Source organism: Binatus soli (SeqCode) (assembly GCF_050015535.1).
GTDB classification, from domain to species: Bacteria; Desulfobacterota; Binatia; order Binatales; family Binataceae; genus Binatus; species Binatus soli.
Genome location: NZ_JBEKBF010000002.1, coordinates 172,061 through 229,355, shown reverse-complemented (window position 1 = coordinate 229,355; position 57,295 = coordinate 172,061). Strand labels below are relative to the sequence as shown.

The 57,295-nt window shown below is 61.5% G+C and carries 54 protein-coding genes (2 of these 54 cut by a window edge); 20 read left to right on the top strand and 34 right to left on the bottom strand.

What is annotated here, in order from left to right; genetic code table 11:
• Together ABR989_RS02590 and ABR989_RS02585 are read right to left on the bottom strand one after the other, a co-directional pair.
• Positions 1–1,097, bottom strand: the 5' end (the start) of a protein-coding gene (locus ABR989_RS02590; protein WP_428125545.1) for a UPF0182 family membrane protein. Its footprint begins 1,657 nt before the window's first position; 1,097 of the gene's 2,754 nt are visible here — the first part of the coding sequence; the start codon lies at positions 1,095–1,097; the stop codon falls past the left edge of the window.
• Between the two features lie 12 nt (positions 1,098–1,109).
• On the bottom strand, positions 1,110–1,424 hold the full coding sequence (locus ABR989_RS02585) for a hypothetical protein (protein ID WP_428125544.1): 315 nt from the start codon (positions 1,422–1,424) through the stop codon (positions 1,110–1,112).
• 119 nt (positions 1,425–1,543) lie between these two features.
• Here ABR989_RS02585 and ABR989_RS02580 point away from each other — a divergent pair, with 119 nt between their 5' ends.
• Together ABR989_RS02580 and ABR989_RS02575 are read left to right on the top strand one after the other, a co-directional pair.
• Positions 1,544–3,226 (top strand): thiamine pyrophosphate-binding protein, encoded by a 1,683-nt coding sequence (locus ABR989_RS02580; RefSeq protein ID WP_428125543.1) that lies wholly within the window; start codon positions 1,544–1,546, stop codon positions 3,224–3,226.
• Positions 3,223–4,881: an acetate--CoA ligase gene (locus ABR989_RS02575; RefSeq protein ID WP_428125542.1), complete on the top strand. Its 1,659-nt coding sequence runs from the start codon at positions 3,223–3,225 to the stop codon at positions 4,879–4,881. The genes ABR989_RS02580 and ABR989_RS02575 overlap by 4 nt, the downstream gene beginning before the upstream one ends.
• 46 nt (positions 4,882–4,927) lie before the next feature.
• Here ABR989_RS02575 and ABR989_RS02570 read toward each other — a convergent pair whose 3' ends face one another.
• The 3 genes from ABR989_RS02570 to ABR989_RS02560 form a co-directional block, all read right to left on the bottom strand.
• Positions 4,928–5,623 carry a hypothetical protein gene (locus ABR989_RS02570; protein ID WP_428125541.1) on the bottom strand — a complete coding sequence of 232 codons (696 nt, stop codon included), beginning with the start codon at positions 5,621–5,623 and terminating at the stop codon, positions 4,928–4,930.
• A gap of 22 nt (positions 5,624–5,645) precedes the next feature.
• The gene (locus tag ABR989_RS02565) at positions 5,646–6,275 is read right to left on the bottom strand and encodes a DedA family protein (RefSeq protein ID WP_428125540.1); all 630 of its coding nucleotides are present in this window, start codon (positions 6,273–6,275) and stop codon (positions 5,646–5,648) included.
• A 154-nt stretch (positions 6,276–6,429) separates the two neighbouring features.
• Complete coding sequence (locus ABR989_RS02560) at positions 6,430–7,119, bottom strand: GtrA family protein (protein ID WP_428125538.1); 690 nt, start codon at positions 7,117–7,119, stop codon at positions 6,430–6,432.
• Positions 7,120–7,177: 58 nt separating this feature from the next.
• On the opposite strand from ABR989_RS02560, the gene ABR989_RS02555 reads away from it, so the two are divergent.
• Together ABR989_RS02555 and ABR989_RS02550 are read left to right on the top strand one after the other, a co-directional pair.
• The gene (locus ABR989_RS02555) at positions 7,178–8,176 is read left to right on the top strand and encodes a glycosyltransferase family 2 protein (protein WP_428125537.1); all 999 of its coding nucleotides are present in this window, start codon (positions 7,178–7,180) and stop codon (positions 8,174–8,176) included.
• Between the two features lie 71 nt (positions 8,177–8,247).
• Positions 8,248–9,078: a class I SAM-dependent methyltransferase gene (locus tag ABR989_RS02550; RefSeq protein ID WP_428125535.1), complete on the top strand. Its 831-nt coding sequence runs from the start codon at positions 8,248–8,250 to the stop codon at positions 9,076–9,078.
• Positions 9,079–9,098: 20 nt separating this feature from the next.
• Here ABR989_RS02550 and ABR989_RS02545 read toward each other — a convergent pair whose 3' ends face one another.
• The 7 genes from ABR989_RS02545 to ABR989_RS02515 form a co-directional block, all read right to left on the bottom strand.
• Positions 9,099–10,457 carry a hypothetical protein gene (locus ABR989_RS02545; protein ID WP_428125534.1) on the bottom strand — a complete coding sequence of 453 codons (1,359 nt, stop codon included), beginning with the start codon at positions 10,455–10,457 and terminating at the stop codon, positions 9,099–9,101.
• Positions 10,444–11,154 (bottom strand): hypothetical protein, encoded by a 711-nt coding sequence (locus tag ABR989_RS02540; protein WP_428125533.1) that lies wholly within the window; start codon positions 11,152–11,154, stop codon positions 10,444–10,446. Before ABR989_RS02540 ends, ABR989_RS02545 begins: the two co-directional genes overlap by 14 nt.
• 81 nt (positions 11,155–11,235) lie before the next feature.
• Entirely contained in the window at positions 11,236–12,057 is an 822-nt protein-coding gene (locus ABR989_RS02535; protein ID WP_428125532.1) for an enoyl-CoA hydratase-related protein, read from the bottom strand.
• A 15-nt stretch (positions 12,058–12,072) separates the two neighbouring features.
• On the bottom strand, positions 12,073–12,897 hold the full coding sequence (locus tag ABR989_RS02530) for an alpha/beta fold hydrolase (protein ID WP_428125531.1): 825 nt from the start codon (positions 12,895–12,897) through the stop codon (positions 12,073–12,075).
• 64 nt (positions 12,898–12,961) lie between these two features.
• Positions 12,962–13,699, bottom strand: coding sequence for an esterase/lipase family protein (locus ABR989_RS02525; protein WP_428125530.1), 738 nt, complete (start codon positions 13,697–13,699; stop codon positions 12,962–12,964).
• A gap of 191 nt (positions 13,700–13,890) precedes the next feature.
• Positions 13,891–15,078, bottom strand: coding sequence for an acyl-CoA dehydrogenase family protein (locus ABR989_RS02520; RefSeq protein ID WP_428125529.1), 1,188 nt, complete (start codon positions 15,076–15,078; stop codon positions 13,891–13,893).
• Between the two features lie 42 nt (positions 15,079–15,120).
• Positions 15,121–16,305: an acyl-CoA dehydrogenase family protein gene (locus ABR989_RS02515; RefSeq protein ID WP_428125528.1), complete on the bottom strand. Its 1,185-nt coding sequence runs from the start codon at positions 16,303–16,305 to the stop codon at positions 15,121–15,123.
• Positions 16,306–16,502: 197 nt separating this feature from the next.
• Between ABR989_RS02515 and gloA the strand changes: the two genes are divergently transcribed.
• Positions 16,503–16,886, top strand: coding sequence for a lactoylglutathione lyase (gene gloA, locus ABR989_RS02510; protein ID WP_428125527.1), 384 nt, complete (start codon positions 16,503–16,505; stop codon positions 16,884–16,886).
• Between the two features lie 10 nt (positions 16,887–16,896).
• Here gloA and ABR989_RS02505 read toward each other — a convergent pair whose 3' ends face one another.
• Positions 16,897–17,736 carry an alpha/beta fold hydrolase gene (locus ABR989_RS02505; protein WP_428125526.1) on the bottom strand — a complete coding sequence of 280 codons (840 nt, stop codon included), beginning with the start codon at positions 17,734–17,736 and terminating at the stop codon, positions 16,897–16,899.
• Positions 17,737–17,953: 217 nt separating this feature from the next.
• Between ABR989_RS02505 and ABR989_RS02500 the strand changes: the two genes are divergently transcribed.
• The 3 genes from ABR989_RS02500 to ABR989_RS02490 all read left to right on the top strand — a co-directional run bounded on the left by ABR989_RS02500 (position 17,954) and on the right by ABR989_RS02490 (position 19,949).
• Positions 17,954–18,421, top strand: a complete 468-nt coding sequence (locus ABR989_RS02500) for a hypothetical protein (RefSeq protein ID WP_428125525.1) — start codon at positions 17,954–17,956, stop codon at positions 18,419–18,421.
• Positions 18,408–19,475, top strand: a complete 1,068-nt coding sequence (locus tag ABR989_RS02495) for an alpha/beta fold hydrolase (protein ID WP_428125524.1) — start codon at positions 18,408–18,410, stop codon at positions 19,473–19,475. Before ABR989_RS02500 ends, ABR989_RS02495 begins: the two co-directional genes overlap by 14 nt.
• Positions 19,476–19,703: 228 nt before the next feature.
• On the top strand, positions 19,704–19,949 hold the full coding sequence (locus tag ABR989_RS02490; protein ID WP_428125523.1) for a hypothetical protein: 246 nt from the start codon (positions 19,704–19,706) through the stop codon (positions 19,947–19,949).
• Between the two features lie 87 nt (positions 19,950–20,036).
• On the opposite strand, the gene ABR989_RS02485 is transcribed toward ABR989_RS02490, so the two are convergent.
• Entirely contained in the window at positions 20,037–20,501 is a 465-nt protein-coding gene (locus tag ABR989_RS02485; protein WP_428125522.1) for a hypothetical protein, read from the bottom strand.
• 249 nt (positions 20,502–20,750) lie between these two features.
• On the opposite strand from ABR989_RS02485, the gene ABR989_RS02480 reads away from it, so the two are divergent.
• Positions 20,751–22,346: an ice-binding family protein gene (locus ABR989_RS02480; RefSeq protein ID WP_428125520.1), complete on the top strand. Its 1,596-nt coding sequence runs from the start codon at positions 20,751–20,753 to the stop codon at positions 22,344–22,346.
• Positions 22,347–22,446: 100 nt separating this feature from the next.
• Complete coding sequence (locus tag ABR989_RS02475; protein WP_428125518.1) at positions 22,447–23,652, top strand: acyl-CoA dehydrogenase family protein; 1,206 nt, start codon at positions 22,447–22,449, stop codon at positions 23,650–23,652.
• 168 nt (positions 23,653–23,820) lie between these two features.
• Here the strand turns inward: ABR989_RS02475 and ABR989_RS02470 are convergent, their stop codons facing one another.
• Together ABR989_RS02470 and ABR989_RS02465 are read right to left on the bottom strand one after the other, a co-directional pair.
• Entirely contained in the window at positions 23,821–27,045 is a 3,225-nt protein-coding gene (locus tag ABR989_RS02470; RefSeq protein ID WP_428125517.1) for a WD40/YVTN/BNR-like repeat-containing protein, read from the bottom strand.
• A gap of 205 nt (positions 27,046–27,250) precedes the next feature.
• Positions 27,251–27,463, bottom strand: a complete 213-nt coding sequence (locus ABR989_RS02465; RefSeq protein ID WP_428125515.1) for an acyl-CoA carboxylase biotin carboxyl carrier protein subunit — start codon at positions 27,461–27,463, stop codon at positions 27,251–27,253.
• Positions 27,464–27,733: 270 nt separating this feature from the next.
• Here ABR989_RS02465 and ABR989_RS02460 point away from each other — a divergent pair, with 270 nt between their 5' ends.
• Positions 27,734–29,077 (top strand): MFS transporter, encoded by a 1,344-nt coding sequence (locus tag ABR989_RS02460; RefSeq protein WP_428125514.1) that lies wholly within the window; start codon positions 27,734–27,736, stop codon positions 29,075–29,077.
• 8 nt (positions 29,078–29,085) lie between these two features.
• On the opposite strand, the gene ABR989_RS02455 is transcribed toward ABR989_RS02460, so the two are convergent.
• Positions 29,086–30,642, bottom strand: a complete 1,557-nt coding sequence (locus ABR989_RS02455; protein ID WP_428125513.1) for an acyl-CoA carboxylase subunit beta — start codon at positions 30,640–30,642, stop codon at positions 29,086–29,088.
• 607 nt (positions 30,643–31,249) lie between these two features.
• On the opposite strand from ABR989_RS02455, the gene ABR989_RS02450 reads away from it, so the two are divergent.
• The 3 genes from ABR989_RS02450 to ABR989_RS02440 all read left to right on the top strand — a co-directional run bounded on the left by ABR989_RS02450 (position 31,250) and on the right by ABR989_RS02440 (position 36,722).
• Positions 31,250–34,426, top strand: a complete 3,177-nt coding sequence (locus ABR989_RS02450; RefSeq protein ID WP_428125511.1) for a protease pro-enzyme activation domain-containing protein — start codon at positions 31,250–31,252, stop codon at positions 34,424–34,426.
• Between the two features lie 144 nt (positions 34,427–34,570).
• A complete protein-coding gene (locus tag ABR989_RS02445) occupies positions 34,571–35,959 on the top strand; it encodes an FAD-binding protein (RefSeq protein WP_428125510.1) in 1,389 nt (462 codons plus the stop codon).
• A gap of 25 nt (positions 35,960–35,984) precedes the next feature.
• Entirely contained in the window at positions 35,985–36,722 is a 738-nt protein-coding gene (locus ABR989_RS02440) for an SDR family oxidoreductase (RefSeq protein WP_428125508.1), read from the top strand.
• A 100-nt stretch (positions 36,723–36,822) separates the two neighbouring features.
• On the opposite strand, the gene ABR989_RS02435 is transcribed toward ABR989_RS02440, so the two are convergent.
• The 10 genes from ABR989_RS02435 to ABR989_RS02390 form a co-directional block, all read right to left on the bottom strand.
• Positions 36,823–37,821 carry a 2-oxoacid:ferredoxin oxidoreductase subunit beta gene (locus ABR989_RS02435; protein WP_428125507.1) on the bottom strand — a complete coding sequence of 333 codons (999 nt, stop codon included), beginning with the start codon at positions 37,819–37,821 and terminating at the stop codon, positions 36,823–36,825.
• A gap of 6 nt (positions 37,822–37,827) precedes the next feature.
• A complete protein-coding gene (locus tag ABR989_RS02430) occupies positions 37,828–39,723 on the bottom strand; it encodes a 2-oxoacid:acceptor oxidoreductase subunit alpha (RefSeq protein ID WP_428125506.1) in 1,896 nt (631 codons plus the stop codon).
• A 140-nt stretch (positions 39,724–39,863) separates the two neighbouring features.
• Positions 39,864–40,157: an acylphosphatase gene (locus tag ABR989_RS02425; protein ID WP_428125505.1), complete on the bottom strand. Its 294-nt coding sequence runs from the start codon at positions 40,155–40,157 to the stop codon at positions 39,864–39,866.
• A gap of 21 nt (positions 40,158–40,178) precedes the next feature.
• Positions 40,179–42,203 carry an NAD-dependent DNA ligase LigA gene (gene ligA / locus ABR989_RS02420; protein WP_428125504.1) on the bottom strand — a complete coding sequence of 675 codons (2,025 nt, stop codon included), beginning with the start codon at positions 42,201–42,203 and terminating at the stop codon, positions 40,179–40,181.
• A gap of 34 nt (positions 42,204–42,237) precedes the next feature.
• On the bottom strand, positions 42,238–42,939 hold the full coding sequence (locus tag ABR989_RS02415; RefSeq protein WP_428125503.1) for an MBL fold metallo-hydrolase: 702 nt from the start codon (positions 42,937–42,939) through the stop codon (positions 42,238–42,240).
• Positions 42,940–42,956: 17 nt separating this feature from the next.
• Positions 42,957–43,619, bottom strand: coding sequence for a cob(I)yrinic acid a,c-diamide adenosyltransferase (locus tag ABR989_RS02410; RefSeq protein WP_428125502.1), 663 nt, complete (start codon positions 43,617–43,619; stop codon positions 42,957–42,959).
• Positions 43,619–44,059, bottom strand: a complete 441-nt coding sequence (locus ABR989_RS02405; RefSeq protein WP_428125500.1) for a rhodanese-like domain-containing protein — start codon at positions 44,057–44,059, stop codon at positions 43,619–43,621. Before ABR989_RS02405 ends, ABR989_RS02410 begins: the two co-directional genes overlap by 1 nt.
• A 39-nt stretch (positions 44,060–44,098) precedes the next feature.
• Positions 44,099–44,611 (bottom strand): nitroreductase family protein, encoded by a 513-nt coding sequence (locus ABR989_RS02400; protein ID WP_428125499.1) that lies wholly within the window; start codon positions 44,609–44,611, stop codon positions 44,099–44,101.
• 138 nt (positions 44,612–44,749) lie between these two features.
• A complete protein-coding gene (gene vapC / locus ABR989_RS02395; RefSeq protein ID WP_428125498.1) occupies positions 44,750–45,154 on the bottom strand; it encodes a type II toxin-antitoxin system VapC family toxin in 405 nt (134 codons plus the stop codon).
• Positions 45,151–45,348: a type II toxin-antitoxin system VapB family antitoxin gene (locus ABR989_RS02390; protein WP_428125497.1), complete on the bottom strand. Its 198-nt coding sequence runs from the start codon at positions 45,346–45,348 to the stop codon at positions 45,151–45,153. Before ABR989_RS02390 ends, vapC begins: the two co-directional genes overlap by 4 nt.
• A 463-nt stretch (positions 45,349–45,811) precedes the next feature.
• On the opposite strand from ABR989_RS02390, the gene ABR989_RS02385 reads away from it, so the two are divergent.
• From ABR989_RS02385 to ABR989_RS02360, 6 genes are all read left to right on the top strand, one after another.
• Positions 45,812–46,627: a type I restriction enzyme HsdR N-terminal domain-containing protein gene (locus ABR989_RS02385; RefSeq protein WP_428125496.1), complete on the top strand. Its 816-nt coding sequence runs from the start codon at positions 45,812–45,814 to the stop codon at positions 46,625–46,627.
• An 83-nt stretch (positions 46,628–46,710) separates the two neighbouring features.
• Positions 46,711–48,501: a PQQ-binding-like beta-propeller repeat protein gene (locus tag ABR989_RS02380; protein ID WP_428125494.1), complete on the top strand. Its 1,791-nt coding sequence runs from the start codon at positions 46,711–46,713 to the stop codon at positions 48,499–48,501.
• A gap of 81 nt (positions 48,502–48,582) precedes the next feature.
• Entirely contained in the window at positions 48,583–49,557 is a 975-nt protein-coding gene (locus tag ABR989_RS02375; protein ID WP_428125493.1) for a protein NO VEIN domain-containing protein, read from the top strand.
• Between the two features lie 43 nt (positions 49,558–49,600).
• Positions 49,601–50,305, top strand: a complete 705-nt coding sequence (locus ABR989_RS02370) for a putative immunity protein (RefSeq protein ID WP_428125492.1) — start codon at positions 49,601–49,603, stop codon at positions 50,303–50,305.
• A gap of 169 nt (positions 50,306–50,474) precedes the next feature.
• Positions 50,475–50,939 carry a hypothetical protein gene (locus ABR989_RS02365; protein WP_428125491.1) on the top strand — a complete coding sequence of 155 codons (465 nt, stop codon included), beginning with the start codon at positions 50,475–50,477 and terminating at the stop codon, positions 50,937–50,939.
• A gap of 90 nt (positions 50,940–51,029) precedes the next feature.
• Positions 51,030–51,329, top strand: coding sequence for a hypothetical protein (locus tag ABR989_RS02360; protein WP_428125490.1), 300 nt, complete (start codon positions 51,030–51,032; stop codon positions 51,327–51,329).
• A gap of 505 nt (positions 51,330–51,834) precedes the next feature.
• Here ABR989_RS02360 and ABR989_RS02355 read toward each other — a convergent pair.
• From ABR989_RS02355 to rsmI, 7 genes are all read right to left on the bottom strand, one after another.
• On the bottom strand, positions 51,835–52,116 hold the full coding sequence (locus ABR989_RS02355; protein WP_428125489.1) for a hypothetical protein: 282 nt from the start codon (positions 52,114–52,116) through the stop codon (positions 51,835–51,837).
• 41 nt (positions 52,117–52,157) lie between these two features.
• Positions 52,158–53,045, bottom strand: coding sequence for a YiiX/YebB-like N1pC/P60 family cysteine hydrolase (locus ABR989_RS02350; RefSeq protein WP_428125488.1), 888 nt, complete (start codon positions 53,043–53,045; stop codon positions 52,158–52,160).
• 35 nt (positions 53,046–53,080) lie between these two features.
• A complete protein-coding gene (locus ABR989_RS02345) occupies positions 53,081–54,127 on the bottom strand; it encodes a DUF1573 domain-containing protein (protein ID WP_428125487.1) in 1,047 nt (348 codons plus the stop codon).
• Positions 54,128–54,204: 77 nt separating this feature from the next.
• A complete protein-coding gene (gene accC, locus ABR989_RS02340) occupies positions 54,205–55,590 on the bottom strand; it encodes an acetyl-CoA carboxylase biotin carboxylase subunit (protein ID WP_428125485.1) in 1,386 nt (461 codons plus the stop codon).
• Positions 55,591–55,609: 19 nt separating this feature from the next.
• Positions 55,610–56,107: an acetyl-CoA carboxylase biotin carboxyl carrier protein gene (gene accB / locus ABR989_RS02335; protein WP_428125483.1), complete on the bottom strand. Its 498-nt coding sequence runs from the start codon at positions 56,105–56,107 to the stop codon at positions 55,610–55,612.
• A gap of 63 nt (positions 56,108–56,170) precedes the next feature.
• Positions 56,171–56,662, bottom strand: coding sequence for a type II 3-dehydroquinate dehydratase (gene aroQ / locus ABR989_RS02330; RefSeq protein WP_428125558.1), 492 nt, complete (start codon positions 56,660–56,662; stop codon positions 56,171–56,173).
• 105 nt (positions 56,663–56,767) lie between these two features.
• Positions 56,768–57,295, bottom strand: the 3' portion of a protein-coding gene (rsmI, locus tag ABR989_RS02325; RefSeq protein ID WP_428125481.1) for a 16S rRNA (cytidine(1402)-2'-O)-methyltransferase. Its footprint extends 372 nt past the window's final position; the window shows 528 of its 900 coding nt (coding positions 373–900); the start codon falls outside the window, past its right edge — the gene reads right to left on this strand; the stop codon is at positions 56,768–56,770.

Sequence of the window (57,295 nt, the reverse complement as noted above, 5' to 3'; positions counted from 1 at the left end):
GGGTCCCACAGGCGGATGTTCTTGACCGTCGCCGAATCCTCTTCGAGCGCCGCGGGCGTGAGCGTGCCCTGCCCTGCAAACGGTTTCACGTCAACGGTGTCGAGCTTGTACGCATGCCGCGTCGCCTCGATGTTGCGTTGCAGGTACGGACGCTCGACCCGAAGCTCGTCGGGCTTGACCCACAAGCGCTCGATCACCGGCTGGATAAAATTCATGATGAGTGCGGGCCCGAACACGATAACGAACGCGGCGACCGGAATCCTCAGTCCGCCCTCGCGCGCGTTGAACATGCACATCACGGCGGCCGCCAACGACAGCGCCACCAGCAGCCACAGCCCGGGCTGCCACAGGATGCGATCGACGTAGCGCAGTCCGAATACGACGCCGTCGGTATGCAGCAGCAAGTCGAAGCGGCCGAGCCAGTAACTCATCGCCCGCTGCACGAAGAACAGCCCCAGCAGCACCGACAGATGGCCCGCCGCGCCCGGCGACACGCGCGGCGGCGATTCCTTGAAGTCGAGCGCGCCGCGCGCCCAATAGACCGCGATCGCAATCGCGGCCGCCAGCACGATGAGCATCAGGAACAGATCGCGGATTTCCTCGAGCAGCGGCATCGTGAAAACGTAGAAGCCGATGTCGTTGCCGAACGCCTGCTCGGCGATTCCGAACGGCACCCCGTAGAGACCCTTGAGGTAAGTATCCCAGCTGGCAGCCTCGCCTTGCGCCGCGAACACCGCCAGCAGGGCCGCACCGCAGGCGACGATCACGCGCCACGGCACGCGTTCGCCGAGCGCGCGAATCAGCTCGGGCAGATTAACCTCGACCATCTCGTCGGGACGGCGCACCACACGCAGCCGCTCGCGATCGCGGCTCGAGCCGATCGCAATCAACCCGCTCACGAAGATCGCGACGAACGCGACCAGCCACACGATCGCGAAGATCGCGATTTCCGCGACGACGGTTGTATTGAAAACTCCGCCGTAGCCGAGTCTTCCGAACCACAGGTAGTCGACCAGCAGCTGGTCAGCCAGGCTCAGCGCAACGAGCGCGATGATAACGACAACGGCGAGGCTGATCAGGATTACGCGGGGTCGCATCAGCGTGCTGCGCTATTCGCCACGCCCGATTAGGCTGACGTGTTCCCGCACAACGTCGGGCGGGCAGAGCCAGATGAAGACTTTGAGCGAGAGGTAGCCGATAAGAATCCAGTCGAGTTCGCCGACTATCGGAATCATGTCGAGCTCGAGCGCCGGAGGCGTCAGCATAAGCAGCAGCCCCATCCACGGCACCATTTTCGCCAGCACCGGCACGCGTTCGTCAGTGATCAGCCGATAGAACAAGCGTACGAACTGCGGCAGGTACATCACCAGCCGGCTCAGTTGCATCGGCCCGAGGAGTTGCATGCGAAGCATCGATCGAAACATCAGCTTAACCCGCCAACATCATACTCTAGCACAGCGCGGCGCTGAAGATGTCCTGCGGTGGGGGCGTTTTTGTTACAATTAGCGGCGATCGAGGAGGTCGAAGCGGAGTGAAGAGACACATGGCGCTGGGCGATTTTCTGGTCGCCTACCTGCGCAAGATTGGCGTGTCGCACGTCTTCGGCATCCCCGGTGACCTCGCGCTCAAGCTGTTTTTCGCGCTGGGCCGCAAGCACGGGTTGAAAATCATTACGCTGTCGCACGAGCCGGGGGTCGGATTCGCAGCCGACGGCTACGCGCGCGCGACCGGGAAAATCGGCGTAATCTGCGTGACCTACGGCGCCGGCGGCCACAACATGGTCAATCCGGTCGCGGGATCGTTCTCGGAACGCGTGCCGATTCTGATTTTCTCGGGCGGCCCGGGCGAGGAGGAACGCAAACTCGGCACGCTGATTCATCACCAGGCCCGCGAGATCGAATCGCAGCGCCGCATCTACGACGAAGTAACTTGCGCGTGTGCCGTGCTGACCGATCCGCGCAGCGCTGCGGATGAGTTGCATCGCGTCGTGCGCGCCATTTGGGCCGAGCAGCGGCCGGGCTACATCGAGATTCATCGCGACATGGTTGACCGCCGGATCGAAGTCCCCGAGGAGCTGATCGAATGGGACGGGCGGCTGCATTTCCAGGAATCCGACACGCGCAAGGTCGAGGAAGCGGCGCATGAGACCGCCGCGATGTTCAACCAGAGCCGCAAGCCCGTGCTGATCGCCGGCATCGAGATTCATCGCTTCAAGGCGTCGCATGAGTTGGTGAACCTGGCCGAGCAGATGGGCGCGCCGGTGTTCACGACGGTACTCGGCAAGGGCGCGTTCCCGATGGACCATCCGCTGTACATGGGCGTGCACATCGGCCCGATCAGTCCGCCGTCGATCGTCGCGCGGATGGACGCGGCCGACTTCGTGCTCAACCTCGGATGTCTGAAAACCGATATGAACTTCGGCAACCGTCCGCCGCACGTGATTCAAGGCAGAACGGTGTGGGCGGTCGATCGCAAGGTCGAGGTGAAGTATCACGCCTACACCGACGCCGGGGTGCGCGATTTCGCGCGCGCGTTGCTGCGCGAGAAGCTGCGGCTTCATCATGAGAAGGTTCATTACGCTGACAATCTTCGCGAGAATGCCGCGCGCGACGGCAGGCCGGTCAAGGTCAACGAGATCCTGGCCGCGGTCAACGAATTTCTGGCCGACAAGCGCGAATACCTGGTGGTCGCAGAGTCGGGTGACATGCTGTTTGGCGGGCTCGACATCCGGGTGCCGCATAACGGCGGCTACCTGGCGCAGGGGTTTTACGCTTCGATGGGATTTGCGGTGCCGGCATCGCTCGGCGCGCAAATCGGCAGCGGTCTTCGGCCGCTGGTGTTGTGCGGGGACGGCGGTTTTCAGATGACCGGGCCGGAAATTTCGCAGGCTCCGGCCAAGGGCGTGAATCCGATCGTGGTGGTGATCAACAACGGCGGATGGGGCATCTTCCGGCCGATTGCCGAGCGGCGCGAACTGCTCGAGATTCCGCCGTGGCCGTATGCGAAGCTCGCGCGCGATTGGGGCGGCGCAGGATTCGAGGCGGGCACGGTCGAGCAGCTCAGAAATGCGCTGCGCGCGGCGCACGAATGCAAATCGTTTGCGATAATCGACGTGCGCGTCGATCGCGACGATCTGTCGCCGGTGACGGTGAAGTATATCAAGGCCGCGGCGAGGCGCTCGCAAACGCCAGCGGAGCACGCGGCCCGCGGAAATTTGCGCCCATGACTGATTCAATAAAAACCGACGCAACAAGGACCGACACGCTCGAGAAGTATCGGCGCGCGTACCGGGACTTCAGGTGGGAGACGCCGGAGTATTTCAACTTCGCCGCGGCCATCGACAAGTTCGCCGAAGATCCGCGCCGGGTTGCGATCCTGTGGGAAGACAGCGAGGGCCGGCGCGCGCGGCTGACGTTCGCGGATATCGCGCAGCAATCGAAACGCATCGCGAACGTTCTCGCCGGACATGGAATCAGGCGCGGCGATCCGGTTCTGCTGGTGCTGCCGCGAATCACGCTGTGGCAGGCGGCGTATATCGGCGCGCTCAGGCTCGGCGCGATCGTCATCCCGTGCACCTCGATGCTGCGCGAGAAGGACCTGGTGTACCGCGCGAATCATTCCGGGGCGCGCGCGATAATCGCCGGCGTCGAGAATGCCGCGATGATCGCGGAACTGCGCAAGCAATGCCCCTCCGTCGAGCACTACCTGATAGCCGGCGCCGCCCGCACCGGCTGGATGAGCCTGCAGGAAGAGATGAGCCGCGCGTTGGAGGCGTTCAAGCCCGCGAATACGAAATCGTCGGAGCCGGCGATTTGCTATTACACTTCCGGCACGACTATGGAACCGAAAGCGGTTCTGCATAGTCATGGCTATACCTACAGTCACCGGTTCACGGGGCTTAACTGGCTCGACGTGAGGCCGGGCGACCTCCATTGGACAACGTCGGACACCGGCTGGGCCAAGGCTGCCTACGGCGTGCTGTTCGGGCCGTGGATGAACGGCGTGACGACGTTCATGTACAACGGCCGCTTCGATGCGGCGAAAGAACTCGAGTTGGTCGGCCGCTACGGAGTTACTACCTTCTGCGCGCCGCCGACTGAGTATCGAATACTAATCAAGGAAAACCTGACTGACTACTCATTCCCGAAACTGAGGCATTGCACGGGTGCGGGCGAGCCGCTCAATCCCGAGGTGATCGAGGTCTGGCGGGAGAGGCTGGGACTCACGATTCACGACGGTTTTGGACAAACGGAAACGGCCGTCCTGGCCGCGAACATGCCCGCGATGCCCGTGAAACCCGGCTCGATGGGGTTGCCGTTTCCGGGTCACGATGTCCGTGTAATCGACAACGAAATGGCCGAGACCAAAGTTGACGAGCTCGGAGAAATAGCAGTGCGGGTGAGTCCGGAGCGGCCGCCGTCGCTGTTTCTCGAGTATTGGAAAAATGCGGAAGAGACCGCCAGCGTGTTTCGCGGCGATTGGTACCTGACCGGCGACCAGGCGACACGCGACGCCGACGGCTATCTATGGTTCGTCGGGCGCGCCGACGACGTGATCATTTCGGCGGGCTACCGAATCGGGCCATTCGAAGTCGAGAGCGCCCTGCTCGAGCATCCCGCGGTAATGGAATCCGCGGTGGTCGCGAGTCCCGACGCGGATCGCGGCTCAATCGTCAAGGCGTTCGTGAAGCTCAAGCCCGGCGCCGAGCCCGGCGATTGGCTCGTGACGGAACTGCAGGAGCATTGCAAGCGCGTGACGGCGCCTTACAAATATCCGCGCGAGATAGAATTCATCGACGAGCTGCCCAAGACGGTCAGCGGGAAAATCCGCCGCGTCGAGTTGCGCCGCCGGGAAGAATCGCGCAAGGGCAGGTCCGCTTAAGTTCGGCATTCACTTCGGTATCTGCGGGCTCGGCGATTTGACTCTCTTATGGCGTATGCGACGCGCCGGGAGATTGCGGCGTCGAAGTGGGAGCCGCCTCGACGGATCGCATCGGCAGTGCGTCGCGAAATCCGGGCTGTAGCATCAGCTGGCCGACCGCGCGCGAGAGCGCAACCGACAAGGACTCGGCGGGTTCGGTCTCGAGCGGTAGAAAGACCTCGGCGCCGACGGGATTTGGCGGTTCATTTTCGATGCCGCTGATCTCGCCCGAGTAAAGCACGGCGCCATCGCGATTCTTGAGCTCGAACTTTACGCGCACCACGGCTCTCATCGAGAAGTACTGGCCGTGGACGGTCTGGTTCGTTCCGAACCGCTTGTTCACTTCGAGCTGTTCGAGGTCGGAGGTGAGGATGAAATCCGAGCCCTCGGGCGGCTTGCCGTCGCCCGGATTTGAGTCGAGCGCCACCGGCGCCAAACCGGCGTCGGCGAGACCCTTGATCAATCCGTTGTTGAACGCGCGGGCCGCATCGGCAACCACGAGGGGAGTCTGGGGGGCGCCGTCGGCGGCGTAGATCGTGCCGACGCTGGAATCGCCGGAGCCGAAATCTCCGGTCGTGGGAGGCACCGCAATTTTGACGGGACGAAAAATGTTCTGCGACCCCGGCACGAAGCCCGGAAGATAGTGGAGATCGATACGCGTGCGCGGCTTGCATCCGGTCAGCGCGAGCGCGAGCGCCGTCATCGCGACGCAGCCGCAAACGCGGCTACGATTGAGGCCGCGACACCGCAGAATGCCTGTCCCTCCACCACAAGACGAGAACCACGATCGCCACAGCAACCCCGGCCAGCCCAATCCATCGCGACGCCTGATGAGCCATCGTCACGGCGCGATACAACTCGTCGCCCACCAGGTAGCCGACCGTAACGACGAGCGAGCACCATACGATCGCACCAAGCACGTTCCATCCGAGGAACTGGAAGAACGGCATCCCGCACGCACCCGCCATCGGGCCCGCCATGAATCGCGCGCCAGTGATGAATCGCGCCATGAACACCGCCTTGCTGCCGTGGGTCTGAAAGAAAAGTTGCAAGCGGTCGTAACGCGTGCGCATGGAGGGAAAGGCGGACGCGAGCCGAACGAGTACGCGCTGTCCGCCGGTGCGGCCGATGACGTAGCCGCAACAGTCGCCCGTGACTGCGCTCACGGCTACGGCGATATAGACGATTCGCAGATCGAGCAGCGCGCGGCCGGCCAGGAATCCGGCGGCGAGCATCACGGTTTCCTCCGGCACGGGAATCCCCAGGTTACCGATGAACACGGCAATGAAGATGCCGAGATAGCCCCACGTCGCGAGCATGTCCGCGATATGCGCGGGGTCGGTTATCCCATGCATTGGAAATCCATCTGTCGCGAAGTTGACGCCACTCCTCACCCCTGGCTCGGCGATCTCTAGCTTGCCGGATTGAGTGTGCCAGCGTAAGAGATTTTTGGCTAGTCAGGTGTTAAAAAATACGCGCCGGAAGCGAAACGGCGTATATTCACGATTCTTATGTAACGACCGACAGTTTTCTGAACACGAAAAACTTGTAACCGAAGAAGTTCGCGAACAGCGTCAATCCGGCGCCTGAAATAGCGCCGACGTTTGCCCATAGCTTGGTACTGATTCCTCGTGGCGCGCCTACTACGTTCACGATCACGTCCGCGCCCACCACGTTGAGCGCCACTGCCACCAGTGTCACCACCAGGAAAGCAACTAACTCCCGCCGTGCTGCGCCGGATTTCGACGAATCGAATGTCCAGTACTTATTCCACAGATAGCTATTGATCACTCCCAGCGTGACCGAGACTGATTTGAACGCCAAAAAGCCGCCGCCGGAGGACACGCCAGTTATCAGCATCAAAGAATTCAGGACGCCGAAATCAACCCCGGAATTCAGAACACCCACCACGGCAAACTTTGAAAATTCGAATAACGAGGGAGCTCGATTGGCAACCAGGCTCGCGGCCAGCACCGCAATCGCGAATAGCGTGGCGCCGATAACGGGCAGGTAGAGCAGCGGGATCCTGATCGCCGTTCCGAGTCCGAGGTTGATCACGACCGGGATCGACAGTGCGCCGGTCAGGAATCCGACGATCAGCGCGAGCGCCATGTCACGCGCCAACGTATTGCCACCGTCCCAGCCGCTAAACTCCCGTGATGCCATTTGTCGTAATTTCAGGTACAGAATAAGTATCACATCGGGTGGACGCCAAGGACCTCCCGATGAAGTTCAGGAATCGCGCGGCTTTGCTCCGGTGACCAACGATGATCTCAACCGCCACGAACCGATCGTGACCGATCTAGCGCGAACCCGGCCACGCCTCGCAATCGTTGTCCCCTGCTTCAACGAAGAGCTCGTGATACAGGAGACGGTCCGCCGGCTCGTCGTCATACTGCGCGACCTGCGGGAAAAGGGACAGATAGCGTCCGAAAGCTTCCTCTATTTTGTAGACGATGGAAGCATCGACAACACCTGGAGTACGCTGCGCGAACTCAATAAGTCCGAACGCGAAGTCAAAGCGCTGAAGCTCTCCCGCAACTTCGGCCATCAGAATGCCGTGTTAGCCGGTCTGCTGACCGTCAGGCATCGAGCCGACTGCGTAATCTCGCTGGACGCCGACTTGCAGCACGACGAACAGGCTATCTACAGCTTCCTGGACAAGTACCGTCAGGGCGCCGACATCGTGTACGGAATCAGGCGAAACCCCGGCAACGTTCCTATCTCCAAAAAGCTTTTCTCGTCGGCCTTCTATTGGCTGATGAGTTCGATGGGCGCCAAGGTCATCAAAGATCATCCGGATTACCGGCTGATCTCCGCAAAAGTTCTGGACACGCTGGCCGATTACAAAGAGGTCAACGTATTCCTCCGTGGCATTTTTGCGAATATGGGCTTCAAGTCGGAAGTAGTCTATTTCGACGTGCACGAGCGACTCGCCGGCACGACGCATTATTCGTGGACAAAAATGATCGGGCTTGCGCTGGATGGAGTCACGTCGTTTACGGTGGCACCGCTGCGGATGATCGCGATCGGTGGCGTGCTGATCACGCTCGGCGCCCTGGCCATCAGCGTATTCATCGTCGTGAGTGCGCTGCGCGGCAAGGTCGTCCCGGGCTGGGCGTCCACGGTCCTTCCGATCTACGTGCTCGGCGGCCTTCAAATCATGATCATCGGTCTGGTCGCGGAATATATCGGCAAGATTTACTCAGAGGTGAAACAGCGGCCGCGCTTCATCAGCGAGCAAGAGCTGTCGTGACCCCCGCGGACCGACCTTCGGTGGATGTGATCGGAGCGGCGAACGCCCCGAGTTTGTCCGGACCACGCTGTGTGGCGTGCGATTCCTCATCAGGCGACGCAATCTTCGGCGGACTTCTGCGCTGTCGGCAATGTGGTCACGCGTTCGCCCCGCCTGAATCCACCGATCAGGAACTCGCGGCTATCTATACCGAAAGCTACTTCAAGGGCGAGGAGTATCACGATTACCTTTCAGACAAGGGCGTCGCGCAGCGCAATTTCCTGTCGCGCCTGAGGGTGTTGAAGTCCTTCATGGACCCGGCACGTCATCGGCGTCTGTTCGAAGTCGGCTGCGCTTACGGTTTTTTTCTGGAGGTCGCGAGGGATCGCTTCGACTCCGCCCAGGGCATTGATGTGTCCGCGGCTGCGGTGAGTCACGCCAAAACCCGGTTGGGTCTCGACGCCACCTGCGCAGACCTGCTGCAGTATGACCTGGCGGGCCGCGAGTTCGACGTCGCATGCATGTGGGATACGATCGAGCATCTCGCGCGCCCGGATTTGTACATTGCGAAGCTCGCGGATCACATGCGGACCGGCGCGCTCATCGCCATCACGACCGGCGACTTCGGAAGCCTCAACGCGCGCCTGAGGCGCACGAAATGGCGACTGATGCATCCGCCGTCGCACGCGCACTATTTTTCGATCGCCAGCATGACCACGATGCTCGATAGGTTTGGCTTCGACGTGATCTACGCCCGCCATTGCGGCTTCTACCGGAGCTTGCGGAGCATGGCCTACGGAGTATTCGTGCAGAAGCACGGCGATACGCGCGCGCTTGATCTCCTGGATCGGCTGGGTGTCGGCGGTTGGCCGCTCTATCTCAACTTTTACGACATCATGTACGTGATCGCGCGCAAACGATGAGCCGCCATCTGCGGCGGCACTCAGCCGCCGAGGCCATAAAACCGGACGTACCAGACGCCCCACGTAATCATGAACACCGAAACGGTTATCAGGATGCGCGACATCTGATCGATTCGTCGGTGCACGCCGAGCGCCATGAGGAGCAAAAGAACCGGGAACGCCTGCAAGTAGTGGCGCGTGCCGAACTGCGCAGATCCATTGCCAACGTAAAAGAGGCTCGGGGTCACCGCGATCAGGGCGCCCATTGCGATCAATACCGTCTCGATCCGCCGGCAACTCGCCTTGAGCGCGAGCAGGAACGCCGGACTCGTCGTGAGGATCGACTGTCCCCCAAAGGTCGGATGGATGTAAGGAAAGTTGGCGTCCAATCCGGGCGCCATGAAGAACAGCGTGAAGAAGTTGCCCGGAAAAAATCTAAAGGCGAACAGCGTCTGCTGATCCTTCGGCATGTAGTAAACAACCCCACGGTCAAAGGGGCTGTGATAGCGAATGAAGTTGAACGTTACGTAAATTGCCGCCGTCAGCGCGCACCCCGGAATGAACCAGAACAACTCGCGGATGCTGCGGCGGCGCCAGAATAGCAACAGCGCCAGATATACCGGCCACACAAACACGAGATCGTAGCGCGCCAGCCCGGCGATCGCGGCAAAAAATCCAACCACCGCGGGACGCCCCTTGTCGAACATCTCATCGAACGCGATCAAGGTGATCAGGATCGCGACCACCATCGAAACTCCCCAACTGCCCCCGTTGACCGTCTCGTACCAGATGATCGTGCCGGCGCCGAAAAAAACCGTGAGCCATTTTCGCGCATTCACCGTGAGGTGGAAGCGCCCCAGCAGGCGCCACGCCAGCGCCATGTCGAGCGCGCCCACAATGATCGAAAAATAATTCTGATTGGTGTCCATCCCCCAGATCGCCGTGAATGGCATCAGCAGGATCGCCGGCAGGATCGGATGAAGCTGGTAGCTGTATGCCCCAACCTGCGCATGCTCGATGTAATTCGGCGCGTCGATATACGTGTGGCCGTGGATGAAAGCAAACGCTTGGCGCACATGCGCATTGTACGGACTCGTGTCCGAGCCGGCCGTTATCGCATAGAACGCCAGGAAGACCACGAAGACCGCGAACTGTGAAAGCAACTCGTCTCGCTTGACAGCCTCATCGGTCATCGGCGCGGGATCGGCGAGCCTGAATGAGTACGCCAGCGCCCCGAGCGCAACGATTCCCGAAACTATGTCGATGCGCGTCACTATCCATCGGTGCCGAAAAACGATGGCGCATCCCACGACCACGATAATCACTGCCACCGCGAAGAATCCGCGGCTGGTCGCCAGGGTCGGGCGCATCGCGTCCGCGCGCGTGTCAGTGCGACCCATGCTTTATCGCGACTTGCGCGGCTGTCCAGTTGAAGAGTTGCGGAAAACTGAACTCCGTTTCCTCGGTGGCGCCGTTCTGACTCTGCCAGGTCGCAAGGATCCAGTATTCGAGCGGCGCCTTCCCCTGAGCCACGACTGCGCTCATGTCGCCCGGAATCTGCGGCTGCAGCGGCGCGTTCCCAAAATCAGTCGCCTTGAAAATCAGGATTAGGTCGCCGTCCGCCGTCGTCGTCATCGAGTCGGAATGCACCGTGCCGCCGTTGCCGGTCTTGACGTTGCTCATATCCACCGGCGCGGCTGCCGCGGCATTGTCCAGCAACAGGATCGCGCCTTGCGCATCGACCGGCTCGCTGAATGTCCACGTCGCCGTGCGAGCGTCATTCGCCTGGATTGCATGCCAGTACAGCGACTGGCGCGTTGTTGGAGTGGAATCGTCGCGAATCGGTTGCCATCCAGCCGGCGCGCTGATCGTCGTTTTCGAGCCGCCGTAGCTCAATACGTCAGCGATCGCGACCTGGCCGGCTTGCGCTTTGGCGCCCCAGTCCAGCGAAAGACTGGTCGCCCCCTTCGCCATCGGCGTTTCCGCGGACGAAACTACGTTAGCGCCGCCGACTGTGTTGTCGGCGGTTTGTAGCGGCGAAGAATTGCACCCGACTGCAAAAACGGCGGCAGCCGCGACCAATGCGTATCTGATCATTCTCTCCTCCTCGCAGCCTTCAACAATGGCGCGATACTACCATTTTCCAATCCACCAACAATCTTGTGCCGTCGATACGCGTCAGGCTTTCTTGGCGAATGGACGGTCGCGATCCGTAAGTGCGCCCTTGAGGCCTTTCTCGCGGCTCGCCTTCATCCAGTTCTTCACCGTGTCGGTCTGATGCGCGATCACGTCGATGTCGGCCGCCGACTGCTCGGCCGCCCGAATCCCGAGGATTTCGAGATAGCGATTCACCGCCGCCTTGTGCAGCATCAGCAACTCCGCCGGCACCATCGCGACCCGGCGCGCATAGTTCATTGTCTCTTCCTCGAGCTTGTCCTTGGGGAAGACGCGATTGACCAGGTGCCATTCGAGCGCTTCTTTTGCCGACATGTAGTCGCCGGTGAAGAAATACTCTTTCGTTTTGCGCGGGCCCATCAGCACCGGCCACATCGACATCGTCGGCAGGATACCAAGCGAGCGGCCCGCGGGATGCCCGAACTGCGCATCCTCACTGGCGAACACGATGTCGCAGTGACCGGCGAACTCCGTGCCGCCCGCCAGGCAGTAGCCGTGTACCTGCGCGATCGTGGGTTTATTAATCGACCACAGCCGCTGCCATCGTTCGATCGTCTTGTGCAGGCCGAGCCGATCGTTGGTGACGGTGAACGTTGCGCCGGGATGCTGCGTGCCCTGCAAGTCGTAGCCGGCCGAGAACGCGCGCCCGGCGCCGCGGATTATCAGCACGCTGGCATCGGGATTCGACTCGTACTCGTCCATCACGGAGTCGAGTTCCTGGAGCAGCTTTTGCGACAGCGCGTTGAGCTTCTCCGGCCGGTTGAGCGTCAGCCGGTAGATTTTGTCCTCGGCCTTTTCGTAAATGAGGGTTTCGTAGTTCGCCATCTGAGTCTCCGGCGGTTACTTCACCGCTGCCAGAAAGTCGCCGGCCACGCGCGCGGTTTCCTCCGGCGCTTCCCAGAAAAACATGTGGCCCACGGCCTTGAGCGTATGCTTCTTCGAACCCGCTATCGCGCCGTGCAGAACCTCCGCGTTCGGATACGGCACTATCGCATCGTCGTCACCGTGAATAATAAGTGTCGGCGACTTGATTTGTCCAAGTTGTCCAAAACTGTCGAATCCGCCAATCGCCTGTCCCTGCCGCATGAAAGTATGCATCGGCGTCAGCGGGTAGTTGCCCATCTCCGCGATCGCCTGGTTGAGCGTCGCCTGCCCGGCCGCCGAATTCAGAAACGCCTTTCCGCACGCCACTGAAAATGCGCGCCGCGCCTGCTCGAGCGGATCCATTCCGGGCACCGGCATCAGATTGGCTATCGCCGCCGGATCGGCCGGGATCGAATGGCTCGCGCCGCAGTTGGTGCATCCGAGCACCAGCCCGCGCGTGCGCGCCGGATATTTAAGCGCGAATTCCTGCGCGATCATCCCGCCCATCGAGATTCCGAAAATATGCGCGCGCGGAGTCTTCGCACGGTCCAGCACCGCGGCGATGTCCGCAGCCATGTCGCCGAGCGTAAACTCGGCGTCGGGCTTGTCGCTCTCGCCGGTGCCGCGATTGTCGATGACGAAAATCTTGAACCGCGCTTCCATCGGTTTCAGAAATGGCTCGCCCCATGCCCGCCCCGAGCCGCTGAATCCCATGATGAGCGCGACCGGCTCGCCATCCCCTCGAATCTCGTAGCGAAGCTTGAGGCCGTCCTTGGTCTCGGCGAAATCGCGAACTGCCACGTTGGAAATCTCCTTTTGCCGGGAATTTCTCCGTACGATGAATAGAACTACGGGCGGGTAAGGTTCAAGCGGCGGCGCTCTCGCCCGGGGCTTCTGCCAGGATCGACCCGAGGATTCGGTAGACCTCGCGATTGACTATCAAGCTCGCATGCAGTCCCGAGACTTCGAAACTGGATCCCGCATCGTCGATGCACGATTGCCATTGCACGATCTCGTCGCGGCGCGTGTAGATGGCGCTGAAGCGGCTCTTTTCCGGGGTCGGCGCGAACACGGCGGCGACGAATGCGCATGAGCATTCGGACGTGCCGCAGTCCTCGGGCTCGTCGGAAAACGTCTGCCAGAACGACTGGATCGCCTGCAGCGCGGGACGGACTCGATCGTGTACTCCCGTCCATCCGTCGCGAATCGGCGAGCCAAGCGCCACCACCTGACGCACGTTTCCGGGGTCTGCCGCCGCGATTGCGCGGCCCAGTATGCCGCCCAGGCTATGCCCGATGATTGTCACGCGCTGGCCGGATTCGCGCGCGATCTTTTCCACCCGCCATCCCGCCAGTTCCATCTTGCGCCGCGGGCATCCGACGTTGAGGTCGATTCCCGACAGATACGGACGGTATCCGACGCGCCCCAGCCATCGCGCCATCGTGCCGAGCGACCAATCGCCCGCGGTGAATCCTGGAATCAGCAGTACCGGACGGCCGTCGCCGCGCGGCACTCCGACGCCGTAGCCGACCGGGTCGCGAACCAGCGAAGCGAACTGCTGGAGGAAGTCGAAGTAGGCGGAGACGGTAAGTTGCAGCAGCATGCCGGTTGCGAATCTGTGTTTCTTAACCTCTTACGCGTGCGTTCGCGCGACACTGCCACGAAATGCGGTAACAGTAAAGTCATTCGGGCGAAATATGTGTGAACGGTGAACAGTGGAAAGTGAAAAGTGAAAAAAAACGTGCGTGATGCGGGCATCACGCACGCAAAGACGCTCTTCGATTTTCTTGTGCGCTAGCCCTTGGGCAGACCCAGTACGCGCTCGCCGATAATGTTGTGCTGGATCTGATTTGTCCCGGCGTAAATCGTGGGACCGCGCGCCGCGAGCATCCTGAACGACCACTTGCCCTTGTCGACCGCGAACGGCGCGTTGAATTCCAGCTGGCTGTAAGGCCCCAGCAGCTCCATCGCGTAAATCGCAATCTTGAGCGCGAGCTCCGTGCCGCACAGTTTCATCATCGAGCCTTCCGGCCCCGGCGGCAGTCCCTTCAACTGGCGCGTCAGCTGCCGATAGCCGGTGTATCGCAGCGCCTGCGCCTCGGCGGCGAACTCCGCAACTTTCTGGCGCACGCTCGAATCGTCCCACGCCGTTGAACCATCACCGCTGCGCGGGATGCGCTTGGCGAGCCTCGCCAGCTCATAGACCTCGCCCATCAAGCCTTCGCCGCCGCCGCCCCCGCGCTCGAACATCAGCGTGGTCATCGCGACCTGCCAGCCGTTGTTCCGCTCGCCGACGATATTTTTTTTCGGCACGCGGACATCCTCGAAGAAAACTTCGTTGAAGCCCTTGCCGCCCGTCATCTGCACCAGCGGACGCACGGTTACGCCGGGGCTGTGCATATCGATCAGCAGGTAGCTGATTCCCTTGTGCTTGGGCGCGGCGGGATCGGTGCGCACCAGCGCGAAGATCATGTCCGCATGCTGCGCAATCGAGGTCCACGTCTTCTGTCCGTTGACGACAAAGTCGTCGCCATCGTCAACCGCACGCGTCTGCACCGATGCGAGGTCGGAGCCCGCGCCCGGCTCGGAGTATCCCTGGCACCAGACTTCATCGCCTTTGAGAATTTTCGGAATATGATTTCTCTTCTGTTCCTCGGTCCCCCAATGTATCAGCGTAGGACCGAGCAGGTTGATTCCCATCCCGATCATCGGCTCGTTCAGCCCGAGCCGGCTCAGTTCTTCCCGATAGATCAGCCGCTGCATGACGGTTGCGCCGCGCCCGCCGTATTCCTTGGGCCAGTTGACTGCCACCCAGCCGCCCTCGTTGAGCCTCTTGTGCCAGTTGACCCGCGCCTCCCAGTCGCCCTCGCCCTCGTCGGCCATGATATTGCTCGGCGGCGGAGCGAATTTCTTGTTTGCTTCGAGCCAGGTGCGCACTTCGGTGCGAAACGCCTGGTCTTCCGGCGTGTAGTTGAAATCCATCGATTGAATGCCTTCTCCGTTGATTCCCGGCTCGCGCGCGCCTCAGCCCTTGGGCAGTCCGAGCACACGCTCACCGATAATATTATGTTGTATCTGATTGCTGCCCGCCGCAATCGTGCCGCCGCGCGCCGCCAGCATCCTGAACGACCACTTGCCCTTGTCAACTGCGAACGGCGCGTTGAATTCGAGCTGGCTGTACGGCCCGAGCAACTCCATCGCGAACAATTGAATGCGCAAGTTCAGCTCCGTGCCGCATAGCTTCATCATCGATCCTTCCGGCCCCGGCGGCATTCCCTTCAGCCGGCGCGTCAGCTGCCGATAGCCGGTGTAACGCAGCGCCGTCGCCTCGCAGTAGAACTCCGCGATTTTCTGCCGCACGCTCGCGTCATCCCACGCCGACGCGCCGTTGCGCGGGAGCGATTTCGCAAGCTCCACCAGCTCATGGCATTGCATAAGCACGCCGCGATCGCCGCCGCCGCCCGATCGCTCGAACATCAGCGTCGTAATCGCCACCTGCCAGCCCTGGTTCTTCTCGCCGACCAGATTTTTCTTCGGCACCCGCACGTCCTCGAAAAAAACCTCGTTGAAACCCCTGTTGCCCGTGATTTGCACCAGCGGCCGGGCCGTCACCCCGGGACTGTGCATATCGACCATCAGGTAGCTGATTCCCTTATGCTTGGGCGCGTCGGGATCGGTACGCACCAGCAGGAAGATCCAGTCGGCGTACTGCGCGATCGTCGTCCACACTTTCTGCCCGTTGACGACGAAGTAATCGCCGTCCTCGACCGCGCGCGTCTGCAGCGAGGCCAGGTCGGACCCCGCACCCGGCTCGGAATATCCCTGGCACCAGACTTCTTCGGCTTTCATTATCGGCGGGATGAAGCGCTGCTTCTGCTCCTCGGTCCCCCAATGCAACAGCGTCGGCCCGAACATGGTGGTGCCCATCCCGATCATCGGCGCCGCGACGCCCGCCCGCGCGAGTTCCTCGTTATAGACGATCGTCTGCAGGATACCGGCGCCGCGCCCTCCATACTGAACCGGCCAGTTAGGCGCGAGCCATCTGCCTTCGGCCATCTTCCTGGCCCAGCGCTTCTGCTCCTCGAACGCGTTCTTGCCCTCAGCCATCAACATCTCGCGCGAGCGCGGCGCAAACTGCTTGTTGGCGTCCAGCCACGCGCGAAACTCCATCCGGAACGCTTCGTCTTCGGGATTAAAATTGAAATCCATCGCGCATTTCTCCTGGCGCGGCTCGATGGCCTGTACCGGCTATCCTGTACCGGCTATGACGATCTCCGCGCTGACCGCAGGGCGTCTTCGCGCTTGAACTTAAAACATTCGACCCGCGCTCTGCAAAGGCACGGGGCCGTTTGACAATACTTTCGCGATTACGGAAAGTCGGACTCCGGGAACGATTGGATAACCGCATGCGCCTATTGCACACGATGCTCCGGGTGAACAACCTCGACGAGTCGCTCGAGTTCTACTGCGGCAAGCTCGGGATGAAACTCCTGCGCAAGCACGACTTCCCCGGCGGCGAGTTCACCCTCGCCTTCGTCGGCTACGGCGACGAGAAAGAAACCGCGGTCATCGAGTTGACCTGGAATTGGGGAACCTCAAAGTACGAAATCGGCACCGCCTACGGACACATCGCGCTCGGCGTCGACGACATCTACAAAACCTGCGCCGACTTGAAGGACAAGGGCGTCAACGTCGTGCGCGAGCCCGGCCCGATGAAGCACGGCACCACTCCCATCGCGTTCATCGAGGATCCCAACGGCTACAAGATCGAGCTGATACAGCGAAAGTAAGCGCCTTCTCTCACAGCCCGAAAAATTCCTTGATCGCCCCGATCGATTCCGCCTCGGTCAGCGACGGCGCATGCCCTACTCCCGGCACCTCGACAGCTTTCGCCCGCTTGTGCACCATGCACATCCGGCTCGCCGTCGCGCCGGCCAGGACATCGCTGTCCGCTCCGCGCACGATCAGAATCGGGCACGCGATCCGCGCGTACGGCACCCACAAATCGAACCGCTGCTGCGCGGACGCGGTCCCGCCGCGAAGCGGCCGCCGCACGTTGGCATCCATCTTCCAAATCAAGCCGCCTTCCGCCCCCGGCTTGACCGACCATTTCACTTGTTCGGCGACAATGCTGTCCGCCAGCTTCGCCATCGGCGGATAATTCTCCTTGTAGTACTTCACCACCTCGCCGAGGTCTTTGAAGCGCTCGGGCGCCTCGCCGACATAGCTCGCTATTCGCGCCGCTCCCGCGGGATCGATCTCGGGACCGATATCGTTCAGTACGAGCCGCTCGACTCGCTCCGGCCATCCTCCCGCGTACATCATCGAGATTATTCCGCCCATCGAGGTGCCAATCAGGCTCACGCGCGCGATGCTTAATTCCTCGAGCATCCGCGCCAGGTCGGTCACGTAATTTTGCGGGATATATTCCGTCGGCGGACCCCACTGGCTGTCGCCGCGGCCGCGCACGTCAACCGAAATCACGTGATACCTCGGCGTCAGATGAGGCGCGAGCGCGTCGAAGTTGTGCGCGTTGCCGGTCAGCCCATGCACGCATGCGACCCACGGCGCGCCGTCGTTGCCGTAATCTACATAATGAAGCCGAAGACCGTTCGCGTTAATGGATTTGTCCGATGCCATCTTTTTTTCCCCGCCCGGTTCAGCCGGTCACCCGAGCGGAGCGCCCGCCTTCTCGTACCATAAACGCTCTGATTGTCGCGAATGGATTTTCCCGATTTGCGGCTTTTGTCACCTCCGCGACAGACTTAAATATATCTAATCCTTGACATATCTCTGATATTAGCATAACTTACAGAACCAAGAATGACGCGCCTTCACCGAATCAGGGGTATCTGCGATGGCTCATAACAACGGCGACACAAGGATAAACCTGAATTCCAACGACTCTTCTTTTTCGGAAAGCGGGATCGATCGCCAAGTTCATGAAATCGCCTGGAAGGCGTACGACACCGCCGTCGGCGCCGCCAACGACGTGACCAATCGGCTCTTTACCAGTCCCGCCGTCGGCAATGTGCTCGGCGGCGCAATCGACATCGTGCTTCGATGGCAGCGGTTCAACGCGGCCGTCGCGGGCGCCTTCTTCGCCGCCCTGTGGCCGGCAGTCGGCCTGCCGTCGGCGAGCGATGTCGAAGCGATTCGAATCGACGTTCGATCGATGCGCGAGGAACTTCGCGACGCGGTCGCCGAGCGTGACGCGGTGAAATCGCCGGCGGCGGCGCGGAAATCCAGCGCTTACCAATTCCCGGGGTGGCCGCAATGGCCGGGGAAAGACGTGGCGGGGATCGCTAAAGATGTCGGCCATTAACGAGATCGCTTCGCTCTGGATGGAAGGCACGATGCGCACGCTCGAGGCGTTTCGCACCGGCTTCGGCGCAACGATGGACGACCCTCCGCCCGCAACGCGCTCGCGCGTCATCTACGAGTCGGGCCTGGTCCGCCTGCGTCACTACGAGGCGCGCGGCGCCGGGGTGCAGCATCGCGTGCCCCTGCTGCTCATCTATTCGCTCATCAAGCGCCCCTTCATCCTCGACCTCCAGGCCGGCCGCAGCGTCATCGAGTTTCTCGTCCGCCAGGGTTTCGACGTTTACCTGATCGATTGGATTCCGCCCCGGCCCAGCGACAAATGGCGCGGCTTCGACGCCTACGTAAACATCGATATCGCCAACGCGGTTCGCGCCATTCAGATTTATGCGGGCATCGAACAGGTTTCGATCATCGGCTACTGCTTCGGCGCGCTGCTCGGCTTGATCTACAGCGCGATCCACAGCGCCAACGTGAAAAATCTCGTCTCGTTGACGATTCCGCTCGACACCAGCGTCCGTCAGTTGCCCATCGAGCATCTGACGGCTGCGATGACCGCGCGCAGCGCCCGGATGATCGTCGAGATGTACGGCAACGCGCCGGCCTGGATGCTCTACTCCGGCTTCAACGCGCTGGCGCCCACCTACCACCTGTTCGACAAGTTCGTCGGCGCATACCGCAACTCGTCGCGCCCCGGCCACATCGACACGTTCTGGCTGTTCCAGCGATGGCTTCATAGCGACGTTCCGATGGCGGGACGGATATTTCTCGAGACCAGCGAGATGTGGCGCGAAAACTCTCTGATGAAGGGCGCGATGAAAGTGGGCGATACCATCGCGGACCTCAAACGCATCGTGTCGCCGCTGCTCAACGTCATCGGCGACCTCGACGATATCGTCAATCCACTGTCCAGTGAGCCGCTCCCCGGACTCGTGTCGAGCGCCGACAAACAGAATTTGCACTTTCCAACCGGCCACATGGGCGCGGCAATCAGTTCCGGCTCGCTCAAGCGCCTGTGGCCCCAAATCGCGAACTGGCTGGAAGCCCGCGATGACTGAAAACGATCACACCGGGGAACCGGGCAGCGTAAAACCGCCGCTGTCGTCGCGGAGCCGACAAAGAAACGGGCAAAATCAGAATCGATGGTTAACCTTAGTAAAACAACCGGCGAGCTCGCGTCGCGCCGAAAATCAGGAGAAAAAGATATGTCGGAACACACACACTCAGAACACACACACTCAGAACACAAAGAGACACACTCAGCACACAAACCGCATGATTCGGGAGTGGTCGAGAGTATCAGCAATTTGGGCAGCAACCTGCTGAGCGTCAAGCGCGCGAAGAAGTTCGCCGCGTGGTATATCGACACCAGCGAGAAAGTCGCCAACCAGGCGATCGATTTCCAGGCTTCCGCCACCCAGTGGGCCAAGGAAACTCGGCTCGCTCCCATCTTCGAGGCGCAGATCAAGTACGGGAAGAAGTTCGTCGAGCGCTCCGCCAACGCCGCCCGTTCCCTCTGGCGCCTCGAATAACCGCTCTCTGGTCCCCTTCCTTGCGAAGGAAGGGCAAGTCACGATCATTCCCCTTCCCATTATGGGAAGGGGAACAATCGGGCTGCTTTAGCTCGGCTTCAACGCGCGCCACGAGAAGCCCGCGGGCGCGGTCGCGGTGACCAGCGCAATCGGAACCCAGAGCGTGAAAATGAATCCGAGCATCGGCGCATGCCATAGCCAGAACAGCCCGTAAATCAAGTAGGCGGCCAACAGTGCGCCGTGCAGCATCGTTCCCGGCTCGCCCAGCCGCTCGTCGATTCGCGAAAACAGTTTCGACGCTAGCATCCCCTGCCCCAGGCAATGCCACGTCCCGTAGAAGCGGCATCGCCGGCAGACGTTGGCGCTTGCCTCGAACCACAACGCGCCCATCAACGCGAGCCCGAAGACCGCGGCGCCCGCGCTGTGCTCGAATGCGATTGAAAGCACGATAATGGTGAACAGGAGCAGCCCGCCCAAACCGACCACGCGAAACATGATTGGCGTCTGGAGGATGTAAATGAATGGCTCGAAGGGGCCGGGGTTGCGTCGCATGACGTGAGTACGAACGACCAATCTACTCGTTACCCGAAAACGCGCAAGCAGAGGCCCCGCTCCTGCATCTCGGCGTGACAAGTTTTTCACATTTGGTGCTCGCAATGTGACAAATTTGATGCTATCTACTTCCAGTAATCTAAGCTGTCTGGCGCAGGATGGCGCTCAGTTATGCCGTTGGTTCGTGTGCTCCGGAACGAACAAGGGGACTATATGCTTTCAACTAATAGAGTTCTGAGCACAAGCACGATGATCCTGCTGGCCGCGGCCATCGCGACGTTCGCGTGGTCAGGCATGGCGGCGGCAGAGCCCGAAGAGTACGGGACGGAGTTGCAGAATTATTTCAGCAACGCCAGCTACCCCCTTGGCGGACAGGCCTACGTCAATATCATTGCTCCCCTCGAGGGAGATCCAACGGCCACGGCCCCCTACGCGCTAGAGGGCGAAACTTGCGCGAACATCTACGTCTTCAATACCGAGCAGGCGATGCAGGCCTGCTGCGGATGCCCGCTGACCGCGGATGCTCTGTTGACCCTCAACATCAACACCCAATTGGCGAACAACCCGGTGGCGGTAGGTACCCTCATCCACGACGGCTCGATCCGTATTCTGTCGAGCTTACCAAATTCCACACCGGGACATCCGGCCGATTACGTGTATTGCGACCCCAGCACCAACGTCTGCTGCGATCCAACCGCGGCGGGCACCGGGTTGACGCTGAAACCCGGTTCGGAACTGGTGGCTTGGGCCGACCACATACAGGTTACCCAGATCACCGAAACCGCGTTCCAGGCCGATGTTCCGGCTCCGGCGGAACTCTTTGAAGGATTGCCGGAAGCGTGCGCCGATATCATTAGGTTGGGTACCGGTCAGGGCGTCTGCACCTGCCCCTTCGGCGTAAAGAGCGTGTTTATCCCGCCGACCCCGACCCCGACCGCGACGGCTACTGCGACCGCGAGCGCCACCCCGACCGCCACCGCCACGACGGCAACCGCAACCGCGACTGCCACCGCGAGTCCGACTCCGACGGCAACCGCAACCGCAACCGCAACCGCTACGGCGACTGCGACCGCGACAGCGGCAACGGCAACTGCGACCGCAACACCAACTGCGACAGCTACCACTACAGCGACGCCCACGGCAACGCCGACTGGGGCTATAGTAGCTCCGCTGGCGCTTTGTCCGACTCCGGAACCCAGCCCCCGAGGCAATTACGCGGTTCTGGCTGCCCTATCGGTTACCACCATCCCTACTACCCAGATCAATGGAAATCTTGGGGTGAGTGCGGGGACCAGCATAACTGGAGGCCCGACGGTGACCGGGTTCACAGACACCGAGACCGTCGGGGATGCCGCCGCCGCATTGAATGGCCAGGCTATTAAGGGGGCGGCGGAACTTGTCGCCGCTTCATATACCCCGATCTCAATACCCGCAGAATTAGGCGGGCAGACCCTCGGTCCCGGTGTTTATACGGCAAATGCGGCCGCCACTACATTTTCACTAACGTCAGGGAACCTCACGCTCGACGCCGGAGCCGAGGGGGCGAGTGCTGTCTGGATCTTCCAAGCAGAGTCCGTAGGCACTTCACTCACCACGGGAACTGGTACAGGATTTGTCTTGGAAAACGGCGCCAATCCTTGCAACGTCTTTTGGCTGGTTGGCGGTACAGCGACTCTTGGAACTGACAGTACATTCGACGGAAGCATAATGGCCTATGCATCAATCACGGTGGCTACTGACACAATAGTGAACGGTAGACTGCTGGCGGACACCGGCTCGGTTTCACTGGATGGGACTACAGTTTACGGTTGTACCTGCCCGGGTGAGGCTACTCCGGGGGGTTAGGGCGGCTCGGGATATCATTCATTAGGGACCGCAGCCGCCGGCTGACGCTCGTCGTGAGCGCGGCCAGGTGCGCATCACGCGGTCCCTATCGGAGGCACTAATGGATTTCAATTTCAGCGCCGAGGACGAGGCGTTTCGCGAGGAGTTTCGCAGCTGGCTCCATGCCAACCTGCCCAAGGCGGGGAAGCCCGAAGATGGTGGCGGCTTGTTGCGCGAAGATGTCAGCGAAGGCAGCCCGGACGACTGGAAGCGACGGGTCGAGTGGCACAAGAAGATGCACGCGGGCGGATGGGTCGGAATCGGCTGGCCCAAGGAGTACGGCGGCCGCGGCGCGACGCTCACGCAGCAAATCATTTACAACGAGGAGCTCGCGAAAGTTGACTCGCCGATGCTGGTCAACGGACTGGGTATCATGCTGGCCGGTCCGACCATCATTCATTGGGGCACCGAGGAGCAGAAGAAGCGCCACGTTGCGAAAATTCTTTCGGCGGAAGAGCTCTGGTGCCAGGGATATTCCGAGCCGGACGCGGGCTCCGACGTGGCCTCCCTGAAGATGCGCGCGGTTGAGGAAGGCGACTACTTTATCGTCAACGGCCAGAAGGTCTGGACTTCCGACGCGCATCACGCGGACATGTGTCTCCTGCTGGTCCGTACCGATCCCGATGCGCCCAAGCATAAGGGGATCAGCTACATCCTGGTCGATATGCACAGTCCCGGCGTGACCGTGCGCCCGCTCGTGCAGATCACAGGCGACGCGAATTTCAACGAGATCTTCTTCGAGGACGTGAAGGTGCCGAAGAAGAATCTTCTCGGCGAGAAAAACCAGGGATGGCAGGTCGCGATCACCACGCTGATGTTCGAACGGTCGGGAATCGGCGGCGGGCGCGACCTGATGGGCCAGGTCAAGGAGATGGTCGAGCTGGTCAAGACGATTCGCAGCAACGGACACACGGCGTGGGAAGACACCAGCGTGCGCCAGAAGCTGGGAGGTTTCGCGTGCGAGGCGGCTGCGCTGCGCTACACCGGCTTTCGGCAACTGACGCGCCGGCTCAAGGGTCTGCCGCCGGGGCCCGAGGGATCGCTGCTCAAGCTATGCACCAGCGAACTTAACTTGCGCATGAACAACTTCGCGATGGAGATGCTGGGGCCGTACAGCCAGATGGAATTCAAGGCGCCGCATGCGCTGGACAAGGGCAAGTGGTTGTATCGGATGCTCGCGTCGCGGGCGCTGACGATCGCCGGCGGCACCAGCGAAATCCAGCACAACATCATCGGCGAGCGCGTGCTCGGATTACCCAAGGGCTAGTCACCTTTTCACGTTCCAACTGAGCGGTAATCGACGAAGGGCGGCCCGGCGGGTCGCCCTTTTTTTTGGGAATGGAGAGCGGGGGAGTTTTTTCCGAGCAAGGAGTCCAGACATCGAAGGCAACCTGGTCAGGTTGAGAAGCGAGTTCCGCGCCATCCCCTGGCGCCGCTACTGCCCGGTTCCTGACAGGTTCACAGTTCGCGGCCCGCTCGAGCCGTTGTTGTTGATCGTGAGGAGGCCGGCGTGCAGCCCCTTTGCGGTCGGAGCGAAGACCACGGCATAGGTGCATTTCTTTTTTGGTTCCAGCGCCCCGCCGCACTGATTCGAGAGTACGAAGTCGCCAGTCACCTGCGCACCTATCAGCAGTATCGGCACTTTGCCGGCGTTGTGCGCGGTTATTTCTTTTGCCTTGCTCCGCTTGCCCAGCTTCGCGGCAAAACTCGCAGAGCTTGGCGAGACAACCAGCGCCGCTGCCACGGTCGGCATCGGCGTCGGCGTGAACGTTGCCGTTGCAGTGAGCGTCGCGGTCGCAGTCGGCGTTGCGGTGCGCGTCGAAGTTGCCGTCGCGGATGGCGTAACAGTCGCTGTCGGCGTGGCGGTGCGCGTCGAAGTTGCCGTCGCGGATGGCGTAACAGTCGCTGTCGGCGTGGCGGTGCGCGTCAAAGTTGCCGTCGCAGTCGCGGTGCGCGTCGAAGTTGCGGTCGCGGATGCGGATGGCGTAACAGTCGCGGTGGGCGACGGGGTGCCAGTGCCGGTGGCAGTCGCGGTGATTGACGGGGTTGGCGTCGGAGTTGCGGAACCTGTCGGGTCGGGCGTTGGCGACGGCGTCGCGCCGGGCGATCCCTCGCCGGCCAGCTCAAATATCCCGCGCCCGTGGGTTGCGGCGAAGACCACGCCGCTCAGATTCTGCTCGATATCGAAAACTGCGACCGCAGGAATCACCCCGAGGTTGAACGGCGCCCAGGTCGATCCGCCGTCGGTCGTCCTGAAAATGCCAATGTCGGTCGCGGCCAGGACCGTGTTGGCCGTGGGGTCGTTGCGATCGACCAGCAATCGCAACACCGGAACGTCGGGCAGCGCATTTGCCGGTGGCGGACTCTGGAGGGTCGGATTGCCGTCGGCCTGCGTCCATGAGCCGCCGAAGTCGGTCGTCACAAAAATGTGACCCATACCGGTAGCCGACGTGAACCCCGAAAGGCTCAGGTAGGCGACGCTGTAATCGAACGGGTCAACGGCAATTCCGGTCGCCTGCGTGGAATCCGGAAATATTATTGGCAGCAGTTGCGAGGTCTTGTCGGTCCACTCGGCGCCATTGGGCTGGCCGGCGCTGACCTGGAGGTCGGCCTGGTCGGTGGTGAAGATTTTGAAGGGCGTGGGACGAAAGGTCGTGCTGGTCTCCATCGAGAGCGAGTACGCCTTGGTATCGTCAGAAGGCGCGATCTCGATGTCCTGGAGCGCGCACGCGCCACTGTTGCATCCGCCGGTCAAATCCTGAGTCGTTTGCGCCGCCCATGTCGCCATCGCGTCATTCGACACGTAAACCGAATGCGCGCCAAACAACACGCGCTCGGCGACGGCCGGATCGCTCGCGAGCGGCGGATAGTAGGCCGCGCCGTCGTCGCCCGCCGTCGCCATCGCGGTCTGCAGCGCCGCGCTCGAAGCGGCAGAATTGAAAGTGACTGCGCCGTCGGTCGAGCGCGAAACCCATGGTCCGACCGTGGTGGTCGCGAACGTATGATAGGCGAACAGTGGGTTGACCGTGTCGAAGAGCGCGAATCCGCCGTCGAGGTTGTCCAATTCTGTCCAACTCGACGCCGGCGGCTGCGCAGCGTTGAAGAGCGCGGTGCCGTTGTCCTGAAATCCCGCCAGCGCCACTGCGCTGTTAGTTGGATGAGGACCGACCGAATCCGCTTGCGCGGCGCTGATGCTCGTATTGAGGGCGGTCCAGGTGAGAGTGCCGGCGCCGAAGCGATAAAGCCCGCCGTCGTTGCCGAGGTAGAAGCTGTGCGCGCTTGCGGGATCGAACGCGATCGCGTGCTGATCCGAATGCGTTCCGCCGCTCGGCGCGAGCGAAGTCCAATTGCTCCCGGAGTTGATTGAGCGGTAGATTCCGACGCCGCCGAACACGATGGTTGCGCCGGTTGTGTCGGCGGGATCGATCGCCAGCGTCTGGTCGAAGAAAGACTCCGAAAAGTTGCTCGAGTTGGAGCCGTCGATAGTCGCGGCGCCGACCGTCGCGCTCGGCACCGACGCCTGAGTCCAGGTGACTCCGTCGTCGGCGGATTTGTAGAATCCCGCGTACTCGATACCGTCAGCCGCGCCGACTATGGCATACGCAACGCCGCCCGCGGCAGCGAGGCTCGCGCGGCCGACGCCGCCGCTCAAGTAGGGCAGGCTGGCGGGAGTCCAGCTGAATCCGGAATTCGACGAGCGGAACACGCCGGCTCCGAGAATCGAAACCAGAACGGCGGCCGGTGACACGGGATCGATCACCACTGACTCTGCGGGACATGGATCGTTGGTGAAGTACGGGCAGGCGCCGAAAGTTCCCGCGGGATATGGAATCCAGGACTCGCCACCGTCGGCTGAACGCCATAGGCCGTCTTGACTGAAATCGCCCTCGACCCACGACGCGTCCGCCCGGTTCGCGCTCGAGCCGTAGGTTACTGCCGCGTAGATTGTTCGCGGCGTCCGCGTGGTATCGACCGCGATTGAGGCGATCGACGCGTGCGCAAAGTTGCTCGCGCCGAGTTGTGTCCAAGTGTTGCCGAGATCGCTCGAGACGAACACTCCCTCGCCATAGTATGAATCGGCCGAGCCGTTGCCTTCTCCACTGCCGACGTAGAGCGTTGGATCCGGACTGGTGGTGGCGTCGAGCGCGAGCGCGCCGACCGACAGCGTGGGCTCGAGGTCGAATATCGGCACGAATGCCGCGGTTGCATTGGCGCGCATCCAAACTCCCCCGTCGCCGGTGCCGACGAACATCCGTCCGTTCACGGTCGGGTCTGCGACGAGCGCGGTAACCCGTCCGGTCGCGCCGGCGAGCGGTCCACCCAACGCAACTCCGCCAAAGGTGGGAATCTCATTAATCAATGGCAGCGGACCAAGAGCGTTCCACGCGAAAGAAGCCGCCGCTTGCGTCGAGTCCGTCGCACCCGGCCTGGCGCTTCCAAGTGCTTTGCCCTCCTGCCGGCGCATCTGCGCGATCGCCGCGCGATACGCACCATGCGGCACTCCAAAGTTCAGTCCGCGTCGGCTGAGGAAGAATGCCTCGCGCGCCACCCGATCGCGCGCGTGCAGAAATCCGGGCGCGTTACGGTCAGCGCGCGCCGATCGCGGCGTCGCGCGCAGCGGGAAAGACAGAATTACCCCGAGAACGGCTGCGAGCAGCAAGCTGCCCGCAGCGGCGAAAAGCCGTGGCGAAAAGCATCTGGACAAAGCGAAGACCCCCCTTCGGCCTGCGTCCAGTAGTCACTCTATTCTCGCAGTATATACGAGTCAACTATATAATGAGTATCTAGTCGATTACCTATTTAGTATTACCACTGTCTATCTGAGTATTCGTTTGCCCATGATAGGCGGCAGTTGGCCCTGCACGTCACGCTTCGATCACGGCGAGGACGAAATTGCGCTGAATCTGATCGCCGGGCTTGACCCGAAACTCCATGATGCGCCCGTTGACCGGGGCCTTGACCGGTATCTCGATCTTCATCGATTCGATCACCATCACTTCGTCGCCACGCGCAACTTGCGCCCCGCTCTCGACCGAGAGTCGGAGCACCTTGCCCACGGCCGGGCTCTTTATATCCATCGCTCAGCGATCCTTATCGAGGTTGGTCGGCTTCCCGCCTCTTAGCAGGCACGGCGCGCGCGCACCAGTGGCCGTTGCGACGGCAGCGCAGGCTCTTTGCACGCTTGTGCTCATCTGGACGTTAGTCTGTACGTTCGGCCGGCAGCTGCGACGGCGGCGCAGGGTTAAGACGCGCTCCGTTGTCGCGCGCGCGTTGCGACTTGTGTTTTCGGGGCTCCCGGCTGTAGAGAAACTAAGGCAACGTTCGTCGGGCTTATGGGGAGAGACGGCATGAACGGTTTCGTGGCGGCTCGAACGCTCACTGAATATCCGCGCGGCGCGCACCGATGGTCTCTGCTGCTGCTGACGGTGCTCGCTTCGATTCTGGGCGCATACGACTTTCAGCTGGCGCCCTTGCTGCCAATCCTGCTTCCGTACCTGCATATGAGTCACGTCGCGTACGGCGCATTCATCACTTTTGCCGTGCTGACTTCCGGAATCTCCGCGTTCTTCGGCGGCCCGCTGGCGGATCGCTACGGCCGCGTCCTCATCATCGACATATGTCTTGGCTTCGTCACCGGCCTGTTGTTCCTGAACGTGCTGATCACGAACATCGTCTCATTCGTGATCCTGCGCACGTTGATGGGAATCGTGGCAGGCCTGACTGCGGGAGCCTTCGCAGCCCTGATTCGCGACATGTCGCCGCGGCTCAGCCGCGCGCTGGCGTTCGGATTGCTGACGATCGGACCGGTCGGCGCGAACTTCCTCGCCAACTTCGTAGCCGGAGCGACGCTGCCGATTTATCACACATGGCAATCGCAGATTTGGATCATGGGCTTCTTCGCGATCGCGATGTACATCCCGATTGTGTTGTGGCTGTGCGATCTGAGCCCCGAACTGCGCATGCAGATTATGAAGACCGAAATCCAGGCGCTCGCCGCCGAGGGACGCCTGCCCACCGCTTCCGAACTTCCTTCCAGCACTAGCGACGCCTTCAGGCGCCTGCTCGGTCATCTGGAGGTTTGGCTGCTGGTGATCGGGATTACCGCGAATCTGACGTTGTATTTCGCGATCCAGGGCTTCGGGCCGTTGATGTTCACCGAGGCGTTTCACTACACGCCTGCCGAAGCGGCGAAGATGACTGAATACTTCTGGCTGGCAAACCTCGGCGCCCTGGTCTTGACGGGGCTGGTATCCGATCGCCTGCAAACACGCAAACCGATCGCAATCTTCGGCGCGATACTCGCCTCACTTCTGATGGCCTGGTGGATTCCAACCTTCGGCCGCGAGCTTCCGCGCGCCACGATGGCGATGGTCGCGTCGCTGATGGGATGCTTTCTGGCGATCGGCTACGTGCCGTGGGCTGCTCAGTTCTCCGAGACTCTCGAGGACGTCTCGCCCGCTCTGCAAGCGACCGGATGGGCATTCTTCAATTTGATAGCGCGCGGATGGGTCGCAATCTCCGCGCCGCTGTCGCTCTACGTCGCAGTCCATTACGGATGGGGTGAGTGGGTCAAGGTCGCGCTGGGTGGAATGATAATCTACATCGTCGCGATGGCGTTCACTCGCGGCCATGCGGCGGCTGAAAGGCACGCTCGACGCGCTCCGGCGACCGACCAGGCTACCGCAGGCTGATTTCCTCCCTACGGCCGCATCGTCCGCGTTCTGACTCCCAGCAGCGTGGGAACTATCTCGTACGCCTGATGCACCCAGTCAACGAGGATCGGCCGCGTATCGCGCGGATCGATTATTTCCTCGATTCCAAACGCTTCCGCGGTGCGAATCGGCGAGCGTACGGCGTTGAATTTCTCTTCCAATTCCGCGCGCAACTTTTCGGGGTCGCTCGACGCCGCCAAGTCCCGCTTGTACGCCGCCTCGATCCCTCCCTCTATCGGCAGCGACCCCCAATCCGCCGACGGCCACGCGTAGCGGAGATTCAACCCGGTCGTGATTCCATGGCCCGCGCCCGCCACCCCGAACGCCTTGCGCACTATGATCGCAATCAGCGGCGTCGTCGTCTGGAACATCGCATACAGCGCGCGCACGCCGCGCCGAATCGTTCCCGCCATCTCGGCCTCGCGTCCAATCAGGAATCCCGGCTGATCGACGAAGTTCACCACCGGCAGGTGAAACGTGTCGCAAAGATCGACGAACTTGACCATCTTGTCCGACGCCGGTCCGTCCAGCGATCCGCCAATCGAGAACGGATCGTTCGCCATCACGCCGACCGGGAATCCGTCGAGCCGCGCAAATCCCGTCACCAGCGACGGCCCGAAGAACGGCGTCATCTCGAAAAATGACTCCCGGTCCGTCACGAGTTCCAGGATTCGCCGCACATCGTAACCGTGGCGGCGATTGCGCGGCACGATGCCGATCAACTCCTCCTCGCGCCGGCCGGGGTCGTCGCCGGGCGTCACCCGCGGCGGCACATTCCACACGCTCTGTGGCAAATACGACAGGAAGCGCCGAATCTGCACGAACGCGTCGTCCTCGCTCCCGGCTTCGTTGTCCACCGCGCCGCTGATGTGCGCGTGGATTTCGGAGCCGCCCAATTCTTCCTTGGTCAGGTCCTCGCCCACGCCCCATTTGACGACCGGAGGGCCCGCGACAAACAGCTGGCTCGACCCGCGCACCATCACCGAGAAATGCGACGCCGCCACGCGCGCAGCGCCAAGCCCCGCCACCGAACCCATGCATCCCGCGACCACAGGCACCTCGCCGATCAATTTTACCAGCACGTCGAAAGCGGGATTGGCCGGGACGTAGGTCCGTTTCATCGTGTCGAGCGAACGCACGCTGCCGCCGCCGCCGGTTCCGTCCACCAGCCGCACAATCGGCAGATGCAGTTCATGCGCGAGCAGTTCCGCGTAGCCCTGCTTGTTGCCGATCGACGCGTCCGCCGCGCCGCCGCGCACCGTGAAGTCGTCGCCGCCGACCACCACGCGCCGCCCGTTGATTCGTCCCGTGCCACCGACGAAGTTGGCCGGCATGATCGACGCGAGCGTCTGCCCTTCGTATTTCGGCGCTCCGGCCAGCGCGCCATACTCGTGAAACGATCCATGGTCGAGCAGCCTTTCGATCCGCTCGCGCACGGTGAGCTTGCCGCCGTCATGCTGGCGCTTGATGTTATCGGGGCCGCCCATCGCTTTGGCGAGCTCGACGCGGCGGCGGATTTCTTCGACTTCCTTCTCCCAAGACATACGATTCTCCCAACGGATGCGATTGCTGAATCTATAGACTACGCACGCGCCATCCACAAAATAGAATTCACTCGATTGAATGTGAAACCCACCGTGGGTTTCACACTTCCTTGGGCAGGGGTGACCCCTGCACCCAGTGAAAAGAGAAGATGCGGGCTTCGCCCTGTTAGAAGGTAACCGGGAGAAGGCGAGGTCGACGGTTCTGGTTCGATGCCGGCGCTTTGCGTTTTTTGCGTCATGCTTTGCGCGTTAATTTCCTCGCCCTCCTCCCCGCCAAACTGCGATAAAGTGTTACCCATGTTGCCGGTCTAAAGTGTTACCCATGTCTCCGGTCGGTCAGTGAGGGTCCTTATGCAGCGCGCCCGTGGGCATAAGGTAGCCAGTGCTAAGGCCCGTTGGCATAGGAGGCCACAGTATTAGGAAGAGGGAAAGCGCGCTGAGCGACTCTCTCAAGATACGGCCTTCCGGCTGATCGGTGGAACAAAACCAGCCTGGAACCTTGCGTCGGGAGGCCGTTTGGTCTATCCACAAGAGTGGGGTCGGTATATGGAAATTCCGGTTTGCATACGGAAATTCCGGTTCGAGTGAGTCAGTCCATAGGGGGGATATGAATCGTCGCTCCGCTTTCAAGGTTCCACAGCTTGCCGGATTTGTGGCGATCGTGTTCGCCAGCATGCTGGCGCTCCTGGCCGCCGTAACGATGCTTACGGCGGCGACCACCGCCGCGCCGAGCGTGGCGCCGGTGGCTCCCACTCTCATCACGGATCAAATCGACGAGAACAATCTCGTCACGCTCGGGGGCAATACCCGTCCCGAAGCGACGGCGGCCAACGACCGCGGCCCGGTCGCGGATAGCTTTCCGATGGAGCATCTGTGGCTCCAGTTGCGGCGCTCTCCCGAGCAGGAACAAGCACTCGACAAATATATCGATGGACTTACGGAGCCCAAGTCGCCGAATTTCCATCACTGGCTCACCGCAAAGCAGTTTGGAGAGCGCTACGGCCTGGCGCAGAAGGACCTGGCGGCGATCACGGGATGGCTCCAATCGCACGGCTTTACCGTCGATCTGGTCTATCCCAGCCGGGTAGTGATCGAATTTTCCGGGACGGCCGGCCAGGTGCTGGAGACCTTCCATACCGAGATTCACAATCTCGAAGTGAACGGTGAGAAGCACATCGCCAACATGAGCGACCCGCGCATTCCGGCCGCGCTGGCGCCGGTCGTAGCCGGAGTCGTGTCGCTGAACAACTTCATGCCGCGCCCGATGGACAAGCCGGGACCCGCGTACACCTTTTCCGGCTGCGGCTATCTCACCGGCGATGAATGTAACCTGGTTGTACCCGCGGACCTGGCCACCATCTACAATCTGAATCCGCTTTTCGCGGCGGGTTATTCGGGACAGGGGCAGACGATCGTAGTCGTTGAAGACACCGACCTTTACAGCACCAGCGACTGGAGCAACTTCCGTACAGCATTGGGGCTTGCAAGCGCTTACCCAAGCGGCTCTCTCGCGCAGGTCCATCCGGCGCCCGGCACCGGCGGCGCCTGTAGAGATCCGGGCTACAATGGCGACGATGCCGAGGCGGCCATCGACGTGGAATGGGCGAGCGCCGCGGCTCCCAATGCCGTGATCGAACTGGCCTCGTGCGCCGACACCGGCAACTTCGGAGGCTTCATCGCCCTGCAAAACATTCTGAGCAACGGCGGCCCGGTCCCTGGGGTCGTCAGTATCAGCTATGGCGAGTCCGAGCCGCTGGAGGGCGCGGCGGCGAACTTGTACATCAACGACCTGTACCAGCTGGCGGCGTCGAAGGGCGTGTCGGTGTTCGTGTCGTCGGGCGACGAGGGCGCGGCCAGCTCCGACGCCGGCTCGAGCCATGCGACCCATGGCATAACAGTCAGCGCACTCACCTCGACGCCGTATAACGTGTCGGTAGGCGGCACCGATTTCGGCGATACGTACGCGGGCACGAACAGCACCTACTGGAGTGCGGCGAACGGGACGACTTATGGCTCCGCACTTTCGTATGTCCCGGAAATCCCGTGGAACGATTCGTGCGCTAGTGGATTGATCTCCAGGTTGTTCGGCTATCCTATGTCTGGTTCGACGAGTATTTGCAACTTGGGTGCCCTTTTGGACACCACGGGCGGCAGCGGCGGGCCAAGCGGCTGCGCGACCGGGGCGCCATCGACGGCAGGTGTCGTCAGCGGGACCTGCGCCGGATATATCAAACCGAAATGGCAATCCGTTTTTGGCAATCCGAGCGACAGCGTGCGGGACATTCCGGACGTCTCGCTGTTCGCCGCCAACGGAGTCTGGAATCATTACTACGTGGTCTGCTTTTCAGACCCGGGCAATGGCGGGGCTTCCTGCGCGGGTGCGCCCGATTCGTGGACGGGATTCGGCGGGACGTCGGTCTCCTCGCCGATAATGGCCGGTATTCAAGCGCTCGTGAATCAGTATACCGGCAGCAGCCAGGGTAATCCGAATCCCACGTACTACTCGCTGGCCAAAACCGAGTATGGCGCAAGCGGCAGCTCGACCTGCAATTCGACACTCGGCAAGGGTGTGGCCAGCTCGTGCATTTTCAATGACGTGACCCAAGGCGACATGGACGTGCCATGCACGGGCTCGAACAATTGTTATACGCCATCGGGCACGTATGGCGACCTGTCCACTTCCAACTCGGCGTATCAGCCCGCGTATCCGGCGACGGTTGGATGGGATTTTGCGACCGGAATCGGGACGGTGAATGCGTATAACCTTGTGAAGGCATTCGGCGCGAGCCCGGCGCCCACAGCGACAGCGACCGCCACGGCGACAGCGACGTCGTCAAGAACACCGACGCCGACGGCAACTGCGACGGGGGCGAGAACTGCGACAGCCACCGCCACCGCGACGAAGACCGCAACGCCAACGGCGACTGCAACCGTCACGCCGACTGCGACCGCAACGGCGACACCGACGGCGACCAAGACTGCGACGGCGACGCCAACTTCAACGGCAACTGCAACCGTAACGCCGACTGCAACCGCAACGGCGACACCGACGGCGACCAAGACTGCGACGGCGACGCCAACTTCAACGGCAACTGCAACCGTAACGCCGACTGCGACCGCAACGGCGACACCGACGGCGACCAAGACTGCGACGGCGACGCCAACTTCAACGCCGACTGCAACCGTAACGCCGACTGCGACCGCAACGGCGACACCGACGGCGACCAAGACTGCGACGGCGACGCCAACTTCAACGGCGACTGCAACCGTCACGCCGACTGCGACAGCAACGGCGACCCCGACGGCAACCTCAACCGCGACCCCGACCGCAACGGCGACAGCGACCACCACCGCAACTGCGACGGCGACCAAGACTGCGACGGCGACCAAGACTGCGACGGCGACGCCAACTTCAACGCCGACTGCAACCGTCACCCCGACGGCGACCGCAACGGCGACACCGACCGCACCGGTCGGTCCGCTCGACGTGTCGCCACCGTACTTGAGCTTCTCGAGCTCGGAGATTGAGGGTACGAGCTCAAGCCAGACGGTGACGCTCAGCAACCCGAGTGGCAGCGGCACCGCGACCATCGCGAGCATTCTGATTCTTCAGGACGGCGGCGGCTTCTCGGTCGCCAGCACCACCTGCGGCGCGCAGCTGGTGGGCGGCTCGTCGTGCGTCATCACGGTGGAGTTCAATCCGTCGGCGCTAGGTTATTCGTCGGGCGTGGTGATGATCACCGACAACGCCAGCAACTCGCCGCAGATGGTGGATCTCTTCTGAAATGAAAATTCTGCCCACGCGCCGCTGAAGCGCGCGGGTCGCGGCTGGTTCACTGTTTCTCGCCCGCCCTTGTTCCTGTTAGCTTCAATGCGTATTTGCGGGCCGTCCGCGACGGCGGCCGCGCTTACAGACTCGAAGACACAAATGGACAATCGACACGAATCCAGCGCGACGGCGAAACCGCGCCATGCGTTACTCACCGGATGGGGCCGCTATCCGCTCTCAGAGAGCGACATCTACCGGCCCGAGAAAATCGCCGAACTGCAAGCGGTGGTGACCGCCGACGCGAGCTCGCTAATCGCGCGCGGCGCCGGCCGCGCCTACGGCGATGCGGCGCTGAACGATCAAAATCGCGTCGTCGATCTGACGCGGCTCAATCGGATGCTCTCCTTCGACGCTGCCACCGGCATCCTGCGATGCGAGGCCGGCGTCACGATTGCGGAGTTGATCGACGTCTTTCTCCCGCGCGGTTTCTTTCCGCCGGTCACGCCGGGCACCCGCTTCGTCACGCTTGGCGGATCGATCGCCGCCGACGTGCACGGCAAGAATCACCATCGCGACTCCTCATTGGCCTCGCACGTGACCAGCTTCGACCTGATGATCGCGTCGGGCGAGGTGCTTAGATGCTCGCGCGAGGAAAACGCCGAGCTGTTCCGGGCGACGGTCGGCGGGATGGGTCTGACCGGCGTGATCCTCGAACTTGAACTAAGGATGCGGCGCGTCGAGAGCGCTTATCTCGACGGGAAGTTGATCCGCGCGGGCAATATCGACGCCGCGATCGAGGCCTTCGAGCGCGCCGACGCCGAGTGGGGCTATTCGGTCGCGTGGATCGATTGCGCCAGCCGGCTGGGCGCGCTGGGCCGCTCGGTGCTTAACGTCGGCAACTTTGCGACGCTCGACCGGCTGCCCCGAAATCTGGCGCAGGATCCGCTGGGCACGAGACCGCGGCTCAGCCCAATGGTTCCGTTCGACCTGCCTGGATTTGCGCTGAATCGGCTTACCGTCAAGGCGTTCAACGCGGTCTATTACGCCCTTCATCGCGAGACCGCCGCGCACACCATCTTCGACTACCAAAGTTTTTTCTACCCGCTCGATTCGATCCGGAACTGGAATCGAATCTATGGCAAACGCGGCTTCGTGCAGTATCAATGCGTGTGGCCGCCCGACGAGAGCCGCGCGGGCCTGGTTGAAGTGCTGGAGACGATCAGCCGGAGCCGGCGTGGATCGTTTCTCGCCGTACTCAAAAAGTTCGGCGCACAGGACGGCCTGCTTTCCTTCCCGATGCCCGGTTATACGCTCGCACTGGACTTCCCGATGACGGAAGGACTGCTGGAATTTCTCGACTCGATCGACGCGATGGTGCTGAAGCGCAGTGGGCGCGTGTACCTGGCCAAGGATGCGCGCCTTTCTCCGGAGACGTTTCGCGCGATGTATCCGAATCTCGCCAAGTGGCAGGCGGCGAAGGCCGTCGCCGATCCCGACAACCGCTTCTCGTCGAGCCTGTCGCGCAGGCTTGGGATGTGTCCCGCCTGAAAGACGGCGCAAGCTCTATCGTACGATGACAAAAATTCTTATTCTTGGCGCCACCAGCCCGATCGCGCGCGCACTCGCGCTTCGCTTCGCATCCGACGGAGCGCGATTGTACCTGGCCGCCCGCGACGGCGATGAGGCGCGGCGGGTTGCGGAAGATGTCAGCGTTCGCGCGGGAGTGACCGCTCTTTCCGGGACCTTCGACGCGTCGGATTTCGCCTCGCACGACGAGTTCATCCGCCACGCCGCGGGCCGGCTCGGCGGACTCGACGGGGTCGTCGTATGCTTCGGCACGCTCGGCGACGAAGACGCCGCCCAGACCGACCCCGGCGCCGCGCTTGCCACGATTCATCAGAATTTCACCGGCGCCGTGTCCTTGATTACGCTGGCCGCCCGTCATCTCGAACAGCAACTCTCCGGCTTCATCATCGTGATCGGATCGGTCGCCGGTGAGCGCGGCCGCGCACGCAATTATGTGTACGGCTCGGCCAAAGGCGCGCTCGCCATCTTTGCGCAAGGCCTGCGCGGGCGGCTGGCCGCCAGCGGCGTGCATGTGATGACGGTGAAGCTCGGCACGGTGGATACTCGAATGACCTGGGGACGCGAGGGCGCCATCCTCACGATTTCACCGGCCAAAGCCGCCGATTTGATATACGCGGCGTATCGCAGGCGCGCCGAAGTCGTGTACACCCCGTGGTTCTGGCGCTTCATCATGGGCGCGATCCGGCTTATCCCCGAAAGCCGCTTCAAACGCCTCAGCTTCTGAAGATCTTCCGATTACCGGCCGGGCAGACTCGATACTCAAAAAAAAGGCCCGCGAGATGCGCTCGCGGGCCTTCGTGCATTCGCTACAAAATGTTCGCGGATCAGTTCACGGTCCAGGTATCGCCCTTGCTCAGCAGCTCCTTCAAGTCGCCCGCGCCCTGCTTGGCCTTGGCGTCCGCGAGCTGCTGGTTGACAGCTCCGTCGTAAGTCGGCTGCGACACCGCGTAGAACACTCCCACCGGGGTCGGCAGAGGAGGCTCGAAGTGGCCAAGCATGAACGCCAGCGAGAGATTGGTCTCGTCGTGCACGACGAGGTCCTTCTCCGTGACGGTTGCGCTCAGGCGCACTGCCTCGGGGCGCATTCCGTTCATCCTGATTCCCATGTCGCGATTCTTGCCGAAGATGAGCGGTTTGCCGTGCTCGAGAACCAGCTGATGGTCCGCCTTGAGCGCTTTGTCGGTGACATCGTTGAAAGCGCCCTCGTTGAAGATGCTGCAGTTCTGCAGAATCTCGATGAACGACGTGCCGCGATGCGCATGCGCGCGCTTGAGCATCTCGCCGAGATGCTTCTGCTCGATGTCGATCGAGCGCGCAACGAAGGTCCCATGCGTGCCGAGCGCCACCGTAATCGGATTGAACGGAAAATCAACCGAACCGGCCGGCGTGGACTTGGTAATTTTGCCCACTTCCGAGGTCGGCGAGTATTGGCCCTTGGTGAGTCCGTAGATTCGATTGTTGAAGAGCAGAATCTTTATATCGACGTTGCGCCTGAGCGTGTGGATTAGATGATTGCCCCCGATCGAGAGCCCGTCGCCATCGCCGGTCACCACCCACACGTCGAGATCGGGCCGTGAAATTTTAAGCCCCGTGGCGATCGCCGGCGCGCGGCCGTGAATGGTGTGGAAGCCGTAGGTATTCATGTAGTACGGAAACCGGCTCGAGCATCCGATCCCTGAGATGAAGACCGTATTCTCCGGCGCGATGCCGAACTCGGGCATCGTCTTTTGCACCGCGGCCAGAATCGCGTAGTCGCCGCATCCGGGGCACCAGCGCACTTCCTGGTCGGAGACGAAATCCTTGCGGTTAAGAACGGTTGCCATTTTCGATCAGCCCTCCAGTACCCGGTTGATGCGGTTTTCCATCTCGCTGACTTTGAACGGACGGCCCTGGATTTTGTTGAATCCGAAGGCGTCGATCAGGTATTCGGCGCGGATCAGCTTGAGCAGTTGTCCCATGTTCATTTCCGCGACCATCACCTGCTTGAAACGCTTGAGCGTCTCGCCCAGGTCGCGGGGCAGAGGATTCAGGTAGCGCAGATGCACGTGCGAGACTTTCTTGCCCTTGGCGCGCACATGCTTGACGGCTTCGCGAATCGGACCGAAGCTCGAGCCCCATCCGAGCACGACCAGGTCGCCGCCGCCGGCATCGCCGAACACTTCGGTCGGCGGAATCTCGCGCACGATACCGGCAATCTTGCGCGCCCGCGTCCGCACCATCAGCTCGTTGTTGGCCGGCGAATGGCTCACGTTGCCGGTCAGGTTTTCGCCCGACAGCCCTCCGATGCGATGCTCGAGACCCTTGGTTCCCGGCACCGCCCACGGACGCGACAACGTTTCCGCATCGCGGGCGTAGGGCAAGAAACCCTCTGGATTGGTCGCAAATTCAACTTTGATCGGCGCAAGCTGCTCCGGGTCGGGCAGCAGCCACGGCTCCGCACCGTTGGCCAACTGGCCGTCGGTGAGCAGGATGACCGGCGTCATGTACTTGACCGCGATTCGCACCGCCTCGTATGCGCAATCGAAGCAGTCGGCCGGCGTCGAGGCCGCGATAATCGGAACTGGCGCCTCGCCATGGCGTCCGTACATCGACTGCAGCAAATCGGCCTGCTCGGGCTTGGTCGGCATCCCGGTGGACGGTCCGGCGCGCTGGACGTCGGTAATCACGATCGGCAGCTCAACCTTCATTGCCAGCCCGACCGCCTCGGCCTTCAAGTCCATGCCGGGGCCCGAAGTCGTGGTGATTGCGATCGCTCCGCCGAATGCCGCGCCAATCGCCGAGCATACGCCGGCGATCTCGTCCTCGGCCTGGAAAGTATAGACCGGGAAATTCTTGTAGCCCGAGAGGTCGTGCAGGATATCGCTGGCGGGGGTAATCGGATACGAGCCCAGAAACAGCGGACGACCTGCCTTTACCGCGGCCGCCACGAAACCCAGCGCGGTCGCGCTATTGCCCGTGATATTGCGATAGAGGCCGGGGGCGATTCGCGCGGCAGGCACCTCGTACGAACTCGCGAACATCTCGGTCGTCTCGCCGTAGTTGTACCCGGCCGTGAGCACGCGAATATTGGCCTCGATCAGTTCGGGCGCCTTCTTGAAGCGGTTCTTGAGGGAGACGATCGTGCTGTCGATCGGCCGCTGAAACAGCCACGACAGCATCCCGAGCACGAACATGTTGCGGCATCGGAACGCCGCGCGATTATTGAGCCCCAGCCCGTGCACCGCCAGCGACGTGAGCTTGCTCACATCGACTTCGATCACCTGGAATTTGTCGAGCGAATGATCCGTCAGCGGATTGCTCGCGTAGCCGGCGCGCTTGATGTTGGATTCGTTGAACGCCTCGCGGTCCACGATTATGACGGCGTTGGGCTGAAGATCCTCGACGTTGGTCCGCAGCGCCGCGGGATTCATCGCGACCAGCACGTTGGGCTCGTCGCCGGGGGTGAAGACCTCGTTGCTTGAAAAATTCAGCTGAAAGCCGCTGACCCCGGCCAGCGTACCCTGCGGCGCGCGGATTTCAGCGGGATAGTCGGGCAGTGTTGCTATGTCGTTACCGGCCAGCGCCGATTCCGACGTGAATTGCATCCCCGTCAACTGCATTCCATCGCCCGAGTCGCCCGCAAACCGGATAACGACATGGTCGCGCTTCAGATGCGGCTTGGGCGCGGACGCGGCGGATTCATGCGACTCGGCAGCTTGCTCAGCCGCCTCAGGTGGTACAGCCATCTCAGTCCAATCTCCTTGTGGTTAGAGCCTGATTGAAAATTACTCCGATATCTCGAAGTCCGACAAATATTCAAACACGCGGGTTTAAAGCATAGCTAATCTAACCGGGCCGTTAAAGCCCCACTTTTCTGCCCGCCCCATCAGCGAATCCGAAACTCGGTGAATTCCCCCATAAAATCCAGACAGTCTTCGCGTACCTCAGTTACATGCGCCGACGGCGTGCCCAGATGCGCCCACGCCGCGAAAATCTGCAAACTCTCCTTGCTGCCTTCCGCGACGATTTCGACCTCGCCGCCCGGGAGATTGCGCGCCCATCCGGCAAGCGCGAGATCGTTTGCCTGGTCGTAGGCCGAGAATCGAAAGCCGACTCCCTGCACCCGCCCGCTGATTATCAGATGCAGCCTGGCGCGACCCGATTGTTTTTGAGTCGTCATGCCTCCAATACCTCGCCCAAGTCAGGACGATTCGCCCGCAAGAATCGACGCGAGCCCTTTCTCGTCGAGCACCCTCACTCCCAAGTCCTTTGCCTTCTTCAGCTTCGAGCCCGGCTCCGCGCCCGCGACCACGAAGTCCGTCTTGCGGCTGACCGACGACGTGACTCGCCCCCCTGCCGCCATGATTTCGCGCTCGGCCTCCTCCCGCGTCATCGATTCGAGCGTCCCGGTCAGCACGAACGTCTTGTCGCGGATTGGGCCGCGCCCCTCGACCTGGGCCGGCGCTTCGACATCCAGGATTTTGATCAGCCGCTTGACGGTCTTCAGATTTCGGGGCTCGTCGAAGTAGTCGCGGATGCTGTGCGCTACTTCCGTCCCGATATCGCGCACGCCGAGCAAATCGTCCTCCGAGGCGGTCGCCAGCGCGTCCATCGTCTTGAACTTCAACGCCAGTTGACGGGCGGTATGCTCGCCGACGTGCCGTATCCCAAGCCCGTTGATAAACCTGTCGAGCGAAGTCTTGCGCGCCGCCGCAATCGCGTCCAGCACGTTGTGCGCGCTCTTGTCGGCCATTCGCTCGAGCCCGGCGAGTTGCTCCCTGGTCAGCCCGAATAGATCGTCCATCTCCTTCACCAACCCCTTCTCGACGAGTTGCGCGACCAGCTTGTCGCCCAGCCCTTCGATATCGAGGCAGCCCTTCGACGCGAAATGGCGAATCGATTCGCGCATCCGCGCCGGGCAATTCGCATTGACGCAGAAGTAACCGACCTCGCCCTCCTCGTGGACGATCGCCGCGCCGCATTCCGGGCAATGGGTGGGCATCTCAAACGGCTTCGCGCGCGGATGCGCTTCCCTGGTGACCCGAATGACGTACGGAATCACGTCGCCGGCGCGCTCGATCAGCACGGTGTCGCGCTCGCGGATGTCCTTGCGCCTGATCTCGTCTAGGTTGTGCAGCGAAGTATTCGAAATCGTCACGCCGGCGAGCTGCACGGGACGAAGTTTTCCGACCGGCGTGAGTGAGCCGATTCTGCCGACCTGCACGTCGATCTTCTCGACCACCGTCTCCGCCTGCTGCGCCTTGAACTTGTAGGCAATCGCCCAGCGTGGCGAACGCGACACCTCGCCGAGCTGTTCCTGGAGCGCGTACGAGTTCACCTTGGCCACCACGCCATCGGCCTCGTAGTCCAGCGCGTGCCGTTTTTCGGTGATTTCGTTCCAGTATCCGAGGATCGCGTCGATGCCCCCGGATACGCGCGACAACGGATTCACGCGCAACCCCAGCGCTTTGATCCCTTGCAGAAATTCCCACTGCGATTTGAACGCGACGCCCTCGATCACGCCAGGGGCGTACAGGAAAACGTCGAGCGGCCGCGACGCGGTGATCTTTGGATCGAGCTGGCGAAGCGCTCCCGCCGCTGCGTTGCGCGGATTGGCGAACACCGGCTCGCCGGCCTCGTCGCGCTCCTGGTTCAACCTTGCAAACCCGGTCCGCGGAATAATCACTTCGCCGCGCACTTCGAGGAGGCGCGGGATTTTGCCGTGCTCGGGACGGCGCAATCTGAGCGGCACGCTCTTGATCGTGCGGATATTCTGGGTGACGTCCTCGCCGTTGATTCCGTCGCCGCGGGTCGAGCCGACGATCAACCGCCCGTCTTCGTAAACCAGCTCGATACCGAGTCCGTCGAGCTTGATCTCGGCAACGTACTCGATTTCGGCGTCGGATTTCAGCAGCCGCTTGACGCGTTTGTCGAACTCGCGCATCTCCTCGGCGTCCATCGCGTTGGCGAGCGACATCATCGGCCGCCGATGCGCCACGGCGCCGAATTTTTCGCTCGGCGCCGCACCCACCCGCTGCGTGGGCGAATCGGGCGTGGCAAGCGCGGGATGCTCCCGTTCGAGCGCCTGGAGCCGGCGCATCAGCTTGTCGTATTCGGCGTCGGAAATTTCCGGATCGTCGAGGACGTAGTAGCGATAGTTGGCGCGGTCGATCTCGTCGCGCAGCTTTTCGGCTTGCGCGGCGAGCTTGTGCGAATCCTCACGCATGGCTGGAGTTCACGACCCTTGCGCGAATCCCCGGCTAGCGGCGCGGGTAGCCCATCGCTTCGAGAAAATCGTCGAGCGTAGGGAATCGCATGTACATGTTGTGACGCTTCTGATCGCCGATCGTCGTGCTCGATTCCGACGAGTACGCGTGCCCCGGATACACCACCGTCGAGTCGTCGAGATTGCGCAGCGTATCGTTCAGGCTGTGATACATCGCCTCGGGATCCGAATCCGGCAGGTCCACCCGTCCGCACGAGTTCACGAACAGCGTGTCGCCGGAAATCAGGTTGCCCTCGACCAGGAAGCATTGCGAGCCCGGCGTATGCCCGGGAGTATGCAGGAACTTCACCTCGAGCTCGCCGACTTTGACCGTGTCGCCCGCATCGACCTTGACCATGTCGGAGTCCGACAATCCCGCGACCTGCTTCACCCCGCCAGCCTCGTGCTTGTTCACATAGACCTTGACCTTCACGTGTTCGAGCAGCTTGGCGGCGCCCTCGATATTCTGGCCCATCATGTGCCCGCCCAGATGATCGGGGTGATAGTGCGTCAGCAGGATTTTGTCGATCTGGTAACCTTCCCCCTCGGCAAATGTGCGTATCGCATCGACCTCCCATGCGGGATCGACGACCGCGAGCTTGCGCGTGACCGGATCGCCGATCAGGTACACAAAATTCGCCATCGGGCCGACCTGAGCCTGTCGAAGATAGATTTTCCTTTCGCTGGATTCAGCCATCGCCAAATTTCCCTCACTCAGGATTTCACGCTGCCGCCGCGGCTCGGCTTACTCTTCGCCGCGCGCGCCGTCTTCTTATTCTCCTCGATCCGCAGCGCCCGGTCCCACAGAAATTCGGGCTCGCCGAGCCGCTTCGCAACCCATCGCGACTGCACGAACAGATGATCGCTCAGCCGGTTCACATAGATGATGAGATTGTCGCTGATGTCTTCCTCGCGCTTCAGCCGCCAGCATTCGCGCTCCGCACGCCTGCACACCGTGCGCGCCTGATGCAGGAACGCGTTGAGCACGCCGCCGCCGGGAAGCGTGAAAGATTTAAGCCCCTCCAGCTCCTTCTCCATCGCGTCCATCTCTTCTTCGAGCCGCTTGATCTCGCCGGCGCCCATCTTGTGCATCTGCGGATATTCGCCGTCGGGCGGCGTGGCGAGTTCGCTGCCGACGTCGAACAATTCGTTTTGTATCCGCCGCAGGATGTCCGAATATGACTCGAAGTCGGCGCCGAACCCGTCGCGATATTGCGGCAGGTAGGTGCGAACGATTCCGATAATCGAATTCAGCTCATCGGTCGTTCCATAGGCCTCCAGCCGCGCGCTCTCCTTGGGCACGCGCCTGCCGCCGACCAGCGCCGTATTCCCCTTGTCGCCCGTGCGTGTGTAAATCCGGGTCAGGCGTATCGCCATTACAGGCCCGCCTTGGTCCGCTGCGCCGCGTAGGCGGCGTCGCCCAGCTCGGTCGTCACCGGCAGTCCCGCGTCTCTCCATCCCGCGACGACCACCTGCCCCGACGCGTCGCGCTGGCCACCAAAGCCGCCGACCACGTTGGTCAGATCGGTGAATCCGGCCTCTTCGAGCATCTCGCACGCGCGCTGCGAACGTCCGCCCACCATGCATCCGACGACGAGTTTCTTGCCGCGCGGAATTACCTTCTCGGCGACCTCGACAAAGTCGAGATTCAACTGCATCTGCCCCGGGCCCTTGGCAACCATGACCGGGATATTGATCGCGCCGGCCGCGTGTCCGGCCGCAAATTCTCCTTCGGTGCGGACGTCGAGATAGAGCGCGTCGGGATTAGCCTGCAACGTTGCGTACGCTTCGGGTGGAATTTGCTGTTTTATCGCCATCGCAAAACCTTTTTTCAGCGTTAAGAGTCTACCAGATCGTCACGGCTTGGGATTTCCCACGCGCTCATAATGCACCATCTCGCTCCGCGGTTTGAGCGGCCGCGCCTGCGGTGGATTCTTCGGGTCGCTGTAGCCGAACGGCAGAATCGTGAACACTGCCCATCCGTCCTTGACGCCAAGCAGCGCGCCAATCTTCGCCCCGTCGAAGTTGCCGACCCAGCAAGTGCCGAGGCCCAGTGCCCATCCCGCGTTTGCCATGTTCTGCACGGCCTGCCCGCAATCCACGTCGGCCCACCGCGCGTTGGCGACGTCCTTGAGCACCACGATCGCCGATGGCGCCTCGGCAACGAAGCGGCCCGTCGAGCATAGCGCACCAATCTCTTTAAGCCGGTCGGGATTTTGAATCACGACAAACTGCCACGGCTGCATGTTGCGCGCACTCATCGCATGGCGCCCGGCCTCGACGATCTTCGAGAGTTTTTCGGGCTCCACCGGTTTGTCCGAGAACGCGCGCTGCACCCGGCGGGAGAGAATCGCTTCAAAAGCGTCCATGGATAGCGCCTCCATCTGAAATTTCGTTCGTCAGGCAGCGGAACAAACTTGTAGTATCAATCGGCCGTTGAATCCAGTTCGATTCGGGGAGAGCGCCGAGCGATGCGCCTTTAGCGCAAGAGCAAAATCTGACTGGCCTCAGGTGCGGCCAGTGTCGCCGGGATGGTGCAACCGCAAGCCGGGGAAGGCGAGACGCTCGAAGTCCTTGTCGAGGGTGAACAAGGCGGCCTGATACTCGATGGCGAGACAAGCCAGCAAGGCGTCCACGGTGGACAGGGTCAGGCCTCGCCGGCGAGCCTGGCGAAAGATGCTGGCGGCGGCTGCGTAGGTGGCGAACCCGCCCGGCTCGATCAGAGGCCAGCCGGCCAAAAGCCGCGCGATCTCGGCCACATCGCGTCTGAGGCCCTGCAGAACCTCGGTCACGATCACGCCCGCCAGCACCAGCGGTGCGCCCGAGCGGATCAAACGTTCCAACTCGTCGCCCGCGCGTCCGCGATTGCGGTTGAGAAAGTCAATCCAGACCGAACTGTCGACCAAGATCAAATGCGGTTCCTGCGCATGGCTTTCAAATCGCCCTGCCAAACGCCGCTGCCGCGATAGCGCAGGATGTCTTTGCGCGTTTCTGTCTCGACCAGCAATTCGAGTGCGCGCTGCACGACCTCGCGTTTGGTGCGCAGGCGGGTCAGCTTGCGGGCTTGCGACAAAAGCCGATCATCAATGTTGATGTTGGTTCTCATACACCTATCTTACACCATATTCGTGTATTGGAAAAGAATAAATCGCGTTGCGGGATCGTGCGGCAGGCCGCGCAGAGGTGGAGCGGCGGCCGGCGCCTGCCCTGGTAAGGTGTCGAAGCCATTCGTCGGAAGTTCCCTCCGTCTGCTCCGGCGGACCAAGCGCCGGGTCGCTACGGGTACGAGAAACTCACGGATGGTGCTTACAGCGGAACGAAATATTATCAACCGAAAGTTTTGAGGAATGGTTAAGCCATTGAAGACACGGCTCTATTGGGGCGTTTTGGGCGAGGACGAAAGGCAAAAGTTGAGGTCGTCGGGAAGCCTCCTGGACTCAACACCGGGCTCGAACCTCCGCGTTTGCAAGCCGCTGGTGTTGGTGCGAGAGTGAATCAGGATTCAAAATGGGAATTCTGGGGAGAATGCTTTCATAAGCCATCGCTTGGGGAGCTCAGGAAAAAAACCAATGCCGATCGATATCAGGAAACCTCTCAAGAAGATGCTCCCGTATCTTCTACAAGCACAAAAGGACAGCCTGAACGAGGCGGACACGGTATTGCTCCTCATCAGGATTTTCGAAGGTGTTCTTGGGTGGGACGCCATAGGCGAACTTAGCCGTGAGGCTCATCTCAAGAATAAGTTCGTTGACATCGTCTTAAAGCTTGACGGTGTGACTAAGTTGCTCGTAGAAGCCAAAGCCGCAGGCGAGAAACTGCGAGACCGCCATGTCGAGCAGGCAGAACTGTATGCGTCCGAGAACAATTTTCACTGGGTCGTTTTGACGAACGGCGTGGTTTGGAACTTGTACCATCTGACATTCGATGACGGCATTGACTACGAGAAAGCGTTTTCCATCGATCTGTCCGACGCAAGTTTCGACGCGAACGCAGAGCGATTAGCATTGCTTCATAAACAGGCTATCAAGAAGGGAGAACAAGAAGCTTTTTGGGAGAGGACTGCGGCATTGAACCCGGAATCGGTCGGTCGGTTCCTTTTCGACGAGCAGGTGCTCTCCCTCATGCGGCGCAAGATTCATAACTCTGAAGGAGTTCTTCTTGATGTCGAAGATATTGCCGGTGCTATTCACGACCTATTCTCGGATGATGCAAGGGAAAAAATCGGGCCGCCTAAGCTCCGACACCATCAACACAAGCCTAAACGGCCAGGAGACGCAGCAGCAGGCAAGGCGGTCGTTGAAATCGCAGACTCGAACCGTACGCCGACAACTGAGCAGTCTCCCAGTGCTCATCTCGAAGGGGAGAAGCCGCAGAAGTCCCAATAGATACTGTTAGGCGCGAGCTTTCGTGACGACGCCAGCTAAGCGGGTGAAGGCGAATCAGCAACCCAACCAGGGAGGAAGGAGCGATGAGGGAGTCCGGGGGGGGAATCCGGATTGGCGCGATCGCGATGTTGGGCGTCGCCGCGTTTGCGATTATGGCCGTCGCGGCCCTGAGCATATCGCACGCGCAGTTGGCCACCGCGCCGTGGCCGATGTTCCGTTACAATCTCGCGCATACCGGGCTTAGCCCATATGACACCAGCGCCAACCCCGGCTTGCAGAAGTGGGCGCTTGAAACGGATACTGCGATGTGGGCCTCGGCGGCGATCGGCTCTGATGGGACCATTTACGTCGGCTCTCTGGCCAGCCTCGATGCGGTCAATCCTGACGGCACGCTGAAGTGGGCGTTCTCAAGTGTCGATGGTGGTTTCGTGGAATCCACGCCAGCGATCGGCGCCGATGGGACCATTTACGTCGCCTCTGAGGACTACCTCTACGCGGTCAATCCCGACGGCACGCTGAAGTGGGCGTTCTCAAGCTGGGGTTCCCTCCCTTTTGTGGAATCCTCGCCAGCGATCGGGTCTGATGGGACCATTTACGTCGGCTCTTATGATGGCCTCTACGCGGTCAATCCCGACGGCAGCCAGAAGTGGTGGTTTGACAGCGGGCCTGTGTACTCCTCGCCAGCGATCGGCACTGACGGGACCGTCTATTTCGGCTACTATTTCGGCGCTCTCTTAGCGGTCAACCCCGACGGCACGCTGAAGTGGGAGTTCGACGCCACCGCGGGTTATGGTATCAACTCCTCGCCGGCGATCGCCGCCGATGGGACGATTTACGTCGACTCCGAAGACGGCCACCTCTACGCGTTGACCGACGGAGGGCAAGGCACTGTCACGCAGAAGTGGGCGTTTCCAAACTGTGGGGGTGACTCCTCGCCGGCGATCGGCGCTGATGGGACCATCTACGTCGCCTCCGCGGCGGACGGCTACCTGTACGCGTTGACCGACGGAGGACAAGTCACTGTCACGCAGAAGTGGGCATTTAACATCGGCTATAGTACGGACTCCTCGCCGGCGGTCGGCGCCGACGGGACCATTTACGTCGGTTCCGGGGGCACCCTCTATGCGGTGACCGATAACGGCACCAGCGGTGCCATAGAAAAGTGGACGTTCGCGACCGGCAATAGCGATTTTCGGTACTCCTCACCGGCGATCAGCGCCGATGGGACCATTTACATCGCCTCTCTGGACAACCCCTCGTTAGGCGCTTACCTCTACGCGGTGGGCATCCCAAGCCCGACCGCGACCGCAACTGTGTCGCCGACTGCTACCGCGACGCGGACAGCGACCGCCACGGCCACGGCGACTCAGACTGCAACTCCAACGGCTACTGTTACCGCGACGCCGACTGCGACGGCAACGGCCACCGCAACGGCGACCGCGACCGCAACCTCAACTCCGACGGCGACGCCAACCGCGACGCTCACCGCTACCCCGACCGCGACCGTGACGCCGGTTGCCGCCACAATCGTGATTTCGCCCGCACAGATTGGCTTCGGAAGGCGACGGGTCGGCTCAACGACTGTGAAGTCCGGGAAAATCAGTGCGAAGAAGGCGAACAAGTCGCAGGTGCTGATCGAGGGCATTTCCGTCAGTGGCAATGACTATGCCTGGGACACGGCGACATCGACCTGCTTTGTGGGGCAACTGCTTGGGGCCGGGCATTCATGTTCGATTGCGATCAAGTTCACGCCGTCGGCGGTGACAAAGGGCGAGAGCGACCCCGGCCAGCTTATCGTTACGACCGACGCCGAGGTCGAAAAGCCGTCCGGCGGCCGGATTCCACTCAAAGGCGGCGGAAAGCCCGCCCCCTGAGCTTGGCCGAAGGAAAGGCGCGATTGAGCGCGGGTAACAGCACCCGTACAGTCACATCGAATCAAGTTCAGGAGAGGGACGATGAGGCAACGGCAGTTTTGGGTAGTCTCGCCGAATGTCAATGGCAGTGGTTCGGGAACCCTCAATCAGTGGCTTGAGGTGATTCCGCGCGAGAAAGCCGCGTTCATGGGATACGGACCCAAGGCCAGGAAGCGACATGGGCGTGGCGGTGAGTGGTTTGCCGACAGGGTCAATGAACAGGACATTGTTCTGGTCGCGCACGGACGCAAGAGATTTGTTGTCGGATGGGGCATCGTGGTCTCGAAGGCGAAAAAAGAGCGCGGGGTTATCGACGCTAACGACGGCTCGCCTTTGCACTATCAAATGCGCAGGAATCTTGCCCCGTTTAAGTCCAAGCCGCAATTCCCAGACGAACTCACGCGCCACATACCGGGCTACAATGGCGGAAGCACACACGCGATCTATAAGTTTAACGAGAGAAAAGTCGGCCAGAAAGAAGTTTGCGACTGGCTTGAACGCAACCTCAAAAAGCCCAGGCGCGAAAGGCCGATTTACGACGACGCGTTGCGCGAGGAACCGCCACCGAAGAAGGCCAAGTTGAAAGGCGAACCGCCTAGCGGCTCCGGAAGCTCACCGCCGCCTCCCGACGCTAAACTCGGGACCGATGGCGAACTCCTCGTGTATAAGTACGAAAAAGCGCGTCTTTTGGCCGCAGGTCGCATTGACCTCAAGAAGCGAGTTCGACACGTGGCTATAGAAAAAGGGGGCGACGAAAAGGGCTACGACATACTTTCCTTCAACCCCGCGAATGGAGCTGAAATACGTATCGAAGTAAAGACGACGCGAGGTGCCGCCGCCAGCCCCTTCTACTTAACACGGCGGGAGGTAAGGTGCTCCGAACAACATCCCGGCAGTTACTACCTTTACAGGGTGTACCGTTTCGGGCAGCATCCGCCATTGTTCTATAGGATAAGGGGGCGACTGCGCGACAACTTTGGTCTTGAGCCGACGGAGTACCGGGCCCATAGGAGATAGCTCCCATAAGCTCGGCACTCACTCCTCCTTGAGAAGAGACGCAATGCTCCGCGCTTACCACTTTACTTACGAAGACCTTCACTCAGACGAGGATGTGATCGCCGGGAACTCGGTCCCCTGGCGCATCGGAGAAATTCGAGCTTACACGCCTGTCTCGATAGACGCTGGTGAGGGGGAGACCATAAGCCAGATCGGTTACCGTTCATCACCGACGCTCTGGGATGCGCTCTTGCAAGCGGACGGACCGATTGCATGTTTGGTGGAGGTTTCAGAGCCTATTTCCACAGAAGGCGATGTTGAAACGGGGTTCGTTCAGGTTAGCAGGGAGAGACGGCTTCTCGCGGTACGAGACCTCCGCTCGGATCTGCGCCTGTTCGCCTGCGACTGCGCGGAGCGGGTCTTGTATCTTTACGAGAGGGAATTTCCCGGAGACGATCGGCCCCGCAGAGCGATTCAGGTTGCCCGCGACCACGCCTGCGATCGGGCTACGGCAGGAGAACTCCAATCGGCGTTAATTCTGGCAAGCAGTGCTGAGGATGCAGCACGGTCCGGCGGCGCCGCGCGATGCGCGGCGATGTCGGCCTGGGGCAGCGCTGTGGAGCGGGCTGAGGAGGCCGCCGTACTTGTGATTTGGACAGCGGGCTGGGCGGCTGACGGAAAAAATGCAGTAGGCGGTGCTGAACGCGCTTGGCAGCGCGCTCTCTTCTCTCGGACGATCGAACCGCGCTTTAGGAGCTCGTCGCTCTGAAGGGGTGGCTGTGAACGCCGGCGCAAACCTGCAATTGATCCCGTGACATAGACTTGATGGCCCTTGCTGACGAATCAGTCGGCTACGCGGCGGCCTGATTGCCCCAAACGCTCCAGCCTTCACGCCGCCCACGGGCGAAGAGTTCAAGCTTGGGCAGTGTTAACTTCGGATGGACCGCGCGATTACAGCGACAGGCAGTCGCCGAGCAGGAATACTGGCGCGAATAGTCGGGTGTCACGGCCAAAGCCGAAAAGCGAGCCTGCGAAAAAGCGCCAGCGAAAACAGCGTAAATTTCAGAAGGAGCACTCACACGGCCGAGGCTTCGCCGCCCGTCCCGACCGGCGACACCATCAAACTGATACGCCGATGCGAGAACGGCCAACAGGCCGCGCTGAAGGCACAAGCGGAGCTGCATCGCCGCAACATGCTCCAGGCGACGACGCGGCTGGAAATTCCCGGCAACGTCGTGCTGACGGGCGGCGCGATCGTCACGCTCCACGGGTGGGGAACCTACGACGGCAATTACTTCATCATGACAGCACGCCACAAGCTTTCCCGCTCGGCCGGTTTCACCACGGAGATCGAGGCGCGCGCGCTGAATTTTAGTTCGGATGCGCCCGCGGCGGGCGGATAAAAGTTTCGAGCAGAAAAGCGATCCTCGCGGTGGGGTTCAAGATTGGCGGGAAAGCGGGGCGATAGTCGTGGCTGGGTCTCGCGCGAAGCGTTGATCAGAACGCTCGGTCAAGCGGACGCCGCGCGCGTCGTCGAGGTACTCGGCGGCGAGAGAATTTATGTTCCGGCGGCCGCAGATCCGGCGTTTTCACGGCTGGCCGCGAGGCTCGGCGAAGAGATCGCGCGCAAGGTCTGCGCGGCGTTCGGAGGCCGCGTCACCTTCCCGCAGCGATTAGTGCCGCTAGACGAAGAGATCGGAAGGCTCCGGCGCGAGATGCTCACGCCCGTCGAAATCGCACGACATTTGCACTGCGCTGAGCGATACGTTTACCTGGTTTTGTCCCGCCAGTGAGGCCCGAAGTCGGGGCTTTTTCGCGTCCTATTGTTAATTGATCGTAGATGATCGTAAGCGAAGCTAATAGCGTCAGCGGCAATTTAGCAGCGGTTTCAGGCGATCACGAGCCGGGGGGCTGGCCAAACCAAGACGGCCGCGTGGCCAAACCAAGACGGCCGTCACATAGACCTGGCGGCCTTTGCTGACGAACCAGCTGGCTATGCGGCGGCCTGATTGCCCCAAGCACCCCGGCTTTCACGCTGTTCACTGCCCGCGGGCGAATAGAACCCGCCGCACCCCGGCGAATTTATCCGCTCTGAAGTTATCGAGCCGCCCCTGCGGTCGCCAGTCAGCCCGTTGCCGCCTTCTCGCGCGCCATCATCGCCGAATCGCCCCGCTTTCCCGCCACGCAGAGGATTACAAATCCCCTGATGCCATTTATCCCGCGACCACCCGGCTAATCTTGGCCTGACTTGGCCTGAACTGAGCGCCAAATTGCACCAATCGCTTTGAGGACGCGGCCTCAGGCGCGCTTGTACACGGAAAATTCCTGCTCGAGTTTCGCCACCCGGTCCTGGATCGACGACAACCGCTGCATGCCAAGAAAAAACTGCACCAATTCATCGTGACCGGCCTGTCCGCCCGGGCTCGTCACCTCGACCAGCTCTTTGATGAGGCTCGGGAACTTCTCGCTCGGGATGTAGTAGTTCGCCCATCCGAAATTGCAATGGCGATGCAGAATCTTCGCGATTGTCTTTTCGAGAAGTTCTCGCCGGCCGCGTGCGTGCCCTTGTTCGTCGCTCAATGAATGCTCCCCTGCTTGCGATGGTTCCGATGTTCCCGCCGTCACGCGCCTTTCTTCACCGGCGCAGGTGGTGCGGCGTCGGCCCACGAAATCTTATGATAGTCGAAACGCATGTTCTCGATGATATTGAATTTGATGATCTCGAAATAGGGCGACAGATCGAAATCGCGCGGCGTGATCAGCGTCGGCGAGACCGTCCTGAGCGTGCCGTATTGCAACGCGCCGGCGGTCTTCGAGCCTATCGGCCACAGTCTGCGCCTGGGCGGCGGCGGCGGCAACTGCTCGTAGTTCGGCACGATCGGAAACTTGACGCGATTAAACGACGACGCGACCACGCTCGAACAGATGGCGCGCGTCGGCTCGCCGCTTCCGAACTGCAGCGCCCGGCGGCGAAAGCGCGGGGGCACCAGTTTCAACGGCAGAAAGTAGCGCGCCAGATCGATTACGTTGCGCAGATCGTAGGTATCGCCCACGCTGCGAATCGCCTCGTCCATCACTTCGGCCAGGTCCGCCGCCGACAGGTTGAACGGCCGGCACACGCGGATGTTGAAGTCGCGATACTTGGCCAACGGCGAGAGCACCACGCCCGCCTCCACGATCGCCTCGACCATCAGGAAGTTCGCTTCCCCGCCGAATTGCGCGACCAGCGGCGCCTTCATCTCGGGATCGCGCCGAATCGGCTCGTCACCGACGTACAACGCCGAGTGCGACCACGAGCTTTGCGTCAGGTACTTGATGCATTCGCTGATTCGCTCGTTTCCCTCCACCAATACGACGTCGCCCTTGCGAATGTGACGCTTGAGCGCGGCAATGTCGTTCGGGATGTGGAGCGCGTAACTCTTGAGAGGCTTGGTGAGCAGACCGACGGCCCAATCGCTCATCCGGTCCAGCAACCAGGAAACGATCCGAGATTTCTCGCGCCGAGCCATTTCAGCCCAGTTCCCCTGTTCGCGTCGAACCTCGATCAGGTCTTGAACTGCCCCACGATTGCGTAGAACGGTACGTTCAGCGTCGCCTGATCCGGGTCGTCCGTCTTGATCGTCAAATTCCCCCGCAGCTGCCCGTCGGGTGTGCCATGCCTGAGCGTAACCGTCACCTTGTATTCCTTGCCCGGCGTGACCGGCTCCGCGGTCGCGGCGACGGCCGGGCTGCTGCTCGATACCTCGAGTACCTTTACCGGATGGGGACCCTGATTGCTCAGCTTGAAAATTCTCACGATGTCCTGGCCGCGCGGAACGATACCGAACGAAACCTGCGTGGGATCGACATTCAAATCTCCCGTCACGGTTCCGAACACGTCAACCTGCAACGGCACGCGATTGGTTGTGATCTTGATCGTGTCGTCGAACTGCCCCACCGGCATCGTTTTGAGCAGCGATACCTTGAGCAGCGCGCCCGGCTTGCCGTCGGGACGCTTTCCCTGCACCACCTTGATCGAAGAATTCGAGTTGCTCACCGGACCGACCTGGAACGGCTCACGCCCCGGATTGAGATCGTTGACCACCACCTCCCTGGTGTCCTGGGTCCCCTTCCTCACGTTGCCAAATGAGATTTCAGCCGGCTGCGCCTCGACCTGCTTCTTGACGATCCCCTGCATCGTCATCGCGACCTGTGGATTGTCGGGATCGTTGGTGAGCGCGGTGATGGTGCGCACCTGGTGACCCTTCTGAAAGTGCGTGTCGAAGGAGACGGCGATTTCGCTCTCGTCGCCCGGCGCGATGTGCATCTTCGAGGGATTTCCCGTCGTGCATCCGCATGAGGTCTTCACGCCGCGAATATCCAGATAGCCCTGGCCGTTGTTTTTGATCGTGAAGGTGTGACTGACCATCGTGCCTTCGAGCGCGGCGCCGAAATCGTACAGCGGATTGGCGACCACTGCCTTGGGCGCGCGGCCCGGAGGTGCGCTGTTGCCGCCGGGAATCAGCGGATTCATGCCCTCCTGCGCCGCAGCCGGCACGCTCGCGATCACCCCGATTATCAGTGCAAGAAATGCTCGTTTAATTTTTTTCAAGTTCTTTATCCGACTCATGGGCCGAGGCATGACGCCTCTCCACTGGGCTCTATCAAGCATGGCGCGGAGCGTTGCGGTCAAGAGGCCTTGCTCACCGGCGCGTGATGCGCGGCTTCGGGCTCGGCCGGTACATAGCGGCTTAGAAAATCGGTGGAGAATTCGCCGCGATTGAAATCCGGATCCTGCAGAATCTTCAGATGCAGCGGGATGTTGGTCTTGATGCCGTCGATTACATACTCGCGCAGCGCCGCCTTGGCCCGCGCGATCACTTCGGGCCGCGTCTCGGCATGCACTATCAGCTTTGCGATCAGCGGATCGTACTGCACCGGCACGCGATAGCCGTCGTACAGCGCCGTCTCCACGCGCACGCCCAGCCCGCCCGGCGGATGATGATTGGTCACCACGCCCGGCGAGGGAATGTGACGCTCCGGATCTTCGGCATAGATGCGAAACTCCATCGACGCACCGTCGAACTTCACCTGCCGCTGCTTCAGCCCAAGCTTCTCACCCATCGCCATCCGGATACTTTCCTTCACCAGGTCAACCCCCGTGACCATCTCGGTCACGCCGTGCTCGACCTGGATCCGGGTGTTCATTTCTATAAAATAAAATACGCCGCCGCCCGCCAGCAGAAATTCCACCGTGCCGACGTTCGAATAGCCGACCACCTCGGCCGCGCGCACCGCCGCCTTGCCCATCTTTTCGCGCAGCCGGGCGGTCAGAATCGGGCACGGCGATTCCTCGATCAGCTTCTGATGACGGCGCTGAATCGAGCAGTCGCGCTCGCCAAGATGAATCGCGTTGCGGTGCAGGTCGGCAAGAATCTGGAACTCGACGTGACGCACTCGCTCCAGGTATTTCTCCAGGTACATCTTGCGCGAGTTGAACGACAACTCGGATTCCCCCTGCGCCTGCGGAAACAGGCGCGTCAGCTCTGCTCCATCGCGAACGATTCGCATCCCCTTGCCGCCGCCGCCCGCCGCCGCCTTGATCAGCACCGGGTAGCCCAGCCGCTTCGCGTCCGCTTGCGCCTCCCGCAACTCCGTAACTCCAGTGCCCTCGCTGCCCGGCAGAACAGGCACGCCCGCGCGCTTCATGATTCGCCGTGCGCGCGGCTTGTCGCCCATCAGCCTGATATGACGCGCCCGCGGACCCACGAAGCTCAGCCCCGAGCGCTGGCATGCCTCCGCGAAGTCGCCATTCTCGGACAGAAAGCCGTAGCCCGGATGCACCGCGTCGGCGCCGAAGGTGGTGGCCGCGCTTAGAATCGCCGGGATGTTCATGTAGCTGTCTTCAGCAGCCGGCGGTCCGATGCATACCGACTCGTCCGCCATCCGCACGTGCAGCGCGTCCTTGTCCGCCGTGGAGTAAACCGCCACCGTCGAAATCCCCAGCTCGCGGCATGCGCGGATTATCCGGATTGCGATTGTCCCGCGATTTGCGACCAGCAGTTTCTTGAACATCGACGAGCGCTCCGCCTTCTCAAATCACTTCGATGATCATCAGCGGCTGACCGTACTCAATAGGATTGCCATTCTCGGCGATGATTCTTACCACCCGCCCCGCTGCCGGCGATTCGATCTCGTTCATCATCTTCATCGCCTCGATGATGCACAGCGGCTGGCCCTTGCGCACCGAGGATCCTTCCTCGACGAATGGCGCCGCGTCCGGCGAGCCGGCCCGGTAAAACGTACCCACCATCGGGCTTTCGATCAGCTTCTGATTCGGCGCCAGCTCGATTCTGCCCGCCGCCTTCGAGCCTTCCTCTTCGGTCGCCTCCACGTGCCTCATCGCCATCTTGATCGGCGAGCCCGCGCGCGCCGCCACGTGCGCCTCCGAACCCGCCTCGGTCACGTCCACCGACGCGCGCCCGCCGCCGCGGACCAGCCGCACCTTGCCCTTCTTGTCTTCTATCTCGAGCTCAACCAGCCCGTAGTCGCGCATCAGGACCAGAAGGGTTTTCAGTTCGCGTACTTCCATCTGCTCTCCGTGTCTTTCCGCAACGACGACTCGCCTGCGCGCTTGATCGTTGGCCGGCATCGCTCATGCGCTCCGTCGGCGCGACTCCTGGGCCATCGTGCGCGCGGCTCTGAGAGCCAGGCTATAGCTCTCGGCGCCAAATCCCATGATTCGACCGTGCGCGATGTCCGAAATCGTCGAATGATGCCGAAACGCCTCGCGCCGATACACGTTGGACAGATGCACTTCGATCACCGGGATGTTCACTGCCTGTATCGCGTCGCGAATCGCAATGCTGGTGTGCGTATATGCGCCGGGATTGATGATTAGTACGTCGCACTTGCCGCGCGCCTTCTGAATTCGCTCGACGATCCCGCCTTCGCTGTTCGACTGAAACGTCTCAACCTTCATCTCGAGTTCGCGTCCCAGTTGCTTGAGTTCCTTGTTGATATCAGCGAGGTGGGTTCGGCCGTAAATTTCCGGCTCGCGTTCGCCGAGCAGATTCAGGTTGGGTCCATGGACCACCAGCACCGCAATCGGGCCGTTTGCGCCACCCGATGCGGCCTGACCAGCCATTTGCCGGGCCTTAGGCCTCATCGCCATCCCCGCTCCGCTCCTCGCTTTCATTGAACCGCACCCTCGATGCGACTGCAAGCGCGGGGATAGGATGCTGTCCACCGGTCACTCATCACTGGACTCATCAGAGCGCGATTTGAGGGCATTCTGGTACACTTCGCGACGCCCCATCCCCGTCAGCCGCGCGATCACCGCGCTCGCCTGCTTGAGCCCAAGTCCCGCCTCACGCAGAACTTCGAGCGCTTCAGCCACGTCAACGGTGACCGAACCCGCGTCCGCGCCGGCGGTGCTCGACGTATCGGGCGCGCCTGCGACGATGATCGTGATCTCTCCGAGCGCGGGCTTCGCGCGAAAACGGCGTTCCAGTTCAGCCAGCGTCCCGCGCACCGTCGCCTCGTAAGTCTTGGTGATTTCGCTCACCACCGCCGCATCCCGCGATTCTCCGAATGCGGCCGTCATCTCACCGAGCGTATCGGCCAGCCGGCGCGCCGCCTCGTAGAAAACCATCGTGCGCGGCTCGCGGCGGAGTTCTTCCAGCGCGCTGCGCCGCGCCGCGTCGCGTGCCGGGATAAATCCCTCGAACGTGAACCTGTCGGTCGGGATTCCGGCGATCGACAGCGCTGCGATTGCCGC

Excerpts from the sequence above, each read along its gene's own strand:
- ABR989_RS02585 (WP_428125544.1), bottom strand. The coding sequence starts at position 1,424 with ATGTTTCGATCGATGCTTCGCATGCAACTCCTCGGGCCGATGCAACTG.
- ABR989_RS02580 (WP_428125543.1), top strand. The coding sequence starts at position 1,544 with ATGGCGCTGGGCGATTTTCTGGTCGCCTACCTGCGCAAGATTGGCGTG.
- ABR989_RS02575 (WP_428125542.1), top strand. The coding sequence starts at position 3,223 with ATGACTGATTCAATAAAAACCGACGCAACAAGGACCGACACGCTCGAG.
- ABR989_RS02570 (WP_428125541.1), bottom strand. The coding sequence starts at position 5,623 with ATGACGGCGCTCGCGCTCGCGCTGACCGGATGCAAGCCGCGCACGCGT.
- ABR989_RS02565 (WP_428125540.1), bottom strand. The coding sequence starts at position 6,275 with ATGCATGGGATAACCGACCCCGCGCATATCGCGGACATGCTCGCGACG.
- ABR989_RS02545 (WP_428125534.1), bottom strand. The coding sequence starts at position 10,457 with ATGGGTCGCACTGACACGCGCGCGGACGCGATGCGCCCGACCCTGGCG.
- ABR989_RS02540 (WP_428125533.1), bottom strand. The coding sequence starts at position 11,154 with ATGATCAGATACGCATTGGTCGCGGCTGCCGCCGTTTTTGCAGTCGGG.
- ABR989_RS02535 (WP_428125532.1), bottom strand. The coding sequence starts at position 12,057 with ATGGCGAACTACGAAACCCTCATTTACGAAAAGGCCGAGGACAAAATC.
- ABR989_RS02525 (WP_428125530.1), bottom strand. The coding sequence starts at position 13,699 with ATGCTGCTGCAACTTACCGTCTCCGCCTACTTCGACTTCCTCCAGCAG.
- ABR989_RS02520 (WP_428125529.1), bottom strand. The coding sequence starts at position 15,078 with ATGGATTTCAACTACACGCCGGAAGACCAGGCGTTTCGCACCGAAGTG.
- ABR989_RS02515 (WP_428125528.1), bottom strand. The coding sequence starts at position 16,305 with ATGGATTTCAATTTTAATCCCGAAGACGAAGCGTTCCGGATGGAGTTT.
- gloA (WP_428125527.1), top strand. The coding sequence starts at position 16,503 with ATGCGCCTATTGCACACGATGCTCCGGGTGAACAACCTCGACGAGTCG.
- ABR989_RS02505 (WP_428125526.1), bottom strand. The coding sequence starts at position 17,736 with ATGGCATCGGACAAATCCATTAACGCGAACGGTCTTCGGCTTCATTAT.
- ABR989_RS02500 (WP_428125525.1), top strand. The coding sequence starts at position 17,954 with ATGGCTCATAACAACGGCGACACAAGGATAAACCTGAATTCCAACGAC.
- ABR989_RS02495 (WP_428125524.1), top strand. The coding sequence starts at position 18,408 with ATGTCGGCCATTAACGAGATCGCTTCGCTCTGGATGGAAGGCACGATG.
- ABR989_RS02485 (WP_428125522.1), bottom strand. The coding sequence starts at position 20,501 with ATGCGACGCAACCCCGGCCCCTTCGAGCCATTCATTTACATCCTCCAG.
- ABR989_RS02480 (WP_428125520.1), top strand. The coding sequence starts at position 20,751 with ATGATCCTGCTGGCCGCGGCCATCGCGACGTTCGCGTGGTCAGGCATG.
- ABR989_RS02475 (WP_428125518.1), top strand. The coding sequence starts at position 22,447 with ATGGATTTCAATTTCAGCGCCGAGGACGAGGCGTTTCGCGAGGAGTTT.
- ABR989_RS02465 (WP_428125515.1), bottom strand. The coding sequence starts at position 27,463 with ATGGATATAAAGAGCCCGGCCGTGGGCAAGGTGCTCCGACTCTCGGTC.
- ABR989_RS02460 (WP_428125514.1), top strand. The coding sequence starts at position 27,734 with ATGAACGGTTTCGTGGCGGCTCGAACGCTCACTGAATATCCGCGCGGC.
- ABR989_RS02455 (WP_428125513.1), bottom strand. The coding sequence starts at position 30,642 with ATGTCTTGGGAGAAGGAAGTCGAAGAAATCCGCCGCCGCGTCGAGCTC.
- ABR989_RS02450 (WP_428125511.1), top strand. The coding sequence starts at position 31,250 with ATGAATCGTCGCTCCGCTTTCAAGGTTCCACAGCTTGCCGGATTTGTG.
- ABR989_RS02445 (WP_428125510.1), top strand. The coding sequence starts at position 34,571 with ATGGACAATCGACACGAATCCAGCGCGACGGCGAAACCGCGCCATGCG.
- ABR989_RS02440 (WP_428125508.1), top strand. The coding sequence starts at position 35,985 with ATGACAAAAATTCTTATTCTTGGCGCCACCAGCCCGATCGCGCGCGCA.
- ABR989_RS02435 (WP_428125507.1), bottom strand. The coding sequence starts at position 37,821 with ATGGCAACCGTTCTTAACCGCAAGGATTTCGTCTCCGACCAGGAAGTG.
- ABR989_RS02430 (WP_428125506.1), bottom strand. The coding sequence starts at position 39,723 with ATGGCTGTACCACCTGAGGCGGCTGAGCAAGCTGCCGAGTCGCATGAA.
- ABR989_RS02425 (WP_428125505.1), bottom strand. The coding sequence starts at position 40,157 with ATGACGACTCAAAAACAATCGGGTCGCGCCAGGCTGCATCTGATAATC.
- ligA (WP_428125504.1), bottom strand. The coding sequence starts at position 42,203 with ATGCGTGAGGATTCGCACAAGCTCGCCGCGCAAGCCGAAAAGCTGCGC.
- ABR989_RS02415 (WP_428125503.1), bottom strand. The coding sequence starts at position 42,939 with ATGGCTGAATCCAGCGAAAGGAAAATCTATCTTCGACAGGCTCAGGTC.
- ABR989_RS02410 (WP_428125502.1), bottom strand. The coding sequence starts at position 43,619 with ATGGCGATACGCCTGACCCGGATTTACACACGCACGGGCGACAAGGGG.
- ABR989_RS02405 (WP_428125500.1), bottom strand. The coding sequence starts at position 44,059 with ATGGCGATAAAACAGCAAATTCCACCCGAAGCGTACGCAACGTTGCAG.
- ABR989_RS02400 (WP_428125499.1), bottom strand. The coding sequence starts at position 44,611 with ATGGACGCTTTTGAAGCGATTCTCTCCCGCCGGGTGCAGCGCGCGTTC.
- ABR989_RS02390 (WP_428125497.1), bottom strand. The coding sequence starts at position 45,348 with ATGAGAACCAACATCAACATTGATGATCGGCTTTTGTCGCAAGCCCGC.
- ABR989_RS02385 (WP_428125496.1), top strand. The coding sequence starts at position 45,812 with ATGCCGATCGATATCAGGAAACCTCTCAAGAAGATGCTCCCGTATCTT.
- ABR989_RS02380 (WP_428125494.1), top strand. The coding sequence starts at position 46,711 with ATGAGGGAGTCCGGGGGGGGAATCCGGATTGGCGCGATCGCGATGTTG.
- ABR989_RS02375 (WP_428125493.1), top strand. The coding sequence starts at position 48,583 with ATGAGGCAACGGCAGTTTTGGGTAGTCTCGCCGAATGTCAATGGCAGT.
- ABR989_RS02370 (WP_428125492.1), top strand. The coding sequence starts at position 49,601 with ATGCTCCGCGCTTACCACTTTACTTACGAAGACCTTCACTCAGACGAG.
- ABR989_RS02365 (WP_428125491.1), top strand. The coding sequence starts at position 50,475 with ATGGACCGCGCGATTACAGCGACAGGCAGTCGCCGAGCAGGAATACTG.
- ABR989_RS02350 (WP_428125488.1), bottom strand. The coding sequence starts at position 53,045 with ATGGCTCGGCGCGAGAAATCTCGGATCGTTTCCTGGTTGCTGGACCGG.
- accC (WP_428125485.1), bottom strand. The coding sequence starts at position 55,590 with ATGTTCAAGAAACTGCTGGTCGCAAATCGCGGGACAATCGCAATCCGG.
- accB (WP_428125483.1), bottom strand. The coding sequence starts at position 56,107 with ATGGAAGTACGCGAACTGAAAACCCTTCTGGTCCTGATGCGCGACTAC.
- aroQ (WP_428125558.1), bottom strand. The coding sequence starts at position 56,662 with ATGGCTGGTCAGGCCGCATCGGGTGGCGCAAACGGCCCGATTGCGGTG.